Origin of the sequence: Phaeobacter sp. CAU 1743 (genome assembly GCF_039839315.1) — a bacterium.
GTDB lineage: Bacteria > Pseudomonadota > Alphaproteobacteria > Rhodobacterales > Rhodobacteraceae > Phycobacter > Phycobacter gallaeciensis_A.
Map to the genome: position 1 here is coordinate 55,920 of NZ_JBDOQR010000009.1, position 49,117 is coordinate 105,036.

The 49,117-nt window shown below is 61.9% G+C and carries 45 protein-coding genes, 1 tRNA gene and 1 pseudogene (1 of these 47 running past the window's edge); 30 read left to right on the forward strand and 17 right to left on the reverse strand.

Annotated elements, in window-relative coordinates:
* The 10 genes in view from AAFO90_RS05645 to AAFO90_RS05690 are tightly spaced (at most 13 nt apart) and all read left to right on the forward strand, a layout consistent with a single transcriptional unit that may run on beyond the window.
* Nucleotides 1-738 carry the 3' portion of a universal stress protein gene (locus AAFO90_RS05645; protein WP_347508799.1) on the forward strand. It extends 138 nt beyond the left edge of the window, so only the last 738 of its 876 coding nucleotides appear in the window; the start codon falls outside the window, past its left edge; it ends in the stop codon at nucleotides 736-738.
* Nucleotide 739: 1 nt separating this feature from the next.
* Nucleotides 740-2,194, forward strand: coding sequence for a F0F1 ATP synthase subunit beta (atpD, locus tag AAFO90_RS05650; protein ID WP_347508800.1), 1,455 nt, complete (start codon nucleotides 740-742; stop codon nucleotides 2,192-2,194).
* On the forward strand, nucleotides 2,191-2,649 hold the full coding sequence (locus AAFO90_RS05655) for a F0F1 ATP synthase subunit epsilon (RefSeq protein WP_274833440.1): 459 nt from the start codon (nucleotides 2,191-2,193) through the stop codon (nucleotides 2,647-2,649). The genes atpD and AAFO90_RS05655 overlap by 4 nt, the downstream gene beginning before the upstream one ends.
* A complete protein-coding gene (locus AAFO90_RS05660) occupies nucleotides 2,646-2,933 on the forward strand; it encodes an AtpZ/AtpI family protein (RefSeq protein WP_065270499.1) in 288 nt (95 codons plus the stop codon). The genes AAFO90_RS05655 and AAFO90_RS05660 overlap by 4 nt, the downstream gene beginning before the upstream one ends.
* Complete coding sequence (locus tag AAFO90_RS05665) at nucleotides 2,930-3,217, forward strand: ATP synthase subunit I (RefSeq protein ID WP_347508801.1); 288 nt, start codon at nucleotides 2,930-2,932, stop codon at nucleotides 3,215-3,217. Before AAFO90_RS05660 ends, AAFO90_RS05665 begins: the two co-directional genes overlap by 4 nt.
* Nucleotides 3,217-3,885 (forward strand): F0F1 ATP synthase subunit A, encoded by a 669-nt coding sequence (gene atpB, locus AAFO90_RS05670; RefSeq protein WP_065270497.1) that lies wholly within the window; start codon nucleotides 3,217-3,219, stop codon nucleotides 3,883-3,885. The genes AAFO90_RS05665 and atpB overlap by 1 nt, the downstream gene beginning before the upstream one ends.
* A 13-nt stretch (nucleotides 3,886-3,898) precedes the next feature.
* A complete protein-coding gene (locus AAFO90_RS05675) occupies nucleotides 3,899-4,144 on the forward strand; it encodes a F0F1 ATP synthase subunit C (protein ID WP_065270496.1) in 246 nt (81 codons plus the stop codon).
* Nucleotides 4,145-4,146: 2 nt separating this feature from the next.
* The gene (locus AAFO90_RS05680; RefSeq protein WP_347508802.1) at nucleotides 4,147-4,881 is read left to right on the forward strand and encodes a hypothetical protein; all 735 of its coding nucleotides are present in this window, start codon (nucleotides 4,147-4,149) and stop codon (nucleotides 4,879-4,881) included.
* Between the two features lie 3 nt (nucleotides 4,882-4,884).
* On the forward strand, nucleotides 4,885-6,429 hold the full coding sequence (locus AAFO90_RS05685; RefSeq protein WP_347508803.1) for a F0F1 ATP synthase subunit alpha: 1,545 nt from the start codon (nucleotides 4,885-4,887) through the stop codon (nucleotides 6,427-6,429).
* On the forward strand, nucleotides 6,383-7,240 hold the full coding sequence (locus AAFO90_RS05690) for a FoF1 ATP synthase subunit gamma (protein ID WP_347508804.1): 858 nt from the start codon (nucleotides 6,383-6,385) through the stop codon (nucleotides 7,238-7,240). Before AAFO90_RS05685 ends, AAFO90_RS05690 begins: the two co-directional genes overlap by 47 nt.
* 11 nt (nucleotides 7,241-7,251) lie before the next feature.
* On the opposite strand, the gene AAFO90_RS05695 is transcribed toward AAFO90_RS05690, so the two are convergent.
* From AAFO90_RS05695 to AAFO90_RS05705, 3 genes are all read right to left on the reverse strand, one after another.
* Nucleotides 7,252-7,611: an STAS/SEC14 domain-containing protein gene (locus AAFO90_RS05695; RefSeq protein WP_065270492.1), complete on the reverse strand. Its 360-nt coding sequence runs from the start codon at nucleotides 7,609-7,611 to the stop codon at nucleotides 7,252-7,254.
* A 72-nt stretch (nucleotides 7,612-7,683) separates the two neighbouring features.
* Nucleotides 7,684-9,063, reverse strand: a complete 1,380-nt coding sequence (locus AAFO90_RS05700) for an MBL fold metallo-hydrolase (RefSeq protein WP_347508805.1) — start codon at nucleotides 9,061-9,063, stop codon at nucleotides 7,684-7,686.
* Between the two features lie 3 nt (nucleotides 9,064-9,066).
* Nucleotides 9,067-9,900, reverse strand: a complete 834-nt coding sequence (locus AAFO90_RS05705; protein ID WP_347508806.1) for an LOG family protein — start codon at nucleotides 9,898-9,900, stop codon at nucleotides 9,067-9,069.
* 432 nt (nucleotides 9,901-10,332) lie between these two features.
* On the opposite strand from AAFO90_RS05705, the pseudogene AAFO90_RS05710 reads away from it, so the two are divergent.
* Nucleotides 10,333-11,505: pseudogene (locus AAFO90_RS05710) on the forward strand (IS3 family transposase).
* 105 nt (nucleotides 11,506-11,610) lie between these two features.
* Nucleotides 11,611-12,000: a 3-hydroxyacyl-CoA dehydrogenase NAD-binding domain-containing protein gene (locus tag AAFO90_RS05715; protein WP_347508807.1), complete on the forward strand. Its 390-nt coding sequence runs from the start codon at nucleotides 11,611-11,613 to the stop codon at nucleotides 11,998-12,000.
* A gap of 35 nt (nucleotides 12,001-12,035) precedes the next feature.
* Here the strand turns inward: AAFO90_RS05715 and AAFO90_RS05720 are convergent, their stop codons facing one another.
* From AAFO90_RS05720 to AAFO90_RS05745, 6 genes are read right to left on the reverse strand one after another with little or no spacing between them, the layout of a single operon-like run.
* Nucleotides 12,036-13,409 (reverse strand): FAD-dependent oxidoreductase, encoded by a 1,374-nt coding sequence (locus tag AAFO90_RS05720; RefSeq protein ID WP_347508809.1) that lies wholly within the window; start codon nucleotides 13,407-13,409, stop codon nucleotides 12,036-12,038.
* Nucleotides 13,396-14,256, reverse strand: coding sequence for an isocitrate lyase/phosphoenolpyruvate mutase family protein (locus AAFO90_RS05725; protein ID WP_347508810.1), 861 nt, complete (start codon nucleotides 14,254-14,256; stop codon nucleotides 13,396-13,398). The genes AAFO90_RS05720 and AAFO90_RS05725 overlap by 14 nt, the downstream gene beginning before the upstream one ends.
* Nucleotides 14,253-14,855 carry an isochorismatase family cysteine hydrolase gene (locus AAFO90_RS05730; RefSeq protein ID WP_274830599.1) on the reverse strand — a complete coding sequence of 201 codons (603 nt, stop codon included), beginning with the start codon at nucleotides 14,853-14,855 and terminating at the stop codon, nucleotides 14,253-14,255. The genes AAFO90_RS05725 and AAFO90_RS05730 overlap by 4 nt, the downstream gene beginning before the upstream one ends.
* Nucleotides 14,852-16,918 carry a hydantoinase/oxoprolinase family protein gene (locus AAFO90_RS05735; protein WP_347508811.1) on the reverse strand — a complete coding sequence of 689 codons (2,067 nt, stop codon included), beginning with the start codon at nucleotides 16,916-16,918 and terminating at the stop codon, nucleotides 14,852-14,854. The genes AAFO90_RS05730 and AAFO90_RS05735 overlap by 4 nt, the downstream gene beginning before the upstream one ends.
* The gene (locus AAFO90_RS05740; protein WP_347508812.1) at nucleotides 16,915-18,609 is read right to left on the reverse strand and encodes a hydantoinase B/oxoprolinase family protein; all 1,695 of its coding nucleotides are present in this window, start codon (nucleotides 18,607-18,609) and stop codon (nucleotides 16,915-16,917) included. Before AAFO90_RS05740 ends, AAFO90_RS05735 begins: the two co-directional genes overlap by 4 nt.
* Complete coding sequence (locus AAFO90_RS05745; protein WP_347508813.1) at nucleotides 18,606-19,172, reverse strand: nuclear transport factor 2 family protein; 567 nt, start codon at nucleotides 19,170-19,172, stop codon at nucleotides 18,606-18,608. The genes AAFO90_RS05740 and AAFO90_RS05745 overlap by 4 nt, the downstream gene beginning before the upstream one ends.
* Nucleotides 19,173-19,313: 141 nt before the next feature.
* Here AAFO90_RS05745 and AAFO90_RS05750 point away from each other — a divergent pair, with 141 nt between their 5' ends.
* The 7 genes from AAFO90_RS05750 (at nucleotide 19,314) to AAFO90_RS05780 (ending at nucleotide 25,819) form a co-directional block, all read left to right on the forward strand.
* The gene (locus tag AAFO90_RS05750; protein WP_347508814.1) at nucleotides 19,314-20,129 is read left to right on the forward strand and encodes a GntR family transcriptional regulator; all 816 of its coding nucleotides are present in this window, start codon (nucleotides 19,314-19,316) and stop codon (nucleotides 20,127-20,129) included.
* Entirely contained in the window at nucleotides 20,126-21,523 is a 1,398-nt protein-coding gene (gene leuC / locus AAFO90_RS05755) for a 3-isopropylmalate dehydratase large subunit (RefSeq protein WP_347508815.1), read from the forward strand. The genes AAFO90_RS05750 and leuC overlap by 4 nt, the downstream gene beginning before the upstream one ends.
* A complete protein-coding gene (gene leuD, locus AAFO90_RS05760; RefSeq protein WP_274830604.1) occupies nucleotides 21,520-22,110 on the forward strand; it encodes a 3-isopropylmalate dehydratase small subunit in 591 nt (196 codons plus the stop codon). The genes leuC and leuD overlap by 4 nt, the downstream gene beginning before the upstream one ends.
* An 82-nt stretch (nucleotides 22,111-22,192) precedes the next feature.
* Nucleotides 22,193-23,191, forward strand: coding sequence for a TRAP transporter substrate-binding protein DctP (dctP, locus tag AAFO90_RS05765; RefSeq protein ID WP_065272366.1), 999 nt, complete (start codon nucleotides 22,193-22,195; stop codon nucleotides 23,189-23,191).
* A gap of 66 nt (nucleotides 23,192-23,257) precedes the next feature.
* Nucleotides 23,258-23,764 (forward strand): TRAP transporter small permease, encoded by a 507-nt coding sequence (locus AAFO90_RS05770; protein ID WP_347508816.1) that lies wholly within the window; start codon nucleotides 23,258-23,260, stop codon nucleotides 23,762-23,764.
* A complete protein-coding gene (locus AAFO90_RS05775) occupies nucleotides 23,764-25,071 on the forward strand; it encodes a TRAP transporter large permease (RefSeq protein ID WP_274838020.1) in 1,308 nt (435 codons plus the stop codon). The genes AAFO90_RS05770 and AAFO90_RS05775 overlap by 1 nt, the downstream gene beginning before the upstream one ends.
* Before the next feature lie 79 nt (nucleotides 25,072-25,150).
* Nucleotides 25,151-25,819, forward strand: coding sequence for a hypothetical protein (locus AAFO90_RS05780; protein ID WP_347508817.1), 669 nt, complete (start codon nucleotides 25,151-25,153; stop codon nucleotides 25,817-25,819).
* Nucleotides 25,820-26,295: 476 nt separating this feature from the next.
* Here AAFO90_RS05780 and AAFO90_RS05785 read toward each other — a convergent pair.
* Nucleotides 26,296-26,385 (reverse strand) — tRNA-Ser (locus AAFO90_RS05785).
* Between the two features lie 336 nt (nucleotides 26,386-26,721).
* On the opposite strand from AAFO90_RS05785, the gene dusA reads away from it, so the two are divergent.
* On the forward strand, nucleotides 26,722-27,717 hold the full coding sequence (gene dusA / locus AAFO90_RS05790) for a tRNA dihydrouridine(20/20a) synthase DusA (protein ID WP_347508818.1): 996 nt from the start codon (nucleotides 26,722-26,724) through the stop codon (nucleotides 27,715-27,717).
* Nucleotides 27,718-27,785: 68 nt separating this feature from the next.
* Here the strand turns inward: dusA and AAFO90_RS05795 are convergent, their stop codons facing one another.
* Genes AAFO90_RS05795 through ccmI form a run of 3 tightly spaced genes read right to left on the reverse strand, consistent with a single transcriptional unit; the run spans nucleotide 27,786 to nucleotide 29,744 of the window.
* Nucleotides 27,786-28,019: a DUF1289 domain-containing protein gene (locus AAFO90_RS05795; RefSeq protein ID WP_065273486.1), complete on the reverse strand. Its 234-nt coding sequence runs from the start codon at nucleotides 28,017-28,019 to the stop codon at nucleotides 27,786-27,788.
* A gap of 4 nt (nucleotides 28,020-28,023) precedes the next feature.
* On the reverse strand, nucleotides 28,024-28,497 hold the full coding sequence (gene ruvX / locus AAFO90_RS05800) for a Holliday junction resolvase RuvX (RefSeq protein ID WP_274829099.1): 474 nt from the start codon (nucleotides 28,495-28,497) through the stop codon (nucleotides 28,024-28,026).
* The gene (gene ccmI / locus AAFO90_RS05805; protein ID WP_347508819.1) at nucleotides 28,494-29,744 is read right to left on the reverse strand and encodes a c-type cytochrome biogenesis protein CcmI; all 1,251 of its coding nucleotides are present in this window, start codon (nucleotides 29,742-29,744) and stop codon (nucleotides 28,494-28,496) included. Before ccmI ends, ruvX begins: the two co-directional genes overlap by 4 nt.
* A 246-nt stretch (nucleotides 29,745-29,990) precedes the next feature.
* On the opposite strand from ccmI, the gene AAFO90_RS05810 reads away from it, so the two are divergent.
* From AAFO90_RS05810 to AAFO90_RS05830, 5 genes are all read left to right on the forward strand, one after another.
* On the forward strand, nucleotides 29,991-31,235 hold the full coding sequence (locus tag AAFO90_RS05810; RefSeq protein ID WP_347508820.1) for a sarcosine oxidase subunit beta family protein: 1,245 nt from the start codon (nucleotides 29,991-29,993) through the stop codon (nucleotides 31,233-31,235).
* Nucleotides 31,236-31,341: 106 nt separating this feature from the next.
* On the forward strand, nucleotides 31,342-31,683 hold the full coding sequence (locus tag AAFO90_RS05815) for a sarcosine oxidase subunit delta (protein ID WP_274833451.1): 342 nt from the start codon (nucleotides 31,342-31,344) through the stop codon (nucleotides 31,681-31,683).
* Nucleotides 31,684-31,783: 100 nt separating this feature from the next.
* The gene (locus AAFO90_RS05820; protein WP_347508821.1) at nucleotides 31,784-34,813 is read left to right on the forward strand and encodes a sarcosine oxidase subunit alpha family protein; all 3,030 of its coding nucleotides are present in this window, start codon (nucleotides 31,784-31,786) and stop codon (nucleotides 34,811-34,813) included.
* Nucleotides 34,806-35,372: a sarcosine oxidase subunit gamma family protein gene (locus AAFO90_RS05825; RefSeq protein WP_347508822.1), complete on the forward strand. Its 567-nt coding sequence runs from the start codon at nucleotides 34,806-34,808 to the stop codon at nucleotides 35,370-35,372. Before AAFO90_RS05820 ends, AAFO90_RS05825 begins: the two co-directional genes overlap by 8 nt.
* A 132-nt stretch (nucleotides 35,373-35,504) precedes the next feature.
* Nucleotides 35,505-35,915, forward strand: a complete 411-nt coding sequence (locus AAFO90_RS05830) for a hypothetical protein (RefSeq protein WP_274829107.1) — start codon at nucleotides 35,505-35,507, stop codon at nucleotides 35,913-35,915.
* Nucleotides 35,916-35,936: 21 nt separating this feature from the next.
* On the opposite strand, the gene AAFO90_RS05835 is transcribed toward AAFO90_RS05830, so the two are convergent.
* Nucleotides 35,937-36,722 (reverse strand): FkbM family methyltransferase, encoded by a 786-nt coding sequence (locus AAFO90_RS05835; RefSeq protein ID WP_347508823.1) that lies wholly within the window; start codon nucleotides 36,720-36,722, stop codon nucleotides 35,937-35,939.
* 118 nt (nucleotides 36,723-36,840) lie between these two features.
* On the opposite strand from AAFO90_RS05835, the gene AAFO90_RS05840 reads away from it, so the two are divergent.
* A complete protein-coding gene (locus AAFO90_RS05840) occupies nucleotides 36,841-37,440 on the forward strand; it encodes a superoxide dismutase (protein WP_065270482.1) in 600 nt (199 codons plus the stop codon).
* Between the two features lie 144 nt (nucleotides 37,441-37,584).
* Complete coding sequence (locus AAFO90_RS05845; RefSeq protein WP_274829110.1) at nucleotides 37,585-38,040, forward strand: host attachment family protein; 456 nt, start codon at nucleotides 37,585-37,587, stop codon at nucleotides 38,038-38,040.
* Between the two features lie 69 nt (nucleotides 38,041-38,109).
* On the opposite strand, the gene AAFO90_RS05850 is transcribed toward AAFO90_RS05845, so the two are convergent.
* Complete coding sequence (locus AAFO90_RS05850) at nucleotides 38,110-38,652, reverse strand: TIGR00730 family Rossman fold protein (protein WP_065273483.1); 543 nt, start codon at nucleotides 38,650-38,652, stop codon at nucleotides 38,110-38,112.
* Nucleotides 38,653-38,773: 121 nt separating this feature from the next.
* Between AAFO90_RS05850 and AAFO90_RS05855 the strand changes: the two genes are divergently transcribed.
* From AAFO90_RS05855 to AAFO90_RS05865, 3 genes are all read left to right on the forward strand, one after another.
* On the forward strand, nucleotides 38,774-40,624 hold the full coding sequence (locus AAFO90_RS05855) for a LysM peptidoglycan-binding domain-containing protein (protein WP_347508824.1): 1,851 nt from the start codon (nucleotides 38,774-38,776) through the stop codon (nucleotides 40,622-40,624).
* Nucleotides 40,625-40,769: 145 nt separating this feature from the next.
* Nucleotides 40,770-42,587 carry an ABC transporter ATP-binding protein/permease gene (locus AAFO90_RS05860; RefSeq protein ID WP_347508825.1) on the forward strand — a complete coding sequence of 606 codons (1,818 nt, stop codon included), beginning with the start codon at nucleotides 40,770-40,772 and terminating at the stop codon, nucleotides 42,585-42,587.
* A 63-nt stretch (nucleotides 42,588-42,650) separates the two neighbouring features.
* Nucleotides 42,651-43,733, forward strand: coding sequence for an endonuclease/exonuclease/phosphatase family protein (locus tag AAFO90_RS05865; RefSeq protein ID WP_347508826.1), 1,083 nt, complete (start codon nucleotides 42,651-42,653; stop codon nucleotides 43,731-43,733).
* A 98-nt stretch (nucleotides 43,734-43,831) separates the two neighbouring features.
* Here AAFO90_RS05865 and AAFO90_RS05870 read toward each other — a convergent pair whose 3' ends face one another.
* Both AAFO90_RS05870 and AAFO90_RS05875 read right to left on the reverse strand, forming a co-directional pair.
* The gene (locus AAFO90_RS05870; RefSeq protein ID WP_347508827.1) at nucleotides 43,832-47,638 is read right to left on the reverse strand and encodes an efflux RND transporter permease subunit; all 3,807 of its coding nucleotides are present in this window, start codon (nucleotides 47,636-47,638) and stop codon (nucleotides 43,832-43,834) included.
* Nucleotides 47,635-48,879: an efflux RND transporter periplasmic adaptor subunit gene (locus AAFO90_RS05875; protein ID WP_347508828.1), complete on the reverse strand. Its 1,245-nt coding sequence runs from the start codon at nucleotides 48,877-48,879 to the stop codon at nucleotides 47,635-47,637. The genes AAFO90_RS05870 and AAFO90_RS05875 overlap by 4 nt, the downstream gene beginning before the upstream one ends.
* Between the last annotated feature and the right edge of the window lie 238 nt (nucleotides 48,880-49,117).

Consider the following 49,117-nt stretch of genomic DNA (forward strand, 5'->3'; position numbering starts at 1 on the left):
TTCATCTATACGGGCATTGAGCCGACCGAACAGGACGGTCCTTTGTCCGACATCCGAGACCGCATGGAAGATCACGGGCGCAGCGCGGCCGAGGCGTCGCGCCGGATGTTTGCCAAGCTACGTAAGGAGGCTGAGTTGGAGCTGCGGCAAAAACCGTCGCTCGCGTCGACTGCCAGCGGCGCATGGCACCGGATCAAGGGGGAGCCGCAGGAGATGATTACCCCCCTGGCCAGACGCGCAGATGCGACGATCTTTACGTCTGAGACCGCCAGATACACTCTGATGGCGGATAATGTTCTGGAGGCTGCCTTGTTGCGGTCAGGGCGCCCGGTGCTCTATCTGCCGGGGGAAGACGGCCAGCAGGTAGATATATCCCGCGTCATGATTGCCTGGGATGGCAGCAGCGCCTGCGTGCGGGCGATCTCGGCCTGGCTCGCCAGTGGTTTGCCGTTGCAGGAGGTTTTTCTCGTGCACGTGGCGGACCCGCACGAGGACCAGCCGAACAGCGACAGTATCCGCGACCATCTTGCCTGGCACGGTGTTCCCTGCACGGTCGAGACCCGCCGCAAGGGCGCCGAGCCCGTCGGTGCCGTGCTGGCAGAAGCCGCAGTCGATCTGCACTGCGGGCTGATCGTCATGGGTGGATATGGTCATTTCCGCAGCTGGGAGGCGATTTTCGGAGGCGTCACGCGCTATATGATACACCATGCCCAACGTTCTCTGTTTATGATGCATTGAGATGAGCGAGACCGTAGCAGATATCCAGACACCCTCGCCAAGCGACAGCACAGGCGCGCATGGGGCCGTCTCCCGCATTGACGGCTCCGTCATTGAGGTGCGCTTTGCAGAGGGCGATTTGCCAAAGATCAATAGCGCGCTTGAGGTAAAGTGGGACCGCCCGAGCAAACTGCTGCTGGAGGTACAACAACACGCCGACCCGACCCATGTGCGCTGCGTTGCCATTCATGAAACGGCGGGGCTGGCCTGCGGAATGCCTGTCCTGGCGACCGGCAGCCCGATCACTGTGCCAGTTGGAGAGCAGGTGTTGGGCCGTATGATTAACGTGGTCGGAGAGACGATCGACAAGGGGCCGGACCTGCCCGAAAGCACGCCACGCCGCGGCATTCACCGGCGCGCCCCGCTATTGTCGGTGCAGAATGCAGGCACCGAGGTTTTTTCGAGCGGAATCAAACTGATCGACCTTCTTGCCCCGCTTGCACGCGGCGGAAAGGCCGCCATGTTCGGTGGCGCCGGGGTTGGCAAGACCGTTCTGATCATGGAACTGATCCGCTCCATCGCTGACCGTTACAAGGGGCAATCGGTCTTTGCCGGGGTTGGTGAGCGGTCCCGCGAGGGACATGAGCTGTGGCTCGACCTCAAACGCTCCGGCGTGATCGACAGAACGGTTCTGGTCTTTGGTCAGATGAACGAGCCACCCGGTGCGCGCTGGCGCGTGGCGCTCTCTGCCCTCACCGTTGCCGAGTATTTCCGAGATGAAATGGCGCAGGACGTCTTGTTCCTGATCGACAATGTTTTTCGCTTTGTTCAGGCCGGTTCAGAGGTCTCGGGTCTGCTGGGGCGTTTGCCGTCGCGCGTGGGCTATCAGCCAACGCTGGCGACGGAAATCGCAGAGCTGGAGGAACGGATTGCCTCGGTCCGCAGCGCAGCGGTTACCTCGATCCAGGCGGTCTATGTTCCGGCCGATGATTTCACCGATCCGGCGGTCGCGGAAACCTTCACCCATCTCGACAGTGCCATCGTGCTCAGCCGGGACATGGCCAGCGAAGGTCTGTATCCCGCGATTGATCCGCTCGCCTCAAGCTCATCGCTCCACGATCCCCTGATTATCGGTCAGCGCCACTATGATACGGCCGAGCGGGTGCGGCGCCTGATCGAGCAGTACAGGGAACTGCAGGAGATCATCTCGCTGCTCGGGATCGACGAGCTGAGCGCGACGGACCGGCAGGCCGTCGGGCGCGCGCGGCGTCTGATCCGGTTCATGACGCAGCCGTTTGTCGTGACCTCACAATTTACCGGACGGGCCGGGGTCTCGGTCAGTCTTGAAGACACGCTGACTGGATGCGAGGCCATTCTGGACGGTGAGACCGACGATTGGGACGAAAGCGCGCTTTATATGGTGGGCACGCTGGAAGACGCCCGGGCGGCGCAAGCCAAGTTGCGGCAGAGCACATGAAACTTGTCGTCGCCACCCCTACGGAGATTGTCGAGGAGGTCGATGACATCGTCTCGGTCCGTGCAAGCGACGATACCGGCGCCTTTGGTATCCAGCCCGGACATGCGGATTTCCTGACGGTCCTGCCAATTTCGGTTGTCAGCTGGCGGACCAAGACGCGTTCCGGAGTGGTTGTAATCCGGGGCGGGATCCTCACGGTGCAGGGCGGGAGCAGGATCGACATCGCCGCCCGCGGCGCCTGGCGCGAGGATCAGCTTTCCGATCTCGGGTCCAGCGCGATTGCGGAATTGCAGCGCGAGGACAGCGACGAAGATGTGACGCGCAAATCCGAACACCGCCTGCATCTGGCCACGATGCGCCAGATCGAACGGTTGCTGCGGGGCGCGCGCAAGGAGACGACCACGCCACGACTGGACGCCGGGGCCAGCCCGGGGGCAGGGGAGGCGCGATCATGAGTGATCCGGACAACAACGAACGCGATGAAATGCTGAAGGTCATCCGCACAACCCAGGACCGGCGCCAGAAATGGCAGGAGGAGGGCGAACGTCCCCTGTGGAAGAACCTTTCGATGATCGGCGCGCTGGGCTGGCTCATCGTCGCGCCAACGCTGCTCGGCGTTTTTTTGGGCCGGTGGCTTGATAGTAAGCTGGGCACCGGTGTTACCTTCAGCGGCGCCCTGACATTTGCGGGCGCCTGTTTCGGCTTTTTCCTTGCATGGCACAGGATGAATGAGAAATGACATTATACCTTTTGTTGAGCCAATTCCTGAACCTGCTTCCCTGGCTGCTTGCGGGCCTCGTCCTGGGGGCTGTCTATTTTGTCCTTTTAGGGCGGACGGTTGCGGCAATCGAAGCTGATGCGGGATGGCGCTGCGCGGCGGTGTTCGTTGTCCTGCGGCTGGTGCTGGCGACCGGGGCATTCGCATTGGCGGCCATGCAGGGCACGGCGCCGCTGATCCTGACGCTGCTGGGGTTCATCGCGGCGCGCATGATCGCCATCCGGCGGGTCAAAGGACAGGGCTGATGGACGCGAGCCCGCTGCTGCCCGATATCCTGTTTCACATCGGCCCGGTGCCGATCAGCCGCGCCGTGGTCACGACCTGGGCGTTGATGCTGGCCATGGCAGCGTTCCTGGGCATCGCCTTGCGCAAACCCGCCCATGATGCCGGCCCTGTTCAGGCGGCGCTCGAAGTTGTGCTGCTCGCCATCGTGAAACAGCTGCGCGAGATCCTCGGGCGTGATCCCTGGCCCTTCCTGCCGCTGCTTGGGTCACTATTTCTGTTCCTCTGCCTTGCCAATCTTGCGGCTGTGCTGCCCGGTGCCACACCGCCCACCGGACATATTGAGACGCCCGCCGCGCTGGCGTTGATCGTCTTCCTGTCGGTGCATTTCTACGGTCTGAAGATTCGCGGCACGGGGCCATATCTGCGGCACTATCTGGAGCCGAGCCCGCTTCTTCTGCCGCTGAATATCCTGTCGGAGCTGACGCGGACCTTTTCGCTGATGATCCGCCTGTTCGGCAACATGATGAGCCACGAGTTCGTCCTGGCCATCGTGGTGTTTCTGACCGGCCTTCTGGTTCCGGTCCCGTTTCTGCTGCTCGGGATCCTGATCGGGATAATCCAAGCCTACATCTTCACCGTTCTCGCCGCCGTCTACATCGCTGCCGCTGTCGGCGCGGTCGAGACATAAGGAAAGGGAAATCATGGACTATATCGAACATGTCAGCGTCATCGGAGCGGCGGTCGCCGTGTCATTCGGTGCGATCATGCCCGCCTATAGCGAGGGGCGTGCCATCGCTGCGGCGATGGAGGCAATTTCCCGGCAACCAGAGGCCGCCGCGACATTATCGCGGACGCTGTTTGTCGGCCTCGCCATGATCGAAACCATGGCGATCTACTGTCTCGTCATCGCGCTGCTGCTTCTTTACGCCAATCCGTTTGTGGGCTGAGAATGCAGATCGACTGGTGGACACTGGGACTTCAGACGGTCAACTTCCTGATCGTCATCTGGCTTCTGAGCCGGTTCCTTTATCGTCCGATCTGCAGGATCATCGAAGAGCGTGAAGCGGCGGACAAGGCCGCAAGCGATGCGGCCAAGGACCAACTGGAAGAAGCGCAGGCCGTCCGGCGCACCTATGAGGACAAGACTGCGCAGCTCGCTGCAGAGCGGCAGGAACGGGAAGCCGCCTTTCACAAATCCCTAGAGGCCGAAAGAGATAAACGCCTTGAGGCGGCGCGCAAAGAGGCAGCGCAGCTGCTGACAGACGCGCGTGCAAAAATCGAAGAGGACAAACATCAGGCGCTGCAATCGCTCAAACATCAGATTGAGGCGCTTGCGACAGATCTGGCGCGGGTGGCGCTTCGTGGTCCCTGTACAGTTCCGGAAACGCTTGCGCAGGTTCAGGCCCATCTTGACGGTCTGGCACAGGGCGATCTCGACAAGCTCAAGGACGACCTGCAGGCCAAGGATGCTGCAATGACCGTGATGACGGCTCATGGCCTCTCGGGTGAGGAGAAGGTGGCCTGGAATGCCTGCCTGTCCAAGTATTTTGGGGCGGACGTAGCCGTGGTTTTCACTGAAAAGGCCGAGATCCTTGGTGGGGCGGAATTGCATTTCCCACATGCCGCCCTGCGGTTTTCCGTGGCCGACCGGCTGAAACGCGCCGCGCAGGCGCTGGAGGTCTGAGCCATGGTTCTGGAAACCCCGCTTTCTGATTGGATATCCGGCGCCCGCGACCGGCTGGAGCAGAACCGCCTTGCGCCTGAGCTGGAGCAGGTCGGACGCGTAGAGCAGATCGGGGACGGCGTCGCGCATGTTTCGGGATTGGGGCAGACGCGTCTTGATGAGCTTTTGCGTTTTGAGGATGGCAGCATGGGAATGGCGATGACCATCGCCGAAGACAGCCTGGGCTGCGTGCTGTTGTCGCCCTATGAGGAAATCACCGCAGGCAGCCGGGTCTTCAACACCGGGACTATCGCGCGGGTTCCGGTTGGCGACGGGTTGCTGGGGCGTATCATATCACCGCTTGGAGAACCTCTGGATGGTGGGCCGCCGGTTGTCGCGGCGCGGTATGATCCGATCGAAAAACCTGCGCCTGGCATCGTTGATCGGGATCTTGTCACCGAACCCTTGCTGACTGGCCTGACCGTGGTCGACGCGATGATCCCCCTTGGGCGGGGGCAGCGTCAGCTCATCATCGGGGACCGGAAGACGGGGAAGACCTCGATCGCGGTCGATACGATCATCAATCAGCGCGACACCGATGTCGTCTGCATCTACGCCTCCATCGGGCAGAAAAGCTCGACCGTGTCGCGCGTGGTCGAATCCATCCGCGCGCATGGGGCCATTGATCGTTGCATCTTCGTTGTGGGGGCCGCTGATGCCGCGCCCGGGGCGCAGTGGATCACCCCCTTTGCGGCCTGTAGCATCGCCGAATATTTTCGCGACCGGGGCCAGCATGCGCTGCTGGTGATGGACGACCTGACCAAACATGCGATGGTCTACCGACAATTGTCGCTTCTGCTGCGCAAGCCCCCGGGGCGCGAGGCCTATCCCGGCGATGTCTTCTACCTGCATTCGCGTTTGCTGGAACGGGCTGCGAAACTGGCGCCCGATCTTGGTGGCGGCTCGCTGACGGCCCTGCCGATTGCGGAAACGCAGGCCGAGAACCTGACCGCCTATATTCCCACCAACCTGATCTCGATCACCGATGGGCAGATCATCGTGGGGCAGAAACTGTTCTATGAGGGGCAAAAGCCCGCGGTGAACGTCGGATTGAGTGTCAGTCGCGTCGGTGGCGCCACGCAGGCCAAGGCAATCAAGTCTCTCGCCCAATCGCTGAAGCTGGACTACGCGCAATACCTTGAGCTGGAAATCTTCACCCGTTTTGGTGCGATGGTGGATGACAAGACCGCCAGAACCATCGCTCATGGCCGTCGGTTAAGGGCGATCCTCGCGCAGCCCGAGTACCAGCCCTTGCCGCTGTCGCTACAGGTTGCCCTGCTGCTGGCCATATCCGACGGTATGCTGGATGAGATGCCGCTGCCGGATATTCCCAAGTTTCGGGAGATGCTGGCGCAGCGCCTGCCAAGCCAGCGCCCCAATGTGGTAGCCGAAATAGACAAAACGCATGCGCTCTCTGATGAGGCCCGCGATGCGCTGCGTGAGTTCGCGAGGTCCTGCGCGGATGAGTTCAACCGCATCCACGGCGCTGAGGGCGCGTCAGGTGGTTGAACTTGCCCGCATAGAGGCCCGGCTCGAAAGCCTTGGGCAGCTTGGCGTTCTGGTCACGGCGATGCGGTCCATGGCGGCTGTGCGGGCACGCGAAGCTCAGGAGGCGCTGATCGGCACACAGGCTTTCTGTGCCACGGTGGACCGCGCGATCGCGAGCCTTAGCCAATTGCCTGGGCGCAAGACACCAGACGAGACTGGCGCGCCTGTCCTGCTGGTGATCACCTCGGAAAACGGATTCGTGGGCGGCTTCAACACGCGCATCATGGAGCATGTGCAAGAGATCCGCATGCCAGAAGAGAGGCTTGTGCTGATCGGGCGGCGCGGTCAGATCCTGGCGGGCGAGATGCACATGCAGCCGGAGATCGCGCTGCCGATGACCTCGCGAGTGAGCGGTGTGACGCAACTTGCGCGGCGGGCGACCAACCGGTTGATGGGAGCGACACACGCGCGGGTGGTCTTTGCCCAGCATGAGAAAAGCGGCACCTACGCGGTCGTGCATCGCCCTGTCCTGCCGCTCGCGGCAGATCCCCCGCAGAATGCCGCTGCTGCGCCGCCGTTGCACCATTTGCCCACGCCAGAGCTGCTGGACCGGCTCGCGGGGGAATATCTCTTTGCCGAGATCGCCCATGCATTGATGGAAAGCCTTGCCTGTGAAAACAATGTGCGGCTGCTGACCATGGATGCGGCGACGCGCAATATCGACTCGCGTTTCGACAAGTTGCGCAGAGAGGAACGGCAGGCCCTGCAGGAGCAGACGACATCGGACATGCTCGATGTCATCGTTGGCTCCGAGGCGGTCGAAGGCAAATAACGCCGACAGGGTTAAGCCCGCACCCAAGCCCAGGCGGCATCAAGCGCATCGCCATCGAACACCTTGACTTCCCCCTTCATCAGGAACGCGCTGAGCTTGAGGCACCAGACGACCCAATCGGGCGCGCCGACAAGGGCGAGACGTTCAAAATCCGAGGCATGCTTTAGCCCGAAAGACATGTCGTCCCAGGCGGCCCTGATGTCCCACCCTTCAAAACCACTGTCCGCGAAGAACAGGAGGCGCAGTTTGCCGTAGGTGTCAAAACGCGCTTCGAGTTCGGGCAACAAAGTGGTGTAGTCCTCTTCGTGCAAAAGTCCGGAGGCCCGTATACCGACGACGGGCCCTTCGCTTTCGTTCATGATTTTGAGCATCGTCCTGCGGTCCTTTCTGCATTGCGTCTGTTCGGCGGGCATCGCCGATGGCGGGTTCGCTCCGGCGCGCCGTCAGATTTCGAAACTCTGATGCATGGTCGGAAACTCGATCCGCTCCGATTTAAGGCCCTTTGCAAAGGTTTTTCGCGCGTCTTCTTCCCCGTGGATCAGGAAGGTAATGTCGGGCGTGCGGTTCTTTTCATGCCAGGCGCGCAATTCCTTTTTGCCTGCATGGGCGGAAAATCCGTTGATCGTGTGGATGCGAGCCCGGACCGGGATGTGATCGCCGAACAGTTTCACCGACTGAGCGCCGTCGATGATGATACGCGCGAGCGTGCCCTCGGCAGCGAAGCCGACGAAAATAACACTGCATTCTTCATGGGCGAGGTTGTGCCTCAGGTGTTGCCGGACGCGACCCCCCGTGCACATGCCCGACCCCGCCATGATCACCGCGCCAGAGTGTATGTGGTTGAGCTGCATCGATTCTGCCGTCTCACGCGTGAATTCCAACTCGGGCAGTGAAAAGGGATCTTGCCCCGACCGGATCTGCTCCGCGATTTCGCGGGTCATCGCCTCGGGATGGTTGCGAAAGATCTTTGTGGCCGAAATCGCCATTGGGGAGTCGAGAAATACCCTCAAATCCTGTGGCAGGATATCCCGTTTGATGCCTTCATTCATGAAGAAGAGCAGCTCCTGCGCCCGCTCCAGGGCAAAGGTTGGAATGATGACATTGCCGCCCCGTGCCTGCGTATCAGAGATGGCTTCGAGTAATTCATCCACCGAGGCCTCAAGCGAGCGGTGATCGCGATCGCCATAGGTGGTTTCCATCACGATGATATCCGCATCACCCGGCGGCTGAGCATTGCTCAGGAACGGCCTGTCCGATGGGCCGATATCGCCCGAGAACAGGATGCGGCGATTGCGCCCGTCCTCGGTGACGCTAAGCAGGATGCTGGCCGAGCCGAGGATATGGCCCGCCTCATAGAAGATGGCGCTTGCATCGTGCCCGAGGCGGATGGGCACGCCGTAGTCAGCGATGCGATTGAAGTGGTCAAAGCTCATGACCGCGTCGAGCGTGTCATAGAGCGGCTGATGTTTGTGCCCTTTCTCGGAGTGCCGTTGCCGCCGACGCGCCTCTTCTTCGTGAAGATGCGCGGAATCGAGGATGACCAGCCGGGCCAGATCCCGGGTTGCGGCAGTACAGATGATGTCGCCCCGGAAGCCCCGGTTCACCAGCAGCGGAATGCGTCCGCAATGATCCAGATGCGCATGGGTAAGCAGCAGGACGTCTATAGAGGCAGGGTCGAAGCCGAAGTCGCCGACATTCTCTTCCTTGAGTTCGTGGCCGCCCTGAAACATGCCGCAATCCACCAGGATCTTGAGGTTGCCAACCGTCACCAAATGGCAGGACCCGGTGACAGTACCAGCGGCGCCGTGAAACGAAATCTGCATCCTCTATTCCTCCTGTTCGACGATGGATTTTCCGGCACGGGCGTACCAGCGTTGGATGTCCTCCCAGATTTCCTCGGCCGTTTCGGCGAACCAGAAAAGGTCCCGGTCCTCGGGGGCGATGACACCCTCTTCGACCAAAAATTCGGGATCAAAGGCGCCGCGCCAGTAGTCTTCCCCGACCAGGATCAGCGGCATCGGCGCGATCTTACGAGTCTGGATCAGGGTGAGGGCCTCAAAGAACTCATCAAGCGTGCCATAGCCGCCCGGAAAGATCACCAGGGCCCGTGCCCGGAGCAGGAAATGCAGCTTTCTGATCGCGAAATAGTGGAACCGGAAACAAAATCCGGGGGTCAGATAGGGGTTTGGGAACTGCTCGTGCGGCAGGGTAATGTTCAGTCCCACGGTTGTTGCGTCCATATCATGCGCACCGCGGTTTGCGGCTTCCATCAGGCCCGGCCCACCGCCCGTAACCAGTGCCAGCTTGTCGCCGTTCGTTTGCTCCTGTGCCCCGACGATGCGTCCGAATTCACGCGCAACCTCGTAATAGTGGCTTTTGTCCAGAAGGCGCTTTGCGATCCTCAGATCGCGTTCAAGGCCCGAAGGCCAGTGCTCTGAAGGACCGTTCTGAACCGCCTCGAGCTCTGCCACCTTGCGCTGGGCGGCTTTCGGCTCCGGGATCCGGGTGCTTCCGAACACCACAATGGAGTGTTTGATCCGATGGTGCTCAAGGAGCCGTTCTGCCTTGAGATAGTCCAACTGAAGCCGGACGCCGCGGGTGTCTTCACTTTGCAGGTAATCGATGTCCTCGTCCGCGCGCCTGTACTCTGGTGACCTCATGATCGCCTGGACCAGAGACAGAGCCTCCGGATCTTCATGAGAGGGCTTCGGGGTTTTCCAAGGCAGGTCCGTTTGCCGCCGCTCGGGGTGCGCCGGCTCCGGTTTATGCGATTGTTTCGATCTGTGTTTCACCCTGTGCCTCCGCAGGGCGCCCGCTCTGTCGGGCGCTGGGGCATTATCGCAGCCCACAGGTCCAGCACGTTGACAAAGATCAATGGCGTGGAGCGTTCATGTGACCGCTCTTTTAGCCATGGAGACGTAGACGCCCGGCGCTGGGCCACGCCCACATGGTCGCCTGAAATGGCAACGAAATCCAGCCACAACCAAGTCTGAAAAGTGAGCATCTAAGGGGGGGTATGGCGGAGAGACTGGACCTGTCGCGGTTTGATGCCGCTCCTTTGATAGCATTTACTGCAACAAAGGAGATGAACTATGGGACTGAAACGGACGGACGAATTCCGTAAGGATGCGGTGCGCATTGCACTGACCAGTGGACTGAAGCGCAAACAGGTGGCTGATGATTTGGGTGTCAGTATGTCGACACTGAATAAGTGGATCACAGCACATCGAGACACGGATGTGGTGTCGCAAGAGGATTTGGACCTCGCAAAAGAGAATGACCGGCTTCGACGTGAGATCCGGCTCCTCAAGGAGGAGAGGGAAATTCTAAACTGAAGAGGATCAGTAAAGGCCCCGGTGGGGCGTTTCCCCGATGAAGGCCACCCAGTTCTTCGCGGGCCTAAAGCAATGAAGTTTAGGTTTATCGAAGAACACAGGTCCGACTTTCCAACCAATCGTCTTTGCGATGTCGTCGGCGTTAGCACGCGAGGATTGCGGGCGTTCCGCAGCCGACCGGCCAGTCGCAGGCAGCGGTCCGATCTGGTGACGCTGGCGCATATCAAGGAACAATCTCGTCTCAGCTTGGGCAGCTACGGCAGGCCACGGATGACGGAAGAGCTGAAGGAAATCGGCTTGGACGTCGGACATCGCCGGGTTGGCAGATTGATGCGCCAGAATGGTATATCCGTCGTCAGAACCCGTAAACACAAGGTCACCACAGACAGCGATCACAAGTTCAACATTGCGCCGAACCTGCTGGATCGTGACTTCACCGCCAACGCGCCGAACCAGAAATGGGCCGGTGACATCAGCTATGTTTGGACCCAAGAGGGGGGGCTTTATCTTGCGGTGATCCTGGACCTGCATTCACGCCGTGTCATTGGCTGGGCGGTCAGCAATCGGATGAAGCGGGACTTGGCGATCCGTGCGTTGGAAATGGCCATTGCGTTCAGAACACCGCCCAGAGGCTGCATCCACCACACGGATCGCGGATCGCAATACTGTTCTTATGACTATCAGAAAATCCTGCGCCAGCACGGGTTCAAGGTATCGATGTCTGGCAAAGGTAATTGCTACGATAATGCGGCTGTTGAGACGTTCTTCAAGACGATCAAGGCAGAGCTGATCTGGCGGCATCCTTGGGAGACACGACGCAAGGCTGAGATGGCAATCTTCGAATACATAAACGGCTTTTACAATCCACGCCGCCGACACTCAGCATTGGGTTGGAAAAGCCCGGTCGCTTTCGAACGCAAGGTGGCTTAAACGAGCACTTGGGGCGGCACAAAACCGCGACAGGTCCATTGTGGCTTCTTCCTACTAAGGAGTTGAAGGCTAAGGTAAACCCGAGGCGGTTCACTCTTTGGGGAGTTGGGCGGCATCGTCAGATCGGACACCATCCTAGCGTCGAACACCTCCTCGCTCTCTATCGCCTCAATCGCCAAGAACTGCGAAAACCATGCCCGCGTGGTCGGCATGCACTTCTTCAACCCGGTGCCGCTGGTGAAGCTGGTGGAGGTAATCGGCCGCGCGGCCACCGATGCAGGCGTGGTCGATGCCACCTATGCAATGGGCAAGGCTATGACCATGGGACTCAACTACCCGTTCAACCCGCTGGAGTATGGCGACAAGGTCGGCGCAGACCGGGTGCTGTCGATCATGGAAGGACTGCAATCCACGACCGGGTCGGAACGCTACCGCCCCAGCCTCTGGCTGAAACGCCGCGCGCTTCTGGGTCTGTCGCTCAGCACCGCGGACTGACAGGCGCGAATACTGCGAACGACGGGCGCGCTGGATTAGGCGCGCCCGGCAAGATACCCCAAAGTCACCGCCGCCAGCAGCCCGTTGCCCGATAAATAACCGCTGTCGCCGGTGCCCGAAACGCCGCAGGCCGCGCCGCCCACGGCATGAAGGTTGTAAAATCTTCCACCCGCCGTGCGGCGCACCCGGGCCGTTGCGGGATCGACCTCTAGCCCGCCTTGGGTATGGAACAGCGCGCCGGTGACCTTCACCGCGTGATAGGGGGGGCGCAGTGGCGGGGTCTGCCCGCTCCAGAGTCTGCCAAAGGCGTCCGTGCCCTCGTTGGGTATATCGCCAAGGGTATTGGCCAGCGCATCTGCGGGCAGGCCAGCCGCCTTGGCAAGCTCTGCAATGCTTTCACCGGCTAGCACCGCGCCTTGCTTTTCTGCGTTCTTGAAATCCTCGAACTGCCGCGCCACGGCGGCGATGCGACTGTCGAACACCACCCAGGCGGTGCCGCCCGGCTGTGCCAGTACGGCGCGGGCTGCCTCGGAATAGCCCTGCGCCTCGTTCCAGAACCGTTTGCCCTGGCAATTCACCTGCACGCCGCCTTCGGTGATGGTGGCCCAGGTGATCAGGATGCCATGCGGATGCGCGACATTACCGTGCCCCTGATAGGCGCCCAGATGGGCGGTCGCTGCGCCCAGAGCCTGCCCCCAGGTCACGGCCTCGCCGCGGTTGCCGTCATGGCCGAACCAGACCGCATTGTCGATCTCGGCCATATGGGTGGAGACCATGGTGCGATTGCCTCCAAAGCCGTTGCAGGCGAGGATCAGCCGCGCGCAGCCGATGGTTTCTGTACTGTCATCGGGCAGCTGCAACTGGGCGCCAAAGATGCGGTTTTCCTTTGAATAGAGTCTGATTGCGCGGCGATTGCAGATTAGCGGCACATCCAGCGCTTCGATCCGGGCGCGCAGGGCGTCGATCAGTTCCTGCCCGGAACGGGTCGGCAGCCCGTGCATGCGGCGGCGGCTGTGGCCGGGGTAGTCAAAGTCGGTGACCAGTGAAAACGGCAACCCGTGATCGTGGGTCAGCCATTCGATCACCGGCGCCGCCGTGCTGGCCATGCTGGCGACCAGACCCGGATCGTTTTCATGATGGGCCTTGGCCTGAATGTCCTGCGCAAACCGCTCTGCGCTATCCTGGATGCCTGCCTCGGTCTGAAACTGCGTGCCCGCAGCGGGGATCAGACCGGCGCTGAGCGCGGTGGACCCCGATGGCACTGCGTCGGCCTCGACCAGAAGAACTTCCTGTCCTGCCTCATGGGCGGCCAGGGCGGCCACCATCCCCGCAGCGCCCGCCCCGATGATCAGGGTTTCGACCGTCAGGTCAAAGGATGCGGGTGGTTCAGCGACATCAGGACTTGCCATCGAACCGCTTTCCAAGGGCCAGCATTTCAGGTGTTCCAATGGCCGCGTTCAGCCCGTCGAAATCGTGCATCCGGTCGGAAAATGGCTTGTTAGAGCCTGATTCTTTCAGGCTGGCATAGTAATTCTGCGCGGTCACCGCCAGGGCGCGGACGATACCACCGGGGAAGATCACGATGTCGAAGCCCATGTCCTGAAGGGTCGTGGCCGAGGAAATCGGCGTGGCTCCGCCCTCGACCATATTCGCGAGCAGCGGCACCTTGCCTTTGAAGGTCGCCGCGATCTTTGCCAGCTCGTCACTGTCGCGCGGGGCCTCGATGAACAGCACGTCGGCGCCTGCCTCAATGTAGCTGCCGGCCCGGTCGATGGCGGCATCAAATCCTTCGACGGCAATGGCATCGGTGCGGGCAATGATCAGCGTGTCCTGACGGCGGGCATCGGCCATGGCGGCGATCTTGCCCGACATCTCGGTCTTGGAGATCAGCGATTTGTCGGACAGGTGGCCGCATCTTTTCGGATAGCTCTGGTCTTCGACCTGAAGGGCGGCAGCACCTGCACGTTCATAGCTTTGCATGGTGCGCCGTGCATTGAGCGCGTTGCCAAAGCCGGTGTCGGCATCCATGATCACCGGCAGGTCAGTTCGATCCGCGATCAACGCCATGGTATCTGCCATCTCCGAGGCAGTGGTGAGACCGATATCGGGGCGGCCAAGGCGGGTGTAGGCCACCGCGGCCCCCGACAGGTATAGGGCCTCGAACCCGGCATCGGTGGCCAGCGCGGCCGTCAGGCCATCGTAGACACCGGGGGCCAGCAGGATTTCGGGCGAGGTCAGGCGCTTGCGCAGGCTCATGACGTGCCTCCCAGCAGTGTCACTGCCTCGGCGCAGGTCATGATCTCCGTCACCGAGCCGAGAGATTTCAGAGTGGCCTCGTGCACGTCGTCCTTGAAGGCCGCGCAGCCATCCGACAGCAGGATAGTGTGGATATCGCGCAGATGGGCATCGCGGACAGTGCTGGCAACGCCGCCATTGGTGACGATACCGCCGATGATCAGCGTGTCGATCTTCATCGCCCGCAGAATATATTCAAGACGGGTCTGATACAGCGCCGAATAGGCCACCTTTTCCACCGTGAAATCGGCCGGAGCCAGAGTATCGACAAGGCTGTGCCCAAAGCTGCCCGGTTCAAAATCGCCCTTGGTCAGAAAGGGGCGCAGCTTTTTCAGGTGTGGCGAGATCAGCGGCTCCCCACCACGACCCGGCACCAGCGTGAACTGGGCCGAGACATAACTACCCCCGGCCTTGGTCAGTGCGGCTTTCACCGGCGCGATCCGGTCCGGAAGGGCCTTGATGCTGTCGGCGCCCTGACCCGCACGACCATAGGCACCCTCGGGGTGCAAAAAGTCGTTTTGCAGGTCAATTGTCAGCAGGGCAGTGGAGGAGGGGGTCATGCGCTGGCCCTTTCGATCAGTGTATTGCCGTAGGCGTCGACTTTGCCGACGAGCCCGGGTTCGATCAAGACGGTGGTGTCGGGTTGCTCCAGAATGGCCGGACCCGCGATTTCGGCGCCTACGGGCAGGGCCAGCCGGTCATAGAGGCTGGTTTTGTGCCAGGTGCCGTCGAAATGCACCTGCCGCGTGCCCCGGAAGGCCTGCTCGGTACTGCCGCCCTTGGGTGCCAGCGTTGCCAGATCGAACCGCGGACGGCGGCCGGTGATGGCCGAGCGCAGGTTGATCACCCGCCGGGTGCCGTTTTCCAGAAGTCGACCGTAGGTGGCGCGATAGGCCGCATCAAAGGCATCGGCGATCTGCGCCTCGGTCGGCGGTGTCACGACGCCGTTTTCAACGGTGACCGGCAGGGTGACAGGCACCGTGTGGGTCTGCCCGAGATAGGCCATATCAAGGGTGAATTCGGTGTCGCGCCGCTCGAAATGGGTGCGCGCCGCGTCCAGTGTGGCCAGCCCGCTGTCGACGTGGCTTTGCATGAACCCGGTCAGGCTTTGCAGGTCGATACCGGCCAGGACCGAATTGATGGTCTGCACGAAATCCTGCCTCATATCGGCGATCACGCAGCCCATCGCCGAGGTCACGCCGGGATAGCGCGGCACGATGGCGCGGGCGAGACCGACCTCGGCCAGCATGGCGCCCGAATGCAGCGCGCCGCCACCGCCAAAAGGCATGAATGCAAAACGTTCGGGATCAAAGCCGCGCTCGATAGAGACCAGCCTGAGCGCTCCGGCCATACGGCTATTGGCAACGCGCAGGATCGCCTCGGCGGCTTGCAGCGCGTCCATGCCCAGCGGACGCCCTACGTGTTCCAGGATCGCGGCCTTGGCGGCCTCGACATCCAGCCGGTCCAGCTTACCGCCGATGGGGTTGTCGGGATCGATGCGGCCCAGAACGACATTGGCATCGGTCACGGTGGGGCGGGTGTTGCCCTGACCATAGGCCACTGGGCCGGGAGTGGAGCCGGCGCTTTCCGGTCCGATGTTCAGCAGGCCACCCTTGTCGACCCAGGCAATCGAGCCGCCGCCCGCGCCGATAGTGGTGATTTCGATCATCGGGGAGCGGACCACCATGCCGAAATCGATCGAGGTTTGCGGCGACAGCATGGATGCGCCCTTGGCGATCAGGCTGACATCAAAGGAGGTGCCGCCCATGTCGCCGGTGATGACATCTGGAAAGCCGGCCGCTTCGGCAATGTATCCGGCTGCGATGACACCAGCCGCCGGGCCCGACAGAGCAGTGCGGACAGGCAGTTTTGCCGCCGTGTCCACATCCATCACGCCGCCATTGGACTGGACGATCATGAACTCCCCGGCGAACCCGCCGTCCTTCAGCGCGGTTTCGAGCCGCGCCAGATAACCCGAGACTTCGGGTTGCAGATAGGCATTGAGCGCGGTCGTGGAGAAACGTTCGAATTCCCGGATTTCCGGCAGGATCTCCGAAGATGCCGAGACATGCGCATTGGGCCACATCTCGCGCACGGCAGAAACGGCGGCGCGTTCGTTTTCGCCATTGGCATAGCTGTTGGCAAAGAGGATCGCGCAGGCAAGGCACCCTTCGTCGATCAGTTGCTGGGCGGCGGCGCGCACCGCGTCCAGATCCACCGGCGTGCGCACAGTGCCATCGGCCAGTGTGCGCTCCGGCACTTCCAGCCGCAGGGCGCGGTCCACCACCGGAGTGAAGTTCCCCCGCAGACCCCAGGTGCGCGGGCGATCGCGGCGGCGCATCTCCAGAACGTCACGTAGGCCCATTGTGGTGATCACCCCGATCCGGGCGCCCTTACGCTCCAGCAGCGCATTGGTGCCTGCGGTGGTTCCGTGCACCACCACCGAGACGGTCGAAAGATCATCGACGCGGGAATTGATCCCGGACAGGAAGCCGCCGGATTGGTCCGGGCGCGTGGTGGGCACCTTGGCGACTTCGGCGGTGCCGGTGGCTTCGTCCAGAACGAAGATATCGGTGAAGGTGCCGCCGACATCGACGCCGATCATGCGGTTGCTGCTGGTCATTGGGTCACCTCTTTCCAGGCCGGGCCATAGGTTTTGGTCGCTGCGTCAGGGCTCATCAACCCGCCTGCCACATCGCGGGCGACATCGGCTGCCGGACGCTGGGACGCTGGGCCGTAGCCGCCGCCGCCTGGGGTATCGAGCCGCACTGACTGGCCGCGCTCCAGCTTGATCCCAACCATTTTCGAGGCCATCGGCGGGTGATGCCAGCCATCTGCCTGCTCGTAGGAAAAGACATTGAGCGCAGCATCGCCGCCGCCCGCCGCGCCCTTGGGCGCAAAGCGGCCGCGTTCACCGAAGAGGAAGGCGGTGGCGCTTTCCTCCAGTACTTCAATTTCATAGGTCGCGCCCATGCCGCCCCGATGCATGCCGGGGCCTGCGCTGTCGGGGCGCAGGGCCCATTGCTTGAACATCACCGGATAGGCGGCCTCAAGGATTTCCATCGGCGGGATTGTCGCGGTCGAAATTGGCGCATTGCCGTGGTTTAGCCCGTCGCCCTCGATGGAACCGCCATGGCCGCCGCCGTAAAAGCTGAACATGACCCAGGGCTGACCATTGGCGCGTTTGCCGGAAATCGACAGGGCGTTGATGGTCCCATAGGCATTGGCGACGACGCGATCCGGCGCCGCCTGCGAGGCCGCGGCAAATATTACGTCAACCATGCGCAGGATCGTTTCGGTGTAGCCGCCGACTGGCGCCGGGAAGGGCGCCGACAGCAGCGATCCATCGGGGATCTTCACCTCGATCGGCCGCATCACGCCAGAGTTTGCGGGCAGGGATGGGAAGATATGCTTGATCGCCACATAGGCGGTTGCGACTGCCGTCGGCAGCGCAATGTTCACCGGGCCTGCGCAGCGGTCTGCGGTTCCTGTGAAATCCAGCGTCATCCGGTCATCATTAATCTCCAGCGCGACTTTTATCGCCAGCGGCGTATCGGTGATGCCATCATTGTCGAGGAAATCCTCGGCCTCCCAGCGGCCGTCGGGCAGTTCCGTCAGCTCCGAACGCATCAGCGCTTCGGCACGGTCCTGCAAGGCATCAAGGGCCGCGCGCACAGTTTCTGCGCCATATTCAGCCAGCAATTCATCGAGACGTTTCACGCCCAGATCCAGCGCCCCCAGTTGACCATTCAGATCGCCCTGCGCCGATTGCGGCAGACGGGTATTGCGCATCAGGATGTCGGTGATGTCGGTTTGGATCTTGCCCGCCTTGGCCAGCCGGACCGGCGGCAGGACAAAGGCCTCCTGAAAGGCGTCGGTGGCAGCGGGGTTGTAGTTGCCCGGCACGGCGCCGCCCACATCGTGCCAATGTCCGACCGAGGCGAGATAGCAGAACAGTTTACCATCGTGGAAATAGGGCCGCACCAGCCGCATGTCGCTGAGGTGGGTGCCGCCCAGATGCGCATCGTTGAAAATATAGATGTCGCCGTCTTCCAGGTCGCCGTTTTCGGCGGCCTTTTCGATGACGGCCTTCACCGCAAAGGACATCACCCCGACAAAGATTGGCAGGCCGGATTTGCCCTGTACCAGAGTGTCGCCCGACACCGCGTGATAGAGGCCGTGCGATGCGTCATGGGCCTCGGCGATGATTGGGTTGAAGGCGGCGCGAAACAGAGTGGCATCCATTTCATCCGCGATTTGCTCCATCCGTCCGGCCAGCACGGCCAGCGTGATCGGGTCTATCTCTTTGGTCATGGGTTTGCCTTTGTTTCAGCGATATCGTTCCAGACGTCCTGCCGGGTGAGACGCCCGTCCACCACTTCGAAGCGGTCGATGAACCGGATGCCGCTGAAGGGGGTGCCATCCGGCCATTCGCCCGACAGGGTGCCGCGGCAATAGACAACGGCGGCGTCCTGCGGCGATTGCAGCGCTTCGAAGCCCTCGTATGTCTTGGTGACGAAATTGTATCGGGGCTTTGCCCATTCGATCAGCTCTTCCAGCGTCGTCATCGGGGCGGTGCCGGGGAACGTCATGGAGAAGCCGGGAGCCAGCAGCGCCCGGGCCGTGTCTATCTCTCGCGCTTCCATCGCGGTCAGGTAGTTGCGCACCAGAGATACCGGATCGGGGAGGGCGGGGGCGGGGCTGCGATGCGCGCCACCGCGCATGTAGCCCGCAGGATCCAGCTCATGAATCATAACGGTAACGGCCTCGGGCGGGGCGGGCACGACGATTCGCGCCGCGTTGGTCAGCGCCGCGCACAGCCGCGTTTTCTCGTCTGCGCTATATCCCTGCATCACGTGGAGTTCGATGACGGGCATGAAGTCTCCTTTTCTAAATTGGTATCTTTTGTAATACAGATTATTTGCTGCGCATAGGTCAAATATTTTGAACATCTGTGAATAGATTTGTTGCTTTTGAAAAAACCATCGCTAGGCTTGAGAGGCAGTGAAAGGAGAAATATGGGACAGAATCTGGCATCTTCCGCAAGCAAAGGTCTGCCTGAAGGGGGTAAGGCGCAGCGTGTCTTTTTGCATCTGCATCAAGAGATTACCCGTGGTGTTTACGCGCCGGGGAGCGTGCTGCCGGGTGAGCAGAAGCTGGCCGCGACTCTGGGCGTGTCCCGTGTCACTGTGCGTCGGGCGCTAGATGTGCTGGAGAAGGACGGGCTGGTTGAACGCCGTGTCGGATCCGGCACAACGGTCTGCGCGCAGAAGTCCAGTCCTTCGATGGCGGCGGACTTCAGTACCCTGATGCCGCAGTTGGTCGAAATGGGGCGGAACACCACCGCACGGCTGCTCTCCTTCAGCTATGGCGCCGCGCCCGGCGGCGTTGCCGAGGCGTTGGGCCTTGGGGCGCAGGTGCGGGTTCAAACAGCGGTACGCCTGCGTCTGGTTGAAAATGAACCTTTCTCCCATCTGACCACATGGGTGCCGGAAGAAATCGCGCAGAATTACACAGAGGCTGAACTGGCCACGACGCCACTGTTCCGCCTTCTGGAGCGCTCGGGCGTCAAAGTCGACTCCGCCCATCAGACGGTCAGCGCGACGCTGGCCTCTCCGGAAGTTGCCGAAACGCTGGGTGTTCGGATCGGCGCGCCGCTCTTGTCCCTCGACCGGGTTGTGCGCGACGAGGAAGGCCGCGGGGTCGAATACCTTGCCGCACTCTACCGGCCTGACATGTTCCGGCTTGAGATGTCGCTGAACCACGTCGGCGTGGGCGAAACCCGCCACTGGGAGCCGGTGATCAATCCGGCCCGCAAAGAGGCAGCCGAATGACTGCCCCGCAGACCCTGTTCGACAAGCTCTGGGCTGCGCATGAGATCATGCGACGCGACGATGGCATGTCCCTCCTGTGGGTGGACCGGCATCTGGTGCACGAAGGCTCGCACCACGCCTTTGCCAAGCTGGCGCAGCGGGGCCTGAAAGTAGCCGAACCTGATCTGACCTTTGCGGTGGTCGATCACTATGCGCCAACACGACCGGGCGCTGTCGCGCCCGATATCCGCCGGATGATCGACACTCTGGGCCAGAATGCACGGGCACAGGGCATCCGGCTGTTCGATCTGCACGATCCGGGGCAGGGCATTGTGCATGTGCTTGGCCCCGAGCAGGGGCTGACGCTGCCTGGACTACTGATCAACTGCGGGGATAGCCATACCTCCACTCACGGGGCGCTTGGGGCTTTGGCCTTTGGCGTCGGGGCGACCGAAGTCGCCCATATTCTGGCAACCCAAACGATCTGGCAGCGTCGGCCCAAGACCATGCGGATTTCGGTCAATGGCGCCCTTGGCGCTGGTGTCACGGCCAAGGATCTTGCACTGCACTGGATCGCCGAACTGGGCGCGGATGGCGCCAGGGGTCACGCAATCGAATACGCGGGCAGCGCGGTTGAGGCGTTGAGCATCGAAGGTCGCCTGACCCTGTGCAATCTCAGTATTGAGGGTGGTGCCCGGCTGGGTCTGATCGCGCCGGATCAGATCACTTTCGACTATCTGAAAGGGCGCAATTTCGCCCCGAAGGGTGCCGCCTGGGAGGCTGCTCTGGCGGATTGGCAAAAGCTCTACAGCGATGCGGAGGCCATCTTCGATCAGGAGGTTGCAATCGAAGCCGCAGAGATCGCCCCGACGGTGACCTGGGGCACCTCTCCGGAAGAGGCGCTGCCGATCACTGGCCGTGTGCCGCGCCCGGCAGACCTGCCCGGAGGAAAGCAGGATCAGGCGCGTGCAACGCTCGATTACATGGGCCTTGAAGCAGGGATGCCGCTTGAGGACATCGCGGTTGATCAGGTGTTCATCGGCTCCTGCACCAATGGCCGGATCGAGGATCTGCGCCTCGCGGCCAAGGTTCTGGCGGGACGCCAGGCCAAGGTGCCCGGTCTGGTATCGCCGGGATCCGCCGTTGTCAAGAAACAGGCCGAGGCTGAAGGGCTGGCGCAGATCTTTACCGATGCGGGCCTGGAATGGGCCGATGCCGGCTGTTCCATGTGTGTGGGCATGAATGGCGATCTGGTCGAGGCGGGCAAACGCTGCGCCTCCTCCACCAACCGGAACTTCCGCGGGCGGCAAGGACGCGGCGCGCGGACCCATCTGATGAGTCCCGCCATGGTCGCCGCCGCCGCCGTTACCGGACATCTTGCCGATGTGCGCCCGCTGCTGGAGGGCCGGTCATGAGTGGGTGGAGCAAGATCGAAGGCCGGGCGGTGGCGCTGGCGCAGGAGAACGTGGACACGGATCAGCTGATCCCGGCGCGGTTCATGTCGGCGCCGCGCAGCGAGGGATATGGCCAATTTCTGCTGCACGATGCGCGTCAGGATGACGACGCGCATGTGCTGAACCTGCATCCCGGCGCCTCGGTGCTCGTGACGCGGCGCAATTTCGGTAGCGGCTCCAGCCGCGAGGCTGCCGTTTATGCGCTGGTGGATTTCGGGATAAAGGCGGTCTTCGCCCCCAGTTTTGGCGACATCTTTGCTGGCAACGCCGTCAACAACGGCCTGCTGCCCGCCCGCCTGCCAGAAGAACAGATCGAGGCGCTGATCAGCGCTATCGGCAGCAATGATGTGGCGGCCACCGTCGATCTGGCTGCTGGCCGTGCCAGCATCGCCGGGCAGGAGGTCTCTTTCGAGATTGATCCCGTCTGGCAGCAAAAACTGGTCAATGGTTGGGACGACATCGACCTGACCGCTCAGCACCAAGAACGGATTTCAACGTTTCGGGCGGCCCGTGCTTCTCAGCACCCATGGGCCTGGCCCGCGACGTAAGACGGCAACGGGCCCTGCTGGGGGCCGAGGCCACAACCAAAGGGGCGTCACAAGGCACCCCATCACCAGGGAGAAAGACAAAATGAAGCACAGTATGATTGGTGCAGTCCTTGTCACCACGGCGATGACCTCGGCTGCCTTTGCCGAAGACACGCTGACCGCCGTACACGCCTTTCCGGAATCGCTGATCTACACCAAATCCTTCCTTGAGTTCGTCGACAAGGTGAACGCGGCGGGTGAAGGTGTCGTCAATATCGAGGTCCGTGGCGGCCCCGAGGCCATCGGCATGTTCCAGCAGCCGGACGCCGTGCGTTCGGGCGTTGTGGACATGGTCTACACACCGGGCAGCTTCTACGCCGGCGCCCTGCCGGAAAAAGACGCGCTTGTGACCTCAAACCTGACGGCGGTAGAAACCCGCGCCAATGGCGGTCTGGAACTGATTGACCAGATCCACCAGGAAAAGATGGGCGTCAAATACCTCGGCTGGTTTGACTCGGGAGTCTGCTACAACCTGTGGACCCGCAATGAGCCGAAGCTGGACGCCGACGGCAACCTTGATGTGTCCGGTCTGAAACTGCGCGGCAATGCGGTCTACAACGCATTCTTCACCGAATACCTGGGCGCGCAGGTGATCGACCTGCCTACCACCGAAGTCTATTCGGCGCTGGAGCGTGGCGTGGTGGATGCGACCGGTTGGACCCAGATCGGCCTGATCGATCTGAAGTGGAACGAATTCCTGAACTACCGGATCGAACCCTGCTTCTTCTCGACCGACCTTGGCACCATCGTGAATCTCGACAAGTGGAACAGCCTGTCCGAGGAATCGCGCAAGATCCTGCAGGATGTTGCAATCGCCCACGAGGCGGAAAGCGCCGCCAAACTGGGTGCCCTGCGCGACGCGGATTTCGCGGCCCTTGAAGAGGCCGGCATGAAAGTCGTGACCTTGGAAGGTGACGCCGCCGACGCCTATCTGGCGGCCGCCACGCAGAAAACCTGGGACCGCATGAAGGGCCTGATGGCCGACAGCCCCCAGGGAGACGGCAACTACGACAAGCTGATCGAGCTGTTCTACGACAAGTAAACAGCCACGGGGCGGCACGCCGGATCGCGGGTCCGGCGTGCCGTCTGCCTTCGGAAAGGATGAGAAATGGCAATGGTCGGAAAGCTCTATCAAGGCTTCCTATATGCGATGGCGGGCATCGCGGGGTTCATGCTGGTCTGGCTGATGATTTCGGTCACCCTGTCCGTGGTGATGCGCAATGCTGGGCTTCAGCCCTTTGCCTGGCTTTTCACCTCATCCGAATACGCCATTTTGTACATGACCATGATGGGCGCCCCCTGGTTGGTGCGTGAAAAGGGTCATGTGCATATAGAATTGATCACCGCTGCATTGCCCGCAGACGTGCGCCGGGTGGTCAGCCGTCTGGTGGCCGCGCTTTGTGTTCTGGTGTCAGTGATCCTGGCCTGGAAGGGCGCAGAGCTGTTTCTGGGCAATATCGCGCGCAATGATCTGGACGTGCGCGCCTACTACTTTCCGAAATGGATCCTGACGATCGCCTTTCCGGTCAGCTTTGGACTGATGGCGATTGAATTTTCCCGTTTCGTATTTGGCAGCGACCTGATGCATTCGGGCGAAGCGGGGATACACGAATAATGGAATGGTTTGAATCACTGGCCCTGCTGCTGGGCTCGATTCTGGTTCTGATGGCCATCGGCATGCCGGTCGCGCTTGCCTTTCTGGCGGCCAATATCGTTGGGGCCTGGTTTTTCATGGGCGGTGCCAAGGGGATCACGCTGCTGCTCAACAACGGGTTTGGCGGGCTGACGAACTATGCGTTGGTGCCGATCCCGCTGTTCCTGCTTATGGGAGAGGTCTTCTTTCACACTGGCCTTGGGGCACGGATGTTCAATGCCATCGACCGGCTTCTGGGTAAGCTGCCCGGGCGGTTGTCCTATGTGACTGTGCTGGGCGGGACAGCGTTTTCGACGCTGTCCGGCTCCTCCATGGGCTCGACCGCGCTGCTGGGCAGCCTAATGGTACCCGAGATGACCAGCCGCGGATACAAGAAGCACATGTCGATCGGGCCGATCCTTGGCACCGGTGGTCTGGCGATCATCATTCCGCCCTCTGCTTTGGCGGTGCTGCTGGCTACGCTCGCCCGCATTGACGTCGGCGCGCTGCTGATCGCGGGGATCCTGCCGGGGCTGGTGCTGGCCAGCCTTTATATCGGTGTCATCTACCTGCAGACCCGCATCGACCCGACAGCTGCCCCTGCCTATGAGGTTGAGACGCTCACCTTTGGCGAAAAGGCGCGGCTGCTGTTCGGAGACGTCTTGCCCATGCTGTCGGTCATGGTTCTGATCGTCATCGGCATGGTTGGTGGGCTGATCACCCCGTCCGAGGCCGCCGCCTTTGGCGCGCTTGGGGTCCTGATCCTTGCCATTCTGTTTCGCTGTCTCAGCTGGGAGGCGATGAAGAAGTCCGTCGTCGGCGCGCTGCGAGTGACGCTGATGGCCTATCTGATCGTGTTCGGCTCAGCCACTTTCAGCCAGCTGCTGGCCTTTTCCGGTGCCTCCAGCGGGCTGATCCGCTGGGCGACCTCCTTTGATCTGGCGCCGGTTGCGATGCTGTTGGTGATGTTCTGTGTGCTGCTGCTGCTGGGCATGTTCATGGAGCAGATCTCGATGATGCTGCTGACCGTGCCGATCTTCTTTCCGCTGGCGGCCTCGCTGGGGTTCGATCCGATATGGTTCGGTTTGATCATCCTGCTGGCGCTGGAGATCAGCTTCACCACGCCGCCCTTCGGACTGTTGCTTTTCGTGATGAAGGGGGTGGCGCCCAAGGATACCACGATGCGCGATATCTACATGTCGGCCTTTCCCTATATGGCCTGCTCGATGCTGCTGGTCGCCTTGCTGATCCTGTTTCCTCAGCTGGCGCTGTGGCTGCCGGGGCTGTGACTGCTTTGCCAAAGCACGGAAAGCCATGGGGCAAATTGCTGTGAGCATCGGATCGTAGAAATGAAAACGCTGCCAGCATGTGTTGCTGGCAGCGTTCTTCGTTTTCATTGCTCCGCCCGGGGCGGTGAGGTCAGAGCGCGAACCAGTCGGCCTCTGCCGCATCGGTGCCAAGGACCTTGATCACAAAGTCTGCATTTCCATCACCGTCCACATCGCCGACGATGCGCTGGAAATCGCCACGATCCGCCGCGCGAAGTTCCCCTGCGGTGCCGCTGAAGTGAGCACTGCCGATAAAGGTAAAGGCGTCGTCCTCTTCAGTGGAGCTGTCAGCGTCGATCCGGTCCAGTCGGATGATATCGAGATCGTCGCTCGCGAAATCGGCGATAGTGTCGGTCCCTCTCGGACCCGAAAGCCGGAAAAAGAAATCGTCGGCTCCGTCGCCACCGGTCAAAAGGTCGGCGCCGCGGCCGCTCCGCAGGATGTCATCGCCCGCGCCACCGTCCATGGTATCGTCACCAGCGCCGCCGTTCAGTTTGTCGGACCCGCGACCACCAAACAACTTGTCGTTGCCGCCACCGCGGACCAGCACATCGTCGCTAAACCCACCCCGCACAACGTCATTGCCCGCGCCACCTTCGAGGCTGTCATCGCCAAGGTTGCCTTTCAGCGTGTCGTTGCCTTCGCCACCGTCAATCAGATCGTCGCCGAGGCGATCAGGCTCAGCATCCGCATGATCGAAGCCGAATAGCTGTTCGGCGCCCGCTCTGGGTGCCGTTCCTTGAGGGGCTGGAAGGCCCCGGCGCCGGGATTGGATCCCCCGGCGTTCGGCGCGTCGGTGATGATCACCACTCCTTAGCTGCTACGAGAGCTCCGACGCTCCCGCCCCATCAGATCGAGGAGCGACGATGAGACCACCACTTCGCCGCCTGCGACTATGCTCGCGCAGGCATTCTACCCTGTTCGTGCGCGCCGCACTGATCATGCTGCTGCTTGTTCATGCCGCTCTACTGATCTGGCCTTGAAGACAAGGTATCGTCAGCGAGGGCGGGCCGACCCTCATCCGAAGAGCGGAAGCTAGTTACCCTTTGGTGCAATCAGCGGGAGCAGCGGCTCGAGATCAGGAATGTGGAGCAAAATGTGAAGCAACTTTTGTTACATAGAGCGCCTAGGAACTTCTATGTGTCCGATTTTACTGAAAAAGAGTGCTGAGCTTGAGGTGGGTAGTGGCGGAGAGACAGGGATTCGAACCCTGGAGACGGTTTCCCGCCTACACACTTTCCAGGCGTGCGCCTTCGACCACTCGGCCACCTCTCCGTGAGGCGCACTTCTGATGTATTTCGGGGGGGATTGCAAGACCATTTTCGGCAAAAAATCCAATGTTTTTCGAGGGGCGAAATGTCCGGTTCTAAGGCCCTTCAGGATGGCCTGTCTGCAATGCTCGCAGTGGGCAATTCCTGCCTTGTTCGGGGCGGTTATTCGCCGCGAAATCTGGTTTGGGGCAGGGGGGCGACGTTCACGGCGCTGTGGGTTTCCCGTGGCTCCCTGTTGCCTCCGGTGAAATGTGCTACACCCCAGCCCTGTCGAATCGTGTATGACTGGGCACCCCGGCCTGCGCCGAAGGCAGGCCGTATTGAGGATGGAGCCAAGGCTGTGAATACCAAGCTGGAACAAGCAGCGCGTCTGAGTGTGGCGCCGATGATGGACTGGACCGACAGGCACTGTCGTTACCTGCATCGCCTGTTGAGCCGTGAGACACTCCTATACACAGAAATGGTCACCGCACCTGCGCTGGTGCGGGGTGGGGCCTTGCATCTGCTGGCCTTCAATCCCGAGGAGCACCCGGTGGCGCTGCAGCTGGGCGGGTCCGAGCCGCAGGAACTGGCCGAGGCCGCGCGGCTTGGCGAAGAGGCGGGCTATGATGAGGTGAACCTCAATTGCGGTTGTCCCAGCGATAGGGTGCAATCCGGTGCCTTCGGGGCGGTTCTGATGCAGACGCCGGATCTTGTGGCGGAGTGCGTGGCGGCCATGCGCGGTAAGGTGCAGGTCGATGTCACCGTGAAATGCCGCATCGGCGTCGATGAGCAGGAACCGCAGGACATCCTGCCGGTGTTTCTGGAGAAAATTCGCGCTGCGGGTTGCCGACGCGTGACGATCCACGCGCGCAAGGCCTGGCTGCAAGGGCTGTCACCCAAGGAAAACAGGGATATCCCGCCGCTAGATTACGATCTGGTGCATCAGATGAAGGCGGCGTTTCCCGATCTGCATATCTCACTGAACGGTGGCATTGCCTCCCTGGACGCGGCGCGGGAACATCTGGACCGGGGTCTTGATGGTGTCATGGTCGGACGCGCGGCCTATCACCAGCCCGCCGATATTCTGTCGGCTGCCGACCCGGTGATCTATGGCACCGGCGAGCCGCGCGACGCATCCGCCGTGGTGCATGAGATGCTTCCCTATATCGAGCGGCAGTTGAGCGATGGCGCGCGGCTGCATCAGATTACCCGACATATGCTGGGTCTTTTTGCCGGTAAACCCGGCGCGCGTGCATGGCGGCGGATCCTCTCCGAGGGGGCGAACCGTCCGGGGGCCGGTCCTGATTTGGTGTTGGAAGCGCTGTCCCAGGTGGCAGAGCGCTCTGCCGCCTGAGGCATCCGTCAGCAGGAGACCGGTGAACCATCAATCCTGTGCTGACTGACCGCTGTACGCGGGCGGCGTTATTTGCGCTCCAGTCGGGCAGCGCGACCGCCACGGCGTTTGGTCAGCCCGGCGGCACGCCCCGGAAGTTCTTCCATCACCGCAGCGCGTTCATCATTGCTCATCCGCGACCACTGGGTAATTTCGTCAATCGAGCGGTAGCAGCCAGTGCAGATCCGCTCTGCGGGGTGAACCACACAGATCTTGATGCAAGGCGACTGGATTTCGTCGCGTTTCCAGACCTTGTCGCTCATGCCGTCATCCATTGCCCAAATGCCTCATCCGATCCAGCGCTCCCTGCAGGATATAGGAGGCGGCGACATGGTCGATCACCTCGGAGCGGCGTTTGCGGGACGTATCCGCCTCCAGCAGGGCTTTTTCGGCGGCAACTGTGCTCAGCCTTTCGTCCCAGAAGCCGATCGGCAGTTCGGTCAGTCGCGTCAGGTTGCGGGCAAAGGCGCGGGTGGATTGGCAGCGAGGTCCTTCGCTGCCATCCATATTGCGCGGCAGGCCGAGCAGGATGCCGCCTACCTCGCGTTCCTTGATGATCTCCAGCAGGCGCGCGCTGTCGAGGGTGAACTTCTTGCGCCGGATGGTTTCCAGCGGTGTGGCCACCGCGCCGATCCGGTCGGACACGGCGACGCCGATGGTTTTCTCGCCCAGGTCCAGCCCGACCAGCGCAGAGTAAGAGGGCAGGGCGGCAGCGAATTCTTCAAAGGTATCAAGGATCATTCGGCCACCCCTGCCTGACGGGCGGCCTGGGTGATCATGTCAAGCGCGGCGGCGTCCCCGGCAAAGGTCTGGCGAGCTTCGTCATAGATGACGCGGGCCTGATCCAGATCGCCAAGCACTCCCAGCGCCCCGATCAGACGGGACCATTCCTGGACCGTGCCACCTTCGGTCGCGAGCCTGTCCGACAGGCGAGCCACCATGCCGCGGATCATCTCGGCCCGGTCGGCTTCGCTCATCTCGGCGGCGTTCTCCACGTCCGCCGCATCGGGGCCGGGCATGGCGCCAGCAAAGGGCGGGGTCGGCGCGCCTTTGGGCTGGATCGGCTGATAATCGACCCCGGCACGCACGGCCATCTCTTCGATCTGGCTTTGAATGCCGCGGACCCAGGGATCATCGGCATTGCCCTTGCGCAGGGTTTCCGCCCAGATCTGGTAGGAGAGGTCAGGCCGTCCCACCTGTCCCAGCATCAACCCGTAGTAATAGCGTGCCGGTCCGTTTTCCGGGTCCAGCCGCAGCGTCTGGCTTAGCGCCTTTTCCGCTTCGGGAGAGACATAGCCACCGGCTGCCATGATCATCAGCTCGGCCAGCTCGCCGAAATCGGCGGCTTCCACATCGCCGGACATGATGTTGATATACTTTTCCTTGGCCTGATAGGCCGCGATGAAATTGCCGAGGTTCGCTTCGTGCTGTACCAGCAGGGCCTGACCCTGAGCGTCGTCTTCACGCTTGGCCACGGTCTGGCGCAGTTGATCGACGAGCTGACGGTAGCTGTCTTCGACTTCGGGCGCCGGGAAAGGCGGCACCTGGGCTTCAGCTTCGCCCTGGCTGGGGCGGCTGTCGGCGCGCTCCTGCGCCATGGCGATGCGGCTCTTGAGGCTGAGGTCACCATAGCCTGGTGCGCCCAGCGTCGCGTATATCCCCAGTGTTCCGCCACAGATCCCCAGAACGATGATCACCGCCACCGCGCGGGTCGCCATCCGGGGTTGCCGCGCGCCTTCGGTCTGTTCCTGCAGTTGCGCATCGGCGGCCAGAATGCGGCGGGAGACCTCGGTGCGGATACGGCCGGCGTCGGCTTCGTTGATCACGCCACGCGCCAGATCCTTGTCCACGTCGCGCAATTGCTGGCGATAGACGCGCAGGTCATAGGCCGCAGGCGGCTCTCCCGTTGCGCGGCTGCGCAACAGAACCAATGCCATCAATCCGGCGATGGCCAGGGCCATGAATGCGATGAGGATCCAGAAAACCATGCTTACTCCGATGTTTGATCCCCATCTATATCTCCGCAGGCGCGGAAAAAAGACCTAACTGCTGCGTCACCCTGTCGTGCCCGGTAAGTGGGGCGGCCCGCGGGCTGGGCAGACCCCGTGCGGCAAGGTCGCAGACGTGGTGGAAAGGTGATGTCGCAACTATGCACAAATGCGACGATAAACGGCACGGCCCGGAACCGCACCTCGGGCATACCCAAGAACAGACACGCATCATCGGATTCGCTCATGAAACGCTATTCAGCCTTTGCAGTCGCGCGGGAGGCCCTGCGCTACCACACCGGATGGGAACGCGCCTGGCGCGCCCCCGAGCCCAAACGCCACTATGATGTGATCATCGTCGGCGCGGGCGGGCACGGCCTTGCCACGGCCTATTACCTTGGCAAGAATTTCGGCATCACCAATGTGGCGGTGCTGGAAAAGGGCTGGCTGGGCGGCGGCAACACCGGGCGCAATACCACCATCATCCGCTCGAACTACCTGCAGGATCCGTCGGCGGCGATCTATGAAAAGGCGCGTTCGCTTTACGAGGATATGAGCCAGGATCTGAACTATAACGTGATGTTCTCTCCGCGCGGCGTCATCATGCTGGCCCAGACCGAGCATGAGGTGCGCGGATACAAGCGTACCGCCCATGCCAACGCGCTGCAGGGCGTGTCGACCGAGTGGATCGAACCCGCGCGCGTCAAGGAACTGGTGCCGATCATTAACCTTGAAGGGCCGCGTTACCCTGTGCTGGGTGGCCTGTGGCAGGAGCGCGGCGGCACCGCGCGTCACGATGCGGTGGCCTGGGGCTATGCCCGGACGTGTTCGGCCATGGGCATGGACATCATCCAGCAATGTGAAGTCACCGGCGTGCGCACTGAAGGTGGTCGGGTCATCGGTGTCGACACCAGCAAGGGCGCGATCGATTGCGACAAGCTGGGCATGGTGGTTGCAGGCAACTGTTCGCACCTGTCCCAGATGGCGGGCTTCCGCCTGCCGGTCGAAAGCGTGGCGCTGCAGGCGCTGGTGTCAGAGCCGATCAAACCCTGCATGGATGTGGTGGTCATGGCCAACACCGTGCACGGCTACATGAGCCAGTCCGACAAGGGCGAGATGGTGATTGGTGGCGGTACGGATGGCTACAACAACTACACCCAGCGCGGGTCCTTCCACCATATCGAGGAAACCGTGCGTGCGCTGAACGAAACCTTCCCGATGGTGTCGCGCCTGAAGATGCTGCGCCAGTGGGGCGGTATCGTGGATGTGACCGGCGACCGCTCGCCCATCATCTCGAAAACGCCGGTACAGAACTGTTTCGTCAACGCAGGCTGGGGCACCGGCGGCTTCAAGGCCATTCCGGGATCTGGCTGGGCCATGGCCGAGCTGATGGCAACCGGCCATTCGCCGCTGGCCGAGGAATTTTCGATGATGCGCTTCAAGGAAGGCAAATTCATCGACGAGAGCGTCGCAGCCGGGGTCGCCCACTGATGGTTGCTTCCCTTCGTTCATCCAATGTGACGCCCCGCGTCGCATCGCATCCGATCCTCGCCCTCGGTTCGGGCGCTGTAGACCAGATCAAACCGGAGCATGGCCCATGCTGATCCTTGAATGCCCCTATTGCGGCGTCAAAGCCGAAGAAACCGAACTGCACGGTGGCGGTGAGGCGCATCTGACGCGCTTTGGTCCCGGCTCCTCGGATGATGAGTTCCACGACTACCTGTTCATGCGGGAAAACCCCAAAGGCGTGCATTTCGAACGCTGGCGGCACGTCAATGGCTGCGGTAAGTGGTTCCACGCGGCCCGCTGCACCATGACGCTTGAGGTTTTTGGCACCTATTCGGCGCAGACCACCGAGCCGCCGCAGGACATCCGCGACGCGATCACCGCCAAACGCCCCGGCTGGAGCTGGCGCGAGTTCTCGGACGCAAAGTCATGACAGACGGAACGCACCACATGTACCGACCGCAGCCGGGCATGGCCCGTTTCGCGGAACACACACCGAATACCACCGCCTTTTATCGTGAAAGGTTCGCAGCATGAGCACGCGTCTTGCCAAACAGGGCCGGTTGATCGACCGCTCCAAACCCATCGAGTTCACCTTTAACGGCACGCGGATGACAGGCTATGCCGGGGATACGCTGGCCTCGGCGCTGCTGGCCAATGATCAGCTGCTGGTGGGCCGGTCCTTCAAATACCACCGCCCACGCGGGCTGGTTGCCTCGGGCGCGGAAGAGCCCAACGCGCTGGTTGGCCTCGGCTCCGGTGCGCGGTTCGAACCGAACCAGCGCGCCACGACGACCGAGCTGTTCTCGGGCCTCAGCGCCCAGTCGCAGAACCACTGGCCCAGCCTTGAGTTCGACGTGGGCGTGGTGAACAACAAGCTGGCGCGGTTCCTGCCTGCTGGTTTCTACTACAAGACGTTCATCCACCCCAAACCCTTCTGGAAACACGTCTATGAGCCGATCATCCGCAAATCCGCAGGTCTGGGCCAGGCGCCGGACCGCGAACTGAAGGATGCGGACACCTACGAACACTTCTATTTCTTTGCCGATGTTCTGGTGGTTGGCGGCGGTGTTGCCGGCCTTCAGGCGGCGCTGACGGCGGCTCGTTCGGGCGCCAAGGTGCTGGTGATGGAACAAAACGCCCATTGGGGCGGCCGTGCGCCGGTCGATGGCGGGACCATCGATGGCGACGATCCCGAAGCCTGGGTGGAACAGGCGCTGGCGGAACTCACCGCGATGGAGAACGTCACCCTGCGCAACCGTTGCATGGGTTCGGGCGTCTATGATCACGGCTATGCTCTGGGATACGAGCGGCTGACCGATCACACACCGGGGCAGGGTGGTCCGCGCCACCGCCTGTGGCGGATCCGTGCAAAACAGATCGTCACCGCAACTGGTGCCATTGAACGGCCGCTGTCCTTTGCTGGCAACGATGTGCCCGGCGTGATGCTGGCCGCAGCGATGCGCGATTACGTGGTGAACTGGGGCGCGACCCCGGGGCAGCGCGTGGTGGTAGCGACCAACAACGACGATGCCTATCGTACCGCGCTGGCGCTCCATGGTGCAGGCGTCGAGGTGGTACGCGTGCTCGACACCCGCGAAGCCGGTGGCGGCGCCCTGATGGATGAGGTCCGTGCGCTTGGTATCCGTGTCGAATGCGGCCGCGGCATCGCCAAGGTCAAGGACGGCAAACATGTGACCAAGGTCGCGATCTGCGCCCAGAACGGTCAGGGCGGCGCCCAGGAAGAGGTCGAAGCTGATGCGGTCGCCATGTCCGGCGGCTGGTCTCCGGTGGTGCACCTGTGGTCCCATTGCGGCGGCAAGCTTACTTGGGATGATGCGCAGGCGCATTTCCGCCCCGATCCCAACCGCCCGCCGCTCGGCGCAGATGGCGAAGGTTTCGTGGTGACCGCTGGCGCTGCCAGCGGCCCGCTGACACTGGATGCGGTGCTGGCCGATGGTGCCGAGGCCGGGGCCAAGGCCGCCGCTGCGGCCGGGTTCAAAGCCGATGCCACTGCCGCCAAGGGCGAAGCGCAGGACGAAGCGCCGATGCAGCCGGTCTGGCTGATGCCCGCCCGTGCGGAAATCAACCTGCGCATGAAGGCCTGGCTCGACTTCCAGAACGACGTCAAGGTTTCTGACGTGCAGCTGGCGGCCCGCGAAGGCTATGAAAGCGTTGAGCATACCAAGCGTTACACCACGCTTGGCATGGCGACGGATCAGGGGAAACTCAGCAACATCAACGGTCTGGCGGTCCTTGCTGACAGCCTCGGTTCGGAAATCCCGCAGGTGGGCACCACCACCTTCCGCCCGCCCTATCACCCCATTTCCATGGGCGCGATCGGCGGCGAGGCGCGCGGCGAGATCTTCCAACCCCTGCGCAAGACGCCGATGTACGACTGGCACGATGGCAATGGCGCCGACTGGGAACCGGTGGGCCATTGGCGCCGTCCCTACGCCTATGTGCGCAGCGGCGAAAGCGTGAAGGAGGCGGTCAACCGCGAGATCACCAACACCCGCCAGAACGTCGGGATGCTGGATGCCTCGACCCTGGGCAAGCTGATCGTCAAAGGCCCCGACGCCGGGCGGTTCCTCGACATGATGTACACCAACATGATGTCGACCCTGAAAGTCGGCAAATGTCGCTATGGTCTGATGTGCTCCGAGAACGGCTTCCTGTCGGATGACGGCGTGGTTGCCCGCATCGACGAGGACACTTGGCTGTGCCACACCACCACCGGCGGCGCCGACCGCATCCATGCCCATATGGAAGAATGGCTGCAGACCGAATGGTGGGACTGGAAAGTCTATGTTGCCAATGTGACCGAGCAATACGCTCAGATCGCGGTGGTCGGTCCAAAGGCGCGCAAGGTGCTGGAAAAGCTGAACGCCGCGGCCGGTGGCGGACTGGATGTCTCCAAGGAGGCGCTACCCTTCATGGAATGGAAGGACGGAGAGATCTGCGGCTTCAAATGCCGGGTTTACCGGATCTCCTTCTCGGGTGAATTGTCCTACGAGATCGCAGTCGCCGCCTCTGAGGGTCAGGCCTTCTGGGATGCGCTAATGGCGGCGGGGCAGGAGTTTGGCGTGATGCCCTATGGCACCGAATGCCTGCACGTGCTGCGCGCGGAGAAGGGCTTTATCATGATCGGGGATGAAACCGACGGCACGGTCATTCCGCAGGATCTGGGCCTCAACTGGGCGATTTCCAAGAAGAAGGAAGACTTCATCGGCAAGCGCGCGCAGCTGCGCAGCCATATGGCGGATCCGGAACGCTGGAAACTGGTGGGGCTTGAGACGACCGACGGGTCGGTGCTGCCGGACGGCGCCTATGCGGTCGGCAATGGCGTGAATGCCAATGGCCAGAAAAACACCATCGGCCGGGTCACCTCGACCTATTATTCCCCGACCTTGGGCAAGGGGATCGCGATGGGACTGGTGAAACACGGCCCCGACCGCATGGGAGAGGTTCTCGACTTCCCCGGCACCGATGGCACCATCTACAAGGCACGGATCGTCGATCCGGTCTTCTACGACAAGGAAGGGGAAAAGCAGAATGTCTAATCCTGTGAGCGCCCTGGGCGGCGCCAGCTACGCCGGAATGGCCACGCTGGAAGAGGCCGGTCTGCAGGGGATGATCACCCTGCGCGGCGATCTGTCCTCCAAGACCCTGCAACAGGCGGTGAAGGTGGCCACCGGCGCAGATGTGCCGGAACCCCGCCGGATCACCACCGCCGAGAGCGGCGCCGTGGCCTGGATGTCCCCGGATGAGCTGCTGCTTCTGGTGCCTTATGCCGACGCCGAAGCCAAGACCGTGGCGCTGGCCGAGGCGCTTGCGGGCGAGCACGCTCTGGCGGTGAATGTCTCTGACGCGCGGGCGTTTTTCCACCTTTCGGGCGCAGGTGCGCGCGAGGCTCTGGGCAAGGTCTGCCCGGTGGATTTTGATGCGGCAGCCTTCACCCCCGGCGATTTCCGCCGTACCCGCATGGCGCAGGTGGCTGCGGCCTTCTGGCTGGACGAAGAGGAGACCTTCCACATCGTCTGTTTCCGCTCGGTCGCGGGATATGTCTTCAACCTGCTGAAGGCGGCAGCGCATCCGCAATCGAAGGTTGGCGTCCACTGAACCCGGCCCTTCTGGGTTGTGCTAAATTGATCCATCCCATAACGTGTCCCGGGCTCTCGGGGCACGTTTTTTGTTTTTAATCAGGTGTTTGTTTTGCTGTTTTGACGCTGAATTTTGAAGCAAGGATTGGACATGTTTAAAGTGACTATAGCAGCGGCTCTGTCGCTTTGCGCGCTGCCCTTGGCCGCCGCAGGCGCGCCCATTGTCTATGAATGCGATTATACCGCGCATTCCAGTTATGGCTGGATCCCGTATAAGGCCGCCTATGTGGTGGATGACGCCGCCGGAACCGCGATGGCCTATGATGCTTATATTCACCACGTCAATAAGGCCCCGTTGCCTGTGACATTCAGCGTGGTGAAGGAGCGGAAATACCTCATGAAATGGACCCTGACGGGCTTGCCTGTTCGGGGGAACAGAACGGCCACTGCGACCTACACTGTGCGGCTTGATGCAGCGCGGTCCAAGGCGACGATCAGCGCGCGCGTGCATGGCGGAGACGGAAACAACCGCGGCACCGGCACCTGCCAACGGGTCAAATAGTCGGCACGCTTGGCGGGCGCATCACTTGAACAGAAACGTCGGGAACTGCGTCAGGGCGCGGGGGCTGGTGAGAGCCTCAAACCCGGCATGTGCCCCATTGTCGGGGTGGCATTCGCCGTAAAAGGACAGAAGATCGGCCAGCTCTGCCATCCGCGCCTTGCGGGTCTCTTCAGGCAGGAAAGGCGCGTGGGTGGAAAGGTAGAGGGCCGGGCGCTGCTCTTTCAGCCAGGGGATCATCTGGGGCAGAACGTCGAATTCGGCGCCTTCAATATCGAGCTTGACCAGCGACACGCGCGACAGATCCGCCTTTGCTGCGAAATCCTGCCAGCCGATCGTCATCACGTCGGATCCGTGATCGCCATCGTTCAGAAGGCTGCTCATGCTGTCTCCGGCCTCACCGCCAAAAGATGCCATACGGGCAAGACCAAAACCGCTGCTGATGGCGACTGAGAAGGCCGAGACATTGTCGACGCGGTTCAGTTCCAGGTTCCAGGCCAGATGGCGGAAGGCAACGGGGTCAGGTTCAAAACACATCACGCGCCGCGCCTTGTGCGCGCCGTATAGGGCGGTGGGGCCGATCCAGGCGCCGATGTCGAGATAGTCGTGATCCTTGTCAAGATGGGCATCCAGCACCTGAAAGGTCTCCGGCTCCCACTTGCCTGCCGCAGCCTTGCGCCAGAACTTGGAATGGTAGGGATCCAGCCGGAAGGGAACGCCGTTCAGCCGACCCGCATAATAGCCCTGCATGCGATAAATGGCTTTGCGGGCGCGGATCCAGGCCTCGGCGATCATGGCGGTCTCTCCCATTTGCGCACATAGACGTCGCAGTCAGATGGCGCGGATTTCTTGTCTAGGCCCTTGACCTGCCGAATGCTGCGCCGCATGTATCTGCATAGGAACGCAACAAAATTGACAGGGGTCCGATATGGCTTTTGAACTTCCCGATCTTCCTTATGCACATGATGCGCTGGCTTCCAAGGGCATGTCCGCCGAAACCCTGGAATACCACCACGATCTGCACCACAAGGCCTATGTCGACAACGGCAACAAGCTGATCGCCGGTACTGAATGGGACGGCAAGACGCTGGAAGAGATCATTGTCGGCACCTACGACAAATCCGCCGTCGCCCAGAACGGCATCTTCAACAACATCTCCCAGCTGTGGAACCACAACCAGTTCTGGGAAATGATGGGTCCGGGCGCCTCCGCGATGCCGGGTGAGCTGGAAAAGGCACTGGTCGAAAGCTTCGGCTCCGTCGACAAGTTCAAGGAAGAATTCTCCGCCGCAGGCGCGGGTCAGTTCGGCTCCGGCTGGGCTTGGCTGGTGAAAGACACCGATGGCGCCCTGAAGGTCACCAAGACCGAGAACGGCGTGAACCCGCTGTGCTTTGGCCAGACCGCGCTTCTGGGTTGCGATGTGTGGGAACACTCCTATTACATCGATTTCCGCAACAAGCGTCCGGCCTACCTGACCAACTTCCTGGACAACCTGGTCAACTGGGAAAACGTCGCTTCGCGCATGTAATCCGCGACAGGATACGAGACAGGAAGCCCGCGCCGGACCGGCGCGGGTTTTTTCGTGGCAGTTTGATACGCGTCAAGGTTCCCTGTCATGTTTTCCGGTTGGCTGGCGGCACAGAGGAAGCGGAACGGAGGAAAGGGAACACGCATGATTAAATTGCCCAAAGGACTATGGATCATCGTTGCAGACGGCCAGAAGGCGCTGTTTCTGGAGAACGTCAGCGATACGGTGGATGCGGATCTGCGCGTGATGCGCGCCGACGAGATCGCCAACCCGCCGAACGGAGCGCAAGGGTCAGAGGCGCCCGGTCGGCTCAGCGGGGCAGCAGGAGCTGCGCTTGGCGCGGTTGAACCTGCGGACTGGCATCAGATGGCCGAAGATGACTTCGCTGCCGGGGTAGCATCGCTGGTCAACAAATGGGTGGCTGCCGGGGCCTGCTCCGGGCTGGTTTTGATTGCACCGCCGCGCAGCCTTGGCGCGCTGCGTCCCGAGTTGAGCGGGGATGCCGCCAAACTGCTGATTGCGGAGCTGCCGAAAGATCTAACCAAACACCCGGTGCCAGAAATTGCCGAGGCCGTGAAAACTGCGCTGGCACCTGTTTGAGTGATCTCGGTCCCCGTTTTGCCGGGGCCAGGGGGCTGGGTTTGGTGCTGAACCGGAGTGCCTTCCGGTTCAGGAGTTCAGCTTGGCTAGCGCTTCTTCGGCGCTGTCGACCCAGGTCAGGTAATCCTGCATCTCGGCGCCTGCGAATTCCTGTGCCACCACATGCTCCAGGAGGTCGCGCAGCTTGTCCCAGTAGCCATCGGTGTTGACCACGATGATCGGTTTGTCGTGCAGGCCCAGCTGGCGCCAGGTCAGCACCTCGAACAGCTCATCCAGCGATCCGGGGCCGCCGGGCAGCACCACCACCGCGTCGGCGTTATAGAGCATGACCTTTTTACGCTCGTGCATCGTTTCGGTCACCACATAGGTTGTGAGATCCGATTTGCCGACCTCGCGCCGTTCCAGATGCACCGGGATCACGCCAAAGGTTTCACCACCTGCAGCCTGCGCCGCCCGAGCAACGGTGCCCATAAGGCCGACGTCTCCGGCTCCGTACACGAGCCGCTGACCTTGTGCGGCGAGCCCTTTTCCAAGGGTCTCGGCGGCTGCGGCATAGCTGGCCATTGCTCCAAAACGTGATCCGCAATACACACAGACGGATTTTATGCTCATGAGATAGCCTTTCGACAGGGTTTGGCAGCGAAACAGGTATGCTGTTTTGACCCCAGATACCCCCATTGGTAGGCTGGCTCAACCAAGCGAGGGAAAACATCTCGCACAAGGAAGGAACAAGATGGCGCAAACATCTGGAAGTGGGGGGCTCAGCCCCCTGGCGATGGGAGGTATTGCTTCTGTCGTCGTGATCGTGGGCGGCGTCGTGCTGATGCAGCTGGGGGTGTTTGACCGGGGCGAGGGGCCTGAAGAGGCCGCATCGCGCACGGTGGTGCAGCCCGAGGTGACGGTGTCCCCGGCGGCCAAAGAGCCGGTTGGCGTGACCACCACGGTTGAGACCGCCAACTCCGCGGCTGAACCTGAAACTGCGACCGCTTCGGAAAGCGCGCCTGAACCTGCGACCGATGTGCCGCAGCAGACAGCCGCAGAGGATGCGGCCCCTGCGGCAGTTGAGGAGACGGCAGAAGCCGAAGCCGAGACCATCGCGCCGACAGAAGCGCCTGAGACACCGGCAGAGACCAGCGCCGTCGTCGAAACCGCCGAGCCAACAGAGACAGGTAAGAGCGAAACGGCGGTAGCCCAGGCACCTGAGGCAGAGGTTCCCGCGGCGGATGACAGCGACACCGTTGCAGATACGCAAAAGGCGGATGTTGCTGCTGATACCGCGACCGAAGAGGCAGCCGTTTCTGAAGACCCTGCGACCACCGCAGAGGCGCCCGTGGAAGAGGCGGCGCCGCTGTTGGAAGCGCCAATGCTGGATCTGGTGCGGGTCGACCCCGACGGTGCCCTTGTGATTGCAGGTCGTGCACAGGCCGGAGCCGCGGTCGAGGTGCTGCTGGATGGTACGGTTCTGGAACAGACCGAGGTTCAGGGCAGCGGCGATTTCGTGATTTTCTCCAGCATCCTGCCCAGCGACCAGCCGCGGGTGATTTCGCTTCTGGCGCGGTTCGAGGATCAGAAACAACCCTCTGAGGATCAGTTCATTTTGGCACCGATCTCCGCGGCGCCAGAGCCGCAGGTGGCGGATGCCGAGGATGCCGTGAAGCCCGAGGCCGAGCCTGCGGCTGTATCCAAGGACACCGCAGCCCCGCAGAGCGAAGAGGCAGTGGAGGTCGCGCAGGCTGAAACATCTGAGGCCACTTCACAGGAACAACCAACTGAGCAGGGCGGAGCGCCCGCCCCGGTCGCAGCCGAGGGAGAAGTACAGCCCGTCGTAGCCGAAACCACCACGCCGCAGGTCGAGGCGGAAACGGCGGCACCGGAGCAACCGGTGGAGGCTGAGGGCGCACAGGTCGAAGTGGCAACCGCAGAGGGCGAGACCGGCACTGCTGGCCCCGACGATACCACACCGCCCCAAAGCGAGCCGGTGGCCGAGGAAACACTCGCCAGCGCGGAAACCGTTCCTGCGCCGAAGCCGGAGCCAACGGCGGTTGCCGTGCTAAGGGCCGGTGCAGACGGTGTAGAGCTGGTGCAGCCCGCCACGCCGGTTCTGAATGGCAAGGTCGCGCTTGATACCATCAGCTATTCCGACAGCGGCGAGGTGCTGCTGGCTGGGCGTGGCCGCGCGGATGCCTTGGTGCGGGTCTACGTGGAGAATACGCTCAAGACCGAATTCCTCGTGGCCGAGAATGGCCGCTGGGGCGGCGCGCTGGCTGCCGTGGAACCGGGCATCTACACTCTGCGTCTGGATGAAATTTCCGCCAGCGGCGAAGAAGTCCTGAGCCGTCTTGAAACCCCCTTCAAACGCGAGGCGCCCGAGGTGCTGCAACCGCAGCAGCCTGGACAGGCGCCGGATCAGCCGGTTCCGCTGGTGCGGGCCATCACGGTGCAAAAGGGCGATACCCTTTGGGCGATCTCGCAGGAACGCTATGGCAGCGGGTTCCTTTATGTCCGGGTGTTCCAGGCCAACCAGGATGCGATCCGCGATCCCGACCTGATCTATCCCGGGCAGGTATTCAACCTGCCGGACTGATCTGTTCGGTGTAACAGCAAACGCGCCGTGTCCCCAGCCACAGGGGGCGCGGCGTATCCTTTCCCAGCTTCGTGTTTGGGGTATGTAGTAGGCGATACGCATCAGACATCGCCAACCCGCCGGAAGGCCCAGCCGCAGGAACGCCATGAGACGATCCCCCACCACCATCGATTCCATCTCGGCCGAGGAACGCCGCTCAAGCCTGCGCACCCTGCGCAAGGTGGTTCCTTACCTCTGGCCCGCAGACCAGAAGAGCGTGAAATACCGGGTCGTGCTGGCCATGGTGGTGTTGATCCTGGCCAAGCTAATCGCCGTTTATACGCCGGTTCTGTACAAGGGCGCAGTGGATGCGTTGGCGGGTGAAGGCGTGCCGCCGCTGGCGCTCGGCGCGGTGGGGCTGACCGTCGCCTATGGTGTGGCGCGGGTGCTGACGAACGGATTCCAACAACTGCGGGATGCGGTGTTTGCGCCTGTCACCCAGCGGGCGCTACGCGGTCTGGCGCTGGAGACATTTCAGCACATTCACCGACTGTCGATGCGCTATCATATCACGCGCAAGACCGGCGGATTGTCCCGGATCATCGAACGCGGGGTCAAGGGCGTCGAATTCCTGCTGCGGTTCCTTTTGTTCTCCATAGGTCCGCTGGTGCTGGAACTGGTGCTGGTGGCCATCATTCTGACGGTGCTGTTCGACGCGCGCTATCTGCTGGCGGTCGGTGTCACCATTGTGCTTTATGTCTGGTTCACGCTGGCGATCACCGAATGGCGGGTGAAACTGCGCCGCGAGATGAACAAGCAGGACACTGACGCCAACCAAAAGGCGATCGACAGCCTGCTGAATTTCGAAACGGTCAAATATTTTGGCGCTGAAGAGCGCGAGGCGGCCCGCTATGACGGGGCCATGCGTGCCTACGCGCAGGCAGCGCTGAAGACCGCCTATTCGCTGGCCTTCCTGAACTTTGGTCAGAGCGTGATCATCACCGGTGGTTTGATTACGGTAATGGTGATGGCGGCCATCGGCGTGCAGGACGGCAGCCTCAGCGTTGGTGATTTCGTGATGGTAAACGCCTATATGGTCCAGATCACCGTGCCCCTGAACTTCCTCGGCTCGGTCTATCGGGAAATCCGCCAGAGCCTCGTCGATATGGGCGAAATGTTCGACCTGCTGGAACAGTCGCCAGATGTGAAGGACCGTCCGAATGCGGCTGAGCTGAAGGTTAGCAAGGGGCATATCCGGTTGGAGGACCTGCATTTCGGTTATGACCCGGAGCGCGAGATCCTGAAGGGCATCACCATGGAGGCCAAACCAGGTGAGACGGTGGCCATCGTCGGCTCCACCGGGTCCGGTAAATCCACCATCGGGCGGCTGTTGTTCCGGTTTTACGATGTCACCGGCGGCGCCCTGACCATCGACGGGCAGGATGTGCGCAGCGTCAGCCAGAAAAGCCTGCATGCCGCCATTGGCGTGGTGCCGCAGGACACGGTGCTGTTCAACGATACCATCCGCTACAACATCGCCTATGGCCGCGATGGCGCCACCCAGCAAGAGATCGAAGACGCCGCTCGGGCGGCGCAGATCCATGATTTCATCGCCGGTCTTCCGCAGGGCTATGACACTCAGGTGGGCGAACGCGGGCTCAAGTTGTCGGGCGGTGAAAAACAGCGCGTCGGCATTGCCCGTACCCTACTGAAGGACCCGCCGATCCTGCTGCTGGACGAGGCCACATCGGCGCTGGATACCGATACCGAGCGCGAGATCAAGGAAGCGCTGGCGCGGGCCGGGCAGGGGCGCACGGTGATCACTATCGCGCACCGCCTCTCCACCGTCGCCGAGGCGGACCAGATCGTGGTGCTGGAGCAGGGGGAGATCGCGGAAGCAGGCTCTCACGAGGATCTTCTTGCGCGCGGTGGCCGTTATGCCCATCTGTGGCAGCGCCAGCAGGCGGATCAGGACGTCGCCTGATCCTGTCGGCAGGTGTGACCTGCACAGGTCGCGCGGCTGGGTGAGTGGGATAGTGAGTGTAAGATGAACGTGTTACTGGACTGGGCTCTTTTTCTGTTCATCTGCGCAGTGCCGCTTTTGACCCTGCTGCCGCTGCTGCGGCACGAAGGCTGGTGGGTGCGGGGCTTTGAATTCCCGGCCTTGCAGATCACTACGGTCACCGTTGCTGCCTTGCTGGCCTATGTCTGGGTCTACGGCTGGCAGGGGCAGGGCGATAAAGCGCTGATCGTTCTGTTGTTGCTTTGCTCGGCGCTGCAGTGCGTGCGAATCATCCGCTATACGCGGCTTTTTCCCTATCAGATCCAGTCGGCGCGGCAGATGCGCCCTGACGATCAGTTGAACCTTCTGGTGGCCAACGTCCTGATGACCAACCGCAACGCTCAGCCGCTGCTGGATCTGATCCGCGAGACCAAGCCGGATCTGGTCCTGACAGTGGAGACGGACGCGTGGTGGGAAGAACGACTGGAGCAGATCGAGGCGGGGTATCCTTACCGGGTCAAGCAGCCGCTCGATAACCTTTACGGGATGCATCTTTATTCCCGGCTCGAGTTGATCGACCCGCAGGTCCACTTTTTGGTGGAGGAGGGCGTGCCCTCGATGCATGGCTCCGTCGTACTGGCCTCAGGACAGCGGGTTGCCTTGCATTGCCTGCACCCGGCGCCACCCAGCCCGACGGAGAACCCGACCTCTGCCGAGCGGGATGGAGAGCTGTTGCTGGTGGCCAAGACCATTGACGCCAGCGCGGGACCGGTGGTGGTCATGGGGGATCTCAACGATGTGGCCTGGTCGGCATCGACCCGGCTGTTCCAAAAGTTGAGCGGTCTTTTGGATCCGCGCATTGGGCGGGGGATCTTCAGCACTTTTCACGCAGGCTACCCGCTGCTGCGCTGGCCGCTGGATCACGTCTTCTGCTCGGGTGATTTCACGCTGGTTTCGATGAAACGGCACCGCAATATCGGGTCTGATCACTTTCCCATTCAGGTGGTTCTGCAGCACACGCCGCGGGCGCGTCAGCTGCACCCGGAACCTTCGCCCGGTCCAGGCGATGAAGAGCTGGCGCAGAAGAAGATTGAAAATGTATCCGCGGATGAAACCGCCTTGCTGTAAGCCGTGCGGGCGCCAGAGGCGCAATGCTGCGCAGCAAAAAGTAAGGCCCCGCATCTGCGGAGCCTCTTTTCATCTGGTTGTCTGCGCAGACACGGCGTTTACTCCGCTGCGCGCAGGGCGGGGCATGTGCCCGGTCCTGTGTCGGGCTCGCTGTCGTCTGCCGGGCTCCTGTCGATCTCTTCCCACAGCAGCTCGGTCGTGGGCAGTTTGCGCGCTTTCTTGGCCAGACGCATATCCTGCGCGATCCGGCTGGACCGGCCACCGGTGATGCGCGCCATCAGGCGCCCCATCCACGACAGATAGGTCGACAGCCACACCCGGATCGACAGCAGCGATGGCGTCACCACCAGCGTCAGCACGGTTGCGATGCCAAGGCCAAAGACCACGGCGGTCGCCAGCTGTTTCCACCACAGCGCGGTGGGGCTGTTGATGGAGTAGCCACCGTCGATGAAGTCGAGGCTGATGCCGAACATCATCGGAGCCAGACCGGCCATGGTAGTGACGGTGGTCAGCAGCACAGGACGGATGCGTGCCTCGGCGGTGCGGATGATCGCCTCGATCCGCGGCATGTGCTGGCTGAACTCCTGATAGGTGTCGATCAGAACAATGTTGTTGTTCACCACGATCCCCGCCAGCGCCACGATACCCGTGCCCGTCATGATGATCGAGAACGGCTGCTGCATCACCATCATGCCGATCAGCACCCCGGTGGTGGAGAGCACCACAGCCAGCAGAACCAGCGCCGAATTGTAGAAGCTGTTGAACTGCGCCAGAAGGATCACGAACATCAACCCCAGCGCCCCGGCAAAGGCCTTGGACAGGAAGGCGCCGCTTTCCTCTTGCTCCTCCTGATCGCCGGTCCATTCCCATGTGATGGATTTGGGGAAGGGATCGGTGTCCAGCCATGTGGTGATGGCGGCCAGCCGTTCATTCGCGTTGACCGGCAGGATTCGGGCGTCGTCGGCGACGGCGGCGCTGAGTTCCTCAGCCGTTTCTGCACCATCCAGAGCGAAGATCGTATAGCGGTTGCCATTGGCAGCGGTGATTTGCGCCTCGGCCACCGTCACTGTGTCGGGGACCGCTTTTAGCAGGCCCAGGACCCTGTCCTCGCCAGTCTCGGGATCGGCTGTGACGACTTTGCTGAGACCCGGCTCCACATCCGCCTTCACATCATAATACCGCTGCTGCTGCACGCGGCTGATCTGCGCCAGTTTCGGAACCGGCTGGCGGGTGATGAAGTTGCTGAGCGGAACCAGGCCATCGGTGGTGCGGACCTTGAGGTTGTCCAGCGTCGACAGCACACGATCTTCATCGGGCAGGCGCACGCGGATCTCGATTTCCTCATCCGAGCTGTCCACCCGCATGGTGTCGAGCAGGATACCACGCGTCACCAGCTGCACCATGGCGCCCACGGTGGCCACATCGGCGCCATAGCGGCCCGCCTTTTCCACATCCACGTCGATCTGCCAGTCGATACCGGGCAGGGGCAGGGTGTCCTCAACCAGCGTCAGCCCCGGCATTTCGTCGAAATAGGCGCGCGCGGTTTCGGTGGCGGATGTCAGGTCCTCCCAGCCGTCGCCCTTGATCCGCAGATGGATGGGTTTGCCCGACCCGGGGCCTTGCTCCAGCGCCTTTAATTCGGCCACAAAGCCCGGCAGTTTTTCCAGCTCGGCGTTCAGTTCGTCGATTACCGTATGGCCGTCATAGGCCGAAGCAGTCACCTCGCGGGTCAGCAGACCAAAGAACCAGGTTTCCGTCTGCGTCGGGCGATCTTCCCAGGGGATGATTTCGAACTGGACCTGACCAACGGTATCCTGCGGCGATTGCCCGCCGCCGGGGCCACCGGTATCAAGACCACCTTCACCTGCAAAGGAGAAGACGTTGATCACCGCCGGATGCGCTTTGATCACCTCTTCGGCCTGACGCACCATCTCGTCCTTTTCATGCAGCGAGATATTGCCACGTGCCCGCACAAATGCCGTGGCTTGCTCCGGTTCGGATTCCACGAAGAACTCGACGCCATAGTTGTTCTCGCTGAACATCTGGAACACCGTCATGATGCTGAAGGCAACCGCTGCAATCGTGACCAGAGGCATGATTGGATTGCCCGCGATGAACTTGATGAAATAGCCAAACGGCGTATGGCGGTAGCCTGCAGAGACCACCTTTGGTTTGCGCTCGATCCGGGCTGCACCCAGCGCGGTGGAGGCAGCAAAGGCCGACAGCACAAAGACCAGTGCGCCAAAGAGCGGCGGGATCGCACCGGGCATGGCGGCAGCAGCGGCGTCGGGCAGCAGGTAGCCCGGGTTCAGCATCTGCATCAGACCGGCGAACATGCCCCAGATCGGCGGCGGCACCAGCAGCGCCCGTGCCCACCATGGCAGCACAGCGCGCAGGCCTTGCGAGGTGCCTTCGAACACCCGGCTAATACGACCGGAGACGCCGCCCATGACCGGCAGGTAGACCAGCGCCACCACCAGCGATGCGGAGAGCACGAAGATCAGCGTCACCGGCAGCATGCCCATGAACTCACCCGGCACACCGGGCCAGAACAGCATTGGCAAGAAGGCGCAAAGCGTCGTCGCGGTCGAGGAGACAACCGGCCAGAACATGCGCTGCGCAGCCTCCACATAGGCGTGCATCGGGCCGGTGCCTTCGCTGATGCGTTTGTCGGCGTATTCCACCACCACGATGGCGCCATCGACCAGCATGCCCACGGCAAGGATCAGACCAAACATCACGATGTTGGAGACAGAGATCCCCATCAGCGCCAGCAGGGCAAAGCACAGAAGGAAAGAAGTCGGAATGGCAAAGCCCACCAGCAGCGCCGCTCGGCTACCCAGCGAGGACAGAACCACGATCATCACCAGCGCAATCGCGGTCAGGACCGAGCCTTCCAGCTGGCTGACCATGGAGCCGACCACGCGGCTCTGATCGTTGGAGGTACCAAGAGAGATCGCCGCGCGCAGTTCTGCGGGCCACTTCTGCTCGGACTTGGCGATGGTTTCTTTCACCAGATCCACTGTGTCGATCAGGTTGAACCCTTTGCGTTTGACCACCTGCAGGGCAACGGTGTCTTCACCATCAAACCGTGCGGTGCCTTCGCGATCTTCGAAGGTATAGTTGATCTGCGCCAGTTCCCCCAGCTTGACCACCCGGTCGCCGTTGGTCTTGATCGGTAGGGCGTAGATGTCGCGCACATCGTCAAAGGACGACGGGATCTTGATCGAGAAGGTGCCTTGCGCGGTTTCAACTTCACCCGCCGCGATCAACTGGTTGTTGTTTTGCACCACGTTGATCAGTTCAAGCGCGGTCACGTTGTAGGATTCCAGCCGCAGCGGGTCGATCACCACCTCGACCATCTCATCGCGGTTGCCCGCGATGGGGGCCTCCAGCACCGCATCCAGCGATTCCAGATCGTCCTGCAGATCCTTGGCGATGCGCGCCATGGTCCGTTCCGGCACATCGCCGGTCAGGTTGACGATGACGATGGGGAATTCGGAAAAGTTGATTTCCTTGATGACGTATTGCTCAGCCGCCGACGGGAAATCCGCCTGCGCCGTGTTCATCGCATCGCGCACATCGGCGATTGTGGCGCTCTTGTCCCAGCCAAAGTCGAACTCCAGCAGGACACCGGCGTAATTCTCTGCCGCGGTGGAGGTCATTTCCTTCAGCCCGTCCAGATCGACAAGCTCCGATTCCATCGGTTTGACCAGCAGGCTTTCGCTGTCTTCGGCGGAAATGCCGGGAAACTGCACCGAGACGTGCAGCATCGGAATGTCGATGTCCGGCTCGCCTTCTTTTGGAAGGCTGACATAGGCAAACCCGCCCACCAGGAGCGAGATCACGATGAAGGCCAGAACCATACGGGCCCGGTCTGCGGCCCAGGAGACTATGCCGGTCATTGCATCGCCTCCTGATAGGTGGGCGCAACGGGCACCCCTTCGGTGACGAAGTCCTGACCGACGACGATCACGTCAGCCTTTTCCGGCAGGCCGCTGACCCAGACGCCCTCGGCCGTGTCGCGCAGAAGGGATACCAGAACGAAACCGGCAGTTTGATCCTCGCGCACGATCCGCACGCCGAGCCGCCCATCGTTGTTGAGGGTCAGCGCCGATTGCGGCAGCAGATGCGCCTTGGTGCCCTCTGCGGAGATCACGATATCGGCGGTCTGCCCGTCGCGGATCTTCAGGTCGGGATTGTCGACGGTGATTTCGACCTCAAAGGTGCGTGTAGTCGGATCAGCCGAGCGGCTGACGAATGTGACCTCGCCCTGAACCCGCGCGCCATTGGCCAGTTCGGCCCCGGCCAGCGCGCCAAGATGCACCCGGTTGACTTCGGTTTCCGGCACAAAGCCCACCACCTTGATGGTGTCCAGCTGGATGACGGTCGCACAAAGGCTGCCCGGCTGCATCAGGCTGCCGATTTCTGCGGTGTCGCTTTCCAGGAGGCCATCAAAAGGCGCGGTAATACGCAACCGGTCGATTTCCTTGCTGGTGGAGGCGACCAGCGCCAGCGCGGATTCGATGCCCGCACGCGAGGTTTCCAGACCACCCTGCGCCGCAGCGATCCCGGCAACGGCCGTGCGTTCGGCCGCCCGCGCCGCCGCCAGCCGTGTTTCCGAGGCATAGCCTTCCTGCGACAGTTTTTCCGCAGCCGTCAGGTTTATGGTCGCTTCTTTCAGGCGGGCGTTGGCTTCTTCCAGCTTGGCTTCGGCTTCGGGGGTACGGGCGCGCGCTTCGAGCAGGCGGGCCTGCGCCTCCTGATGCGCTGCCAGCCGGGTGCCGGGATCGAGCTCGCACAACAGATCGCCTGCCTTGACCTGCGTGCCTTTGCGCAGCGGCTCCGACAGCACGGTTGAGGTTGTTTCGGCCCGCACCTCGACCTGCCGTGCAGCCTGTGTCTGGCCGCGCAGGATCACGGCGCTGTCCAGCGGACGCGCCTCACTGCGTTTGACCACCACGCCGACACGTTTTTCGGCAGCGGGTGCGGCTTCAGCCTCTTCGGCAGGGGTGCCGGTGTCGGTCTGCGCGGCTTCGGCTGCCGCCTCGCCACGGGCAAAGGCAAAGAGATCCTCTCTCTGCAGGACCAGGAAATACAGTCCGGCGGAGACGGCAATGGCTGTCACAAGGGGTATCAAACGCATTTCGGGCCTTTCTCAAATAACACTGAGCAAGCCACAGCCATTGGCTGGGCTTTCCAAGAGGGTTCCGCCAGACACCCGGGAAAAGTCATAATAAGCATGTAGGCATTGTCCATACTAGGGTCTGTGGACATTCAGGATTCCCAAGCTGGCTGAAATCTGATTCAAGCTTCCAAAATGGAGGTTTGAATGAACGAAGAGCGGTTTGTGTTGACAGATGAGGTCTGGGTCCGCCTTGCGC

Excerpts from the sequence above, each read along its gene's own strand:
- atpD (WP_347508800.1), top strand. The coding sequence starts at position 740 with ATGAGCGAGACCGTAGCAGATATCCAGACACCCTCGCCAAGCGACAGC.
- AAFO90_RS05655 (WP_274833440.1), top strand. The coding sequence starts at position 2,191 with ATGAAACTTGTCGTCGCCACCCCTACGGAGATTGTCGAGGAGGTCGAT.
- AAFO90_RS05660 (WP_065270499.1), top strand. The coding sequence starts at position 2,646 with ATGAGTGATCCGGACAACAACGAACGCGATGAAATGCTGAAGGTCATC.
- AAFO90_RS05665 (WP_347508801.1), top strand. The coding sequence starts at position 2,930 with ATGACATTATACCTTTTGTTGAGCCAATTCCTGAACCTGCTTCCCTGG.
- atpB (WP_065270497.1), top strand. The coding sequence starts at position 3,217 with ATGGACGCGAGCCCGCTGCTGCCCGATATCCTGTTTCACATCGGCCCG.
- AAFO90_RS05675 (WP_065270496.1), top strand. The coding sequence starts at position 3,899 with ATGGACTATATCGAACATGTCAGCGTCATCGGAGCGGCGGTCGCCGTG.
- AAFO90_RS05680 (WP_347508802.1), top strand. The coding sequence starts at position 4,147 with ATGCAGATCGACTGGTGGACACTGGGACTTCAGACGGTCAACTTCCTG.
- AAFO90_RS05685 (WP_347508803.1), top strand. The coding sequence starts at position 4,885 with ATGGTTCTGGAAACCCCGCTTTCTGATTGGATATCCGGCGCCCGCGAC.
- AAFO90_RS05690 (WP_347508804.1), top strand. The coding sequence starts at position 6,383 with ATGAGTTCAACCGCATCCACGGCGCTGAGGGCGCGTCAGGTGGTTGAA.
- AAFO90_RS05695 (WP_065270492.1), bottom strand. The coding sequence starts at position 7,611 with ATGCTCAAAATCATGAACGAAAGCGAAGGGCCCGTCGTCGGTATACGG.
- AAFO90_RS05700 (WP_347508805.1), bottom strand. The coding sequence starts at position 9,063 with ATGCAGATTTCGTTTCACGGCGCCGCTGGTACTGTCACCGGGTCCTGC.
- AAFO90_RS05705 (WP_347508806.1), bottom strand. The coding sequence starts at position 9,900 with ATGAGGTCACCAGAGTACAGGCGCGCGGACGAGGACATCGATTACCTG.
- AAFO90_RS05720 (WP_347508809.1), bottom strand. The coding sequence starts at position 13,409 with ATGGCAAGTCCTGATGTCGCTGAACCACCCGCATCCTTTGACCTGACG.
- AAFO90_RS05725 (WP_347508810.1), bottom strand. The coding sequence starts at position 14,256 with ATGAGCCTGCGCAAGCGCCTGACCTCGCCCGAAATCCTGCTGGCCCCC.
- AAFO90_RS05730 (WP_274830599.1), bottom strand. The coding sequence starts at position 14,855 with ATGACCCCCTCCTCCACTGCCCTGCTGACAATTGACCTGCAAAACGAC.
- AAFO90_RS05735 (WP_347508811.1), bottom strand. The coding sequence starts at position 16,918 with ATGACCAGCAGCAACCGCATGATCGGCGTCGATGTCGGCGGCACCTTC.
- AAFO90_RS05740 (WP_347508812.1), bottom strand. The coding sequence starts at position 18,609 with ATGACCAAAGAGATAGACCCGATCACGCTGGCCGTGCTGGCCGGACGG.
- AAFO90_RS05745 (WP_347508813.1), bottom strand. The coding sequence starts at position 19,172 with ATGCCCGTCATCGAACTCCACGTGATGCAGGGATATAGCGCAGACGAG.
- AAFO90_RS05750 (WP_347508814.1), top strand. The coding sequence starts at position 19,314 with ATGGGACAGAATCTGGCATCTTCCGCAAGCAAAGGTCTGCCTGAAGGG.
- leuC (WP_347508815.1), top strand. The coding sequence starts at position 20,126 with ATGACTGCCCCGCAGACCCTGTTCGACAAGCTCTGGGCTGCGCATGAG.
- leuD (WP_274830604.1), top strand. The coding sequence starts at position 21,520 with ATGAGTGGGTGGAGCAAGATCGAAGGCCGGGCGGTGGCGCTGGCGCAG.
- dctP (WP_065272366.1), top strand. The coding sequence starts at position 22,193 with ATGAAGCACAGTATGATTGGTGCAGTCCTTGTCACCACGGCGATGACC.
- AAFO90_RS05770 (WP_347508816.1), top strand. The coding sequence starts at position 23,258 with ATGGCAATGGTCGGAAAGCTCTATCAAGGCTTCCTATATGCGATGGCG.
- AAFO90_RS05775 (WP_274838020.1), top strand. The coding sequence starts at position 23,764 with ATGGAATGGTTTGAATCACTGGCCCTGCTGCTGGGCTCGATTCTGGTT.
- AAFO90_RS05795 (WP_065273486.1), bottom strand. The coding sequence starts at position 28,019 with ATGAGCGACAAGGTCTGGAAACGCGACGAAATCCAGTCGCCTTGCATC.
- ruvX (WP_274829099.1), bottom strand. The coding sequence starts at position 28,497 with ATGATCCTTGATACCTTTGAAGAATTCGCTGCCGCCCTGCCCTCTTAC.
- ccmI (WP_347508819.1), bottom strand. The coding sequence starts at position 29,744 with ATGGTTTTCTGGATCCTCATCGCATTCATGGCCCTGGCCATCGCCGGA.
- AAFO90_RS05810 (WP_347508820.1), top strand. The coding sequence starts at position 29,991 with ATGAAACGCTATTCAGCCTTTGCAGTCGCGCGGGAGGCCCTGCGCTAC.
- AAFO90_RS05815 (WP_274833451.1), top strand. The coding sequence starts at position 31,342 with ATGCTGATCCTTGAATGCCCCTATTGCGGCGTCAAAGCCGAAGAAACC.
- AAFO90_RS05820 (WP_347508821.1), top strand. The coding sequence starts at position 31,784 with ATGAGCACGCGTCTTGCCAAACAGGGCCGGTTGATCGACCGCTCCAAA.
- AAFO90_RS05825 (WP_347508822.1), top strand. The coding sequence starts at position 34,806 with ATGTCTAATCCTGTGAGCGCCCTGGGCGGCGCCAGCTACGCCGGAATG.
- AAFO90_RS05830 (WP_274829107.1), top strand. The coding sequence starts at position 35,505 with ATGTTTAAAGTGACTATAGCAGCGGCTCTGTCGCTTTGCGCGCTGCCC.
- AAFO90_RS05835 (WP_347508823.1), bottom strand. The coding sequence starts at position 36,722 with ATGGGAGAGACCGCCATGATCGCCGAGGCCTGGATCCGCGCCCGCAAA.
- AAFO90_RS05840 (WP_065270482.1), top strand. The coding sequence starts at position 36,841 with ATGGCTTTTGAACTTCCCGATCTTCCTTATGCACATGATGCGCTGGCT.
- AAFO90_RS05845 (WP_274829110.1), top strand. The coding sequence starts at position 37,585 with ATGATTAAATTGCCCAAAGGACTATGGATCATCGTTGCAGACGGCCAG.
- AAFO90_RS05850 (WP_065273483.1), bottom strand. The coding sequence starts at position 38,652 with ATGAGCATAAAATCCGTCTGTGTGTATTGCGGATCACGTTTTGGAGCA.
- AAFO90_RS05855 (WP_347508824.1), top strand. The coding sequence starts at position 38,774 with ATGGCGCAAACATCTGGAAGTGGGGGGCTCAGCCCCCTGGCGATGGGA.
- AAFO90_RS05860 (WP_347508825.1), top strand. The coding sequence starts at position 40,770 with ATGAGACGATCCCCCACCACCATCGATTCCATCTCGGCCGAGGAACGC.
- AAFO90_RS05865 (WP_347508826.1), top strand. The coding sequence starts at position 42,651 with ATGAACGTGTTACTGGACTGGGCTCTTTTTCTGTTCATCTGCGCAGTG.
- AAFO90_RS05870 (WP_347508827.1), bottom strand. The coding sequence starts at position 47,638 with ATGACCGGCATAGTCTCCTGGGCCGCAGACCGGGCCCGTATGGTTCTG.
- AAFO90_RS05875 (WP_347508828.1), bottom strand. The coding sequence starts at position 48,879 with ATGCGTTTGATACCCCTTGTGACAGCCATTGCCGTCTCCGCCGGACTG.